This window comes from Gordonia sp. 'Campus' (genome assembly GCF_022206305.1).
In the GTDB taxonomy this organism is placed as follows: domain Bacteria; phylum Actinomycetota; class Actinomycetes; order Mycobacteriales; family Mycobacteriaceae; genus Gordonia.
The window spans coordinates 1-57262 of sequence record NZ_JAKOIW010000022.1; the positions used below are offsets into that span (position 1 = coordinate 1).

General features: G+C 68.3%; 51 protein-coding genes and 1 riboswitch (1 of these 52 cut by a window edge). Of the genes, 21 read left to right on the forward strand and 30 right to left on the reverse strand.

Annotated features, from left to right (window positions below; translation table 11 throughout):
- Positions 1-3883: ATP-dependent helicase (locus tag MAY35_RS19630; RefSeq protein ID WP_238422966.1), on the reverse strand; the 3883-nt coding region annotated here is incomplete at its 3' end.
- 61 nt (positions 3884-3944) lie between these two features.
- Positions 3945-4036, forward strand: a riboswitch (cobalamin riboswitch).
- Positions 4037-4096: 60 nt separating this feature from the next.
- Here MAY35_RS19630 and MAY35_RS19635 point away from each other — a divergent pair.
- The 4 genes from MAY35_RS19635 to MAY35_RS19650 all read left to right on the forward strand — a co-directional run bounded on the left by MAY35_RS19635 (position 4097) and on the right by MAY35_RS19650 (position 7055).
- A complete protein-coding gene (locus tag MAY35_RS19635; RefSeq protein WP_238422967.1) occupies positions 4097-4333 on the forward strand; it encodes a CbtB-domain containing protein in 237 nt (78 codons plus the stop codon).
- A 41-nt stretch (positions 4334-4374) separates the two neighbouring features.
- On the forward strand, positions 4375-5199 hold the full coding sequence (locus tag MAY35_RS19640) for a CbtA family protein (RefSeq protein WP_238422968.1): 825 nt from the start codon (positions 4375-4377) through the stop codon (positions 5197-5199).
- Between the two features lie 21 nt (positions 5200-5220).
- The gene (locus MAY35_RS19645; protein ID WP_238422969.1) at positions 5221-5715 is read left to right on the forward strand and encodes a histidine phosphatase family protein; all 495 of its coding nucleotides are present in this window, start codon (positions 5221-5223) and stop codon (positions 5713-5715) included.
- Positions 5716-5828: 113 nt separating this feature from the next.
- Entirely contained in the window at positions 5829-7055 is a 1227-nt protein-coding gene (locus MAY35_RS19650; RefSeq protein ID WP_238422970.1) for an acyl-CoA dehydrogenase family protein, read from the forward strand.
- Between the two features lie 4 nt (positions 7056-7059).
- On the opposite strand, the gene MAY35_RS19655 is transcribed toward MAY35_RS19650, so the two are convergent.
- From MAY35_RS19655 to MAY35_RS19680, 6 genes are all read right to left on the reverse strand, one after another.
- Entirely contained in the window at positions 7060-8583 is a 1524-nt protein-coding gene (locus MAY35_RS19655) for a hypothetical protein (protein WP_238422971.1), read from the reverse strand.
- A gap of 28 nt (positions 8584-8611) precedes the next feature.
- The gene (locus MAY35_RS19660; protein ID WP_238422972.1) at positions 8612-9040 is read right to left on the reverse strand and encodes a hypothetical protein; all 429 of its coding nucleotides are present in this window, start codon (positions 9038-9040) and stop codon (positions 8612-8614) included.
- 152 nt (positions 9041-9192) lie between these two features.
- The gene (locus tag MAY35_RS19665; RefSeq protein ID WP_238422973.1) at positions 9193-11991 is read right to left on the reverse strand and encodes a molybdopterin cofactor-binding domain-containing protein; all 2799 of its coding nucleotides are present in this window, start codon (positions 11989-11991) and stop codon (positions 9193-9195) included.
- Positions 11988-12830: a xanthine dehydrogenase family protein subunit M gene (locus tag MAY35_RS19670; RefSeq protein WP_238423035.1), complete on the reverse strand. Its 843-nt coding sequence runs from the start codon at positions 12828-12830 to the stop codon at positions 11988-11990. The genes MAY35_RS19665 and MAY35_RS19670 overlap by 4 nt, the downstream gene beginning before the upstream one ends.
- 254 nt (positions 12831-13084) lie before the next feature.
- Positions 13085-14581 carry an MFS transporter gene (locus MAY35_RS19675; protein ID WP_238422974.1) on the reverse strand — a complete coding sequence of 499 codons (1497 nt, stop codon included), beginning with the start codon at positions 14579-14581 and terminating at the stop codon, positions 13085-13087.
- 113 nt (positions 14582-14694) lie between these two features.
- Complete coding sequence (locus tag MAY35_RS19680) at positions 14695-15471, reverse strand: SGNH/GDSL hydrolase family protein (protein WP_238423036.1); 777 nt, start codon at positions 15469-15471, stop codon at positions 14695-14697.
- Positions 15472-15990: 519 nt separating this feature from the next.
- Between MAY35_RS19680 and MAY35_RS19685 the strand changes: the two genes are divergently transcribed.
- Complete coding sequence (locus tag MAY35_RS19685; RefSeq protein ID WP_238422975.1) at positions 15991-19380, forward strand: pyruvate carboxylase; 3390 nt, start codon at positions 15991-15993, stop codon at positions 19378-19380.
- Between the two features lie 35 nt (positions 19381-19415).
- On the opposite strand, the gene uraH is transcribed toward MAY35_RS19685, so the two are convergent.
- Together uraH and uraD are read right to left on the reverse strand one after the other, a co-directional pair.
- Entirely contained in the window at positions 19416-19742 is a 327-nt protein-coding gene (uraH, locus tag MAY35_RS19690) for a hydroxyisourate hydrolase (RefSeq protein ID WP_238422976.1), read from the reverse strand.
- Complete coding sequence (uraD, locus tag MAY35_RS19695; RefSeq protein ID WP_238422977.1) at positions 19739-20242, reverse strand: 2-oxo-4-hydroxy-4-carboxy-5-ureidoimidazoline decarboxylase; 504 nt, start codon at positions 20240-20242, stop codon at positions 19739-19741. Before uraD ends, uraH begins: the two co-directional genes overlap by 4 nt.
- Before the next feature lie 52 nt (positions 20243-20294).
- Here uraD and MAY35_RS19700 point away from each other — a divergent pair, with 52 nt between their 5' ends.
- Both MAY35_RS19700 and MAY35_RS19705 read left to right on the forward strand, forming a co-directional pair.
- A complete protein-coding gene (locus MAY35_RS19700; RefSeq protein ID WP_238422978.1) occupies positions 20295-20912 on the forward strand; it encodes an NTP transferase domain-containing protein in 618 nt (205 codons plus the stop codon).
- A 167-nt stretch (positions 20913-21079) separates the two neighbouring features.
- On the forward strand, positions 21080-21799 hold the full coding sequence (locus MAY35_RS19705) for a hypothetical protein (protein WP_238423037.1): 720 nt from the start codon (positions 21080-21082) through the stop codon (positions 21797-21799).
- Between the two features lie 3 nt (positions 21800-21802).
- Here MAY35_RS19705 and MAY35_RS19710 read toward each other — a convergent pair whose 3' ends face one another.
- From MAY35_RS19710 to MAY35_RS19720, 3 genes are read right to left on the reverse strand one after another with little or no spacing between them, the layout of a single operon-like run.
- Positions 21803-23887, reverse strand: a complete 2085-nt coding sequence (locus MAY35_RS19710) for a xanthine dehydrogenase family protein molybdopterin-binding subunit (RefSeq protein ID WP_238422979.1) — start codon at positions 23885-23887, stop codon at positions 21803-21805.
- Entirely contained in the window at positions 23884-24867 is a 984-nt protein-coding gene (locus tag MAY35_RS19715; RefSeq protein WP_238422980.1) for a xanthine dehydrogenase family protein subunit M, read from the reverse strand. Before MAY35_RS19715 ends, MAY35_RS19710 begins: the two co-directional genes overlap by 4 nt.
- Positions 24864-25409 (reverse strand): 2Fe-2S iron-sulfur cluster-binding protein, encoded by a 546-nt coding sequence (locus tag MAY35_RS19720; protein WP_238422981.1) that lies wholly within the window; start codon positions 25407-25409, stop codon positions 24864-24866. The genes MAY35_RS19715 and MAY35_RS19720 overlap by 4 nt, the downstream gene beginning before the upstream one ends.
- 63 nt (positions 25410-25472) lie before the next feature.
- Between MAY35_RS19720 and MAY35_RS19725 the strand changes: the two genes are divergently transcribed.
- Together MAY35_RS19725 and MAY35_RS19730 are read left to right on the forward strand one after the other, a co-directional pair.
- Complete coding sequence (locus tag MAY35_RS19725; RefSeq protein ID WP_238422982.1) at positions 25473-26783, forward strand: NAD(P)/FAD-dependent oxidoreductase; 1311 nt, start codon at positions 25473-25475, stop codon at positions 26781-26783.
- Positions 26784-26934: 151 nt separating this feature from the next.
- A complete protein-coding gene (locus MAY35_RS19730; RefSeq protein ID WP_238422983.1) occupies positions 26935-28062 on the forward strand; it encodes a nitronate monooxygenase in 1128 nt (375 codons plus the stop codon).
- Positions 28063-28081: 19 nt separating this feature from the next.
- Here the strand turns inward: MAY35_RS19730 and MAY35_RS19735 are convergent, their stop codons facing one another.
- The 5 genes from MAY35_RS19735 to MAY35_RS19755 are packed head-to-tail and all read right to left on the reverse strand — an operon-like array spanning position 28082 to position 33273.
- The gene (locus tag MAY35_RS19735; RefSeq protein ID WP_238422984.1) at positions 28082-28411 is read right to left on the reverse strand and encodes a rhodanese-like domain-containing protein; all 330 of its coding nucleotides are present in this window, start codon (positions 28409-28411) and stop codon (positions 28082-28084) included.
- Between the two features lie 46 nt (positions 28412-28457).
- On the reverse strand, positions 28458-28874 hold the full coding sequence (locus tag MAY35_RS19740) for a MarR family winged helix-turn-helix transcriptional regulator (protein ID WP_238422985.1): 417 nt from the start codon (positions 28872-28874) through the stop codon (positions 28458-28460).
- 49 nt (positions 28875-28923) lie between these two features.
- Complete coding sequence (locus tag MAY35_RS19745) at positions 28924-30318, reverse strand: NAD(P)/FAD-dependent oxidoreductase (protein WP_238422986.1); 1395 nt, start codon at positions 30316-30318, stop codon at positions 28924-28926.
- Positions 30319-30354: 36 nt separating this feature from the next.
- Positions 30355-31809, reverse strand: a complete 1455-nt coding sequence (locus MAY35_RS19750; RefSeq protein ID WP_238422987.1) for an aldehyde dehydrogenase family protein — start codon at positions 31807-31809, stop codon at positions 30355-30357.
- Positions 31810-31836: 27 nt separating this feature from the next.
- Entirely contained in the window at positions 31837-33273 is a 1437-nt protein-coding gene (locus MAY35_RS19755) for an APC family permease (protein ID WP_238422988.1), read from the reverse strand.
- Positions 33274-33415: 142 nt separating this feature from the next.
- Here MAY35_RS19755 and MAY35_RS19760 point away from each other — a divergent pair, with 142 nt between their 5' ends.
- On the forward strand, positions 33416-34000 hold the full coding sequence (locus MAY35_RS19760) for a TetR/AcrR family transcriptional regulator (RefSeq protein WP_238422989.1): 585 nt from the start codon (positions 33416-33418) through the stop codon (positions 33998-34000).
- 3 nt (positions 34001-34003) lie between these two features.
- Here the strand turns inward: MAY35_RS19760 and MAY35_RS19765 are convergent, their stop codons facing one another.
- Positions 34004-35485 (reverse strand): PAS domain S-box protein, encoded by a 1482-nt coding sequence (locus tag MAY35_RS19765; RefSeq protein WP_238422990.1) that lies wholly within the window; start codon positions 35483-35485, stop codon positions 34004-34006.
- A 179-nt stretch (positions 35486-35664) separates the two neighbouring features.
- On the opposite strand from MAY35_RS19765, the gene MAY35_RS19770 reads away from it, so the two are divergent.
- From MAY35_RS19770 to MAY35_RS19795, 6 genes are all read left to right on the forward strand, one after another.
- Positions 35665-36837, forward strand: coding sequence for an acyl-CoA dehydrogenase family protein (locus MAY35_RS19770; RefSeq protein ID WP_238422991.1), 1173 nt, complete (start codon positions 35665-35667; stop codon positions 36835-36837).
- Between the two features lie 58 nt (positions 36838-36895).
- On the forward strand, positions 36896-37258 hold the full coding sequence (locus tag MAY35_RS19775; RefSeq protein ID WP_238422992.1) for a hypothetical protein: 363 nt from the start codon (positions 36896-36898) through the stop codon (positions 37256-37258).
- Between the two features lie 64 nt (positions 37259-37322).
- Positions 37323-38600: a Rieske 2Fe-2S domain-containing protein gene (locus tag MAY35_RS19780; protein ID WP_238422993.1), complete on the forward strand. Its 1278-nt coding sequence runs from the start codon at positions 37323-37325 to the stop codon at positions 38598-38600.
- Positions 38593-39090: an aromatic-ring-hydroxylating dioxygenase subunit beta gene (locus MAY35_RS19785; protein ID WP_238422994.1), complete on the forward strand. Its 498-nt coding sequence runs from the start codon at positions 38593-38595 to the stop codon at positions 39088-39090. The genes MAY35_RS19780 and MAY35_RS19785 overlap by 8 nt, the downstream gene beginning before the upstream one ends.
- Positions 39087-39869 (forward strand): SDR family oxidoreductase, encoded by a 783-nt coding sequence (locus MAY35_RS19790; RefSeq protein WP_308192476.1) that lies wholly within the window; start codon positions 39087-39089, stop codon positions 39867-39869. The genes MAY35_RS19785 and MAY35_RS19790 overlap by 4 nt, the downstream gene beginning before the upstream one ends.
- A gap of 56 nt (positions 39870-39925) precedes the next feature.
- Positions 39926-40876: a PDR/VanB family oxidoreductase gene (locus tag MAY35_RS19795; RefSeq protein WP_238422995.1), complete on the forward strand. Its 951-nt coding sequence runs from the start codon at positions 39926-39928 to the stop codon at positions 40874-40876.
- On the opposite strand, the gene MAY35_RS19800 is transcribed toward MAY35_RS19795, so the two are convergent.
- From MAY35_RS19800 to MAY35_RS19810, 3 genes are read right to left on the reverse strand one after another with little or no spacing between them, the layout of a single operon-like run.
- Positions 40870-41490, reverse strand: coding sequence for a response regulator transcription factor (locus MAY35_RS19800; protein WP_238422996.1), 621 nt, complete (start codon positions 41488-41490; stop codon positions 40870-40872). The two genes, MAY35_RS19795 and MAY35_RS19800, sit on opposite strands and share 7 nt — an antisense overlap.
- Positions 41487-41765 (reverse strand): hypothetical protein, encoded by a 279-nt coding sequence (locus MAY35_RS19805; protein ID WP_238422997.1) that lies wholly within the window; start codon positions 41763-41765, stop codon positions 41487-41489. Before MAY35_RS19805 ends, MAY35_RS19800 begins: the two co-directional genes overlap by 4 nt.
- A 29-nt stretch (positions 41766-41794) precedes the next feature.
- A complete protein-coding gene (locus MAY35_RS19810; RefSeq protein WP_238422998.1) occupies positions 41795-43090 on the reverse strand; it encodes an amidase in 1296 nt (431 codons plus the stop codon).
- Between the two features lie 160 nt (positions 43091-43250).
- On the opposite strand from MAY35_RS19810, the gene MAY35_RS19815 reads away from it, so the two are divergent.
- The 4 genes from MAY35_RS19815 (at position 43251) to MAY35_RS19830 (ending at position 47678) form a co-directional block, all read left to right on the forward strand.
- A complete protein-coding gene (locus tag MAY35_RS19815; RefSeq protein ID WP_238422999.1) occupies positions 43251-44720 on the forward strand; it encodes an MFS transporter in 1470 nt (489 codons plus the stop codon).
- A 36-nt stretch (positions 44721-44756) separates the two neighbouring features.
- The gene (locus MAY35_RS19820) at positions 44757-45929 is read left to right on the forward strand and encodes a flavin reductase family protein (protein WP_238423000.1); all 1173 of its coding nucleotides are present in this window, start codon (positions 44757-44759) and stop codon (positions 45927-45929) included.
- The gene (locus tag MAY35_RS19825) at positions 45926-46480 is read left to right on the forward strand and encodes a nuclear transport factor 2 family protein (protein WP_238423001.1); all 555 of its coding nucleotides are present in this window, start codon (positions 45926-45928) and stop codon (positions 46478-46480) included. Before MAY35_RS19820 ends, MAY35_RS19825 begins: the two co-directional genes overlap by 4 nt.
- Before the next feature lie 142 nt (positions 46481-46622).
- Positions 46623-47678 (forward strand): zinc-binding dehydrogenase, encoded by a 1056-nt coding sequence (locus tag MAY35_RS19830; RefSeq protein WP_238423002.1) that lies wholly within the window; start codon positions 46623-46625, stop codon positions 47676-47678.
- Positions 47679-47711: 33 nt separating this feature from the next.
- Here MAY35_RS19830 and MAY35_RS19835 read toward each other — a convergent pair whose 3' ends face one another.
- Positions 47712-49343, reverse strand: a complete 1632-nt coding sequence (locus MAY35_RS19835) for an HNH endonuclease signature motif containing protein (protein WP_238423003.1) — start codon at positions 49341-49343, stop codon at positions 47712-47714.
- Positions 49344-49558: 215 nt separating this feature from the next.
- Between MAY35_RS19835 and MAY35_RS19840 the strand changes: the two genes are divergently transcribed.
- Complete coding sequence (locus MAY35_RS19840) at positions 49559-50314, forward strand: alpha/beta hydrolase (protein ID WP_238423004.1); 756 nt, start codon at positions 49559-49561, stop codon at positions 50312-50314.
- A 54-nt stretch (positions 50315-50368) separates the two neighbouring features.
- Here MAY35_RS19840 and MAY35_RS19845 read toward each other — a convergent pair whose 3' ends face one another.
- From MAY35_RS19845 to MAY35_RS19880, 8 genes are all read right to left on the reverse strand, one after another.
- Positions 50369-50707 (reverse strand): DUF3349 domain-containing protein, encoded by a 339-nt coding sequence (locus MAY35_RS19845; RefSeq protein WP_238423005.1) that lies wholly within the window; start codon positions 50705-50707, stop codon positions 50369-50371.
- 7 nt (positions 50708-50714) lie between these two features.
- The gene (locus tag MAY35_RS19850) at positions 50715-50996 is read right to left on the reverse strand and encodes a hypothetical protein (protein WP_238423006.1); all 282 of its coding nucleotides are present in this window, start codon (positions 50994-50996) and stop codon (positions 50715-50717) included.
- Positions 50997-51033: 37 nt separating this feature from the next.
- Positions 51034-52272, reverse strand: a complete 1239-nt coding sequence (locus tag MAY35_RS19855) for an inorganic phosphate transporter (protein ID WP_238423007.1) — start codon at positions 52270-52272, stop codon at positions 51034-51036.
- 102 nt (positions 52273-52374) lie between these two features.
- Positions 52375-52749 carry a helix-turn-helix domain-containing protein gene (locus tag MAY35_RS19860; RefSeq protein ID WP_238423008.1) on the reverse strand — a complete coding sequence of 125 codons (375 nt, stop codon included), beginning with the start codon at positions 52747-52749 and terminating at the stop codon, positions 52375-52377.
- Between the two features lie 68 nt (positions 52750-52817).
- Positions 52818-54617, reverse strand: a complete 1800-nt coding sequence (locus tag MAY35_RS19865) for an acetyl/propionyl/methylcrotonyl-CoA carboxylase subunit alpha (RefSeq protein WP_238423009.1) — start codon at positions 54615-54617, stop codon at positions 52818-52820.
- Between the two features lie 209 nt (positions 54618-54826).
- The gene (locus MAY35_RS19870) at positions 54827-56416 is read right to left on the reverse strand and encodes a condensation domain-containing protein (protein ID WP_238423010.1); all 1590 of its coding nucleotides are present in this window, start codon (positions 56414-56416) and stop codon (positions 54827-54829) included.
- Positions 56413-56865: a SufE family protein gene (locus MAY35_RS19875; protein WP_238423011.1), complete on the reverse strand. Its 453-nt coding sequence runs from the start codon at positions 56863-56865 to the stop codon at positions 56413-56415. Before MAY35_RS19875 ends, MAY35_RS19870 begins: the two co-directional genes overlap by 4 nt.
- Positions 56866-56878: 13 nt before the next feature.
- On the reverse strand, positions 56879-57262 hold the 3' end of the coding sequence (locus MAY35_RS19880; RefSeq protein WP_238423012.1) for a sulfurtransferase. It continues 513 nt past the right edge of the window; only the last 384 of its 897 coding nucleotides appear in the window; its start codon lies off the right edge, out of view; its stop codon occupies positions 56879-56881.

A 57262-nucleotide genomic window follows, 5' to 3' on the forward strand; every position in this document is an offset into this window, starting at 1 on the left:
GTGCGCGTCCCCGGGCCCGGTGGGCCGGTGCCGACCGGGGGGTGGAGGGGCTGCGGCGGGGCTGCATCAGTGCGCGGACGGGAGCGAACGTGTCGTTGCTGATCTGGCCGGACCACACCAGATCCCACAACGCGGTCTCGACATCGGCGGCCGGGGTGGTGGTCCCGGTGCTGATGTCCGCGGCGATCTGTGGAAAGCGGAGCGCGCCACCGGGTTCGAGGGCGGCGACGACGGCCTCGTGGATCGGCGTGGTGTCGATCTCGTCGGCGGCGGGCAGGGTGAGCGCAGCGACATCGGCGGGATGCAACGCGATCCAGCCGTCGGCATTCCCGATGCGTCCGTGCCCGGACCAGATGACCTCGCCGGCGCTCAGCAGTTCGTCGAGCATCGCCGGCGTGTAGTCCGATACGCGTGCGGGCAGGACCAGCGACTCCCACGCCGAGGCCGGCAGCGGGAAACCGGCCAACTGGTCGATGACCGTGACCACACCGTCGACACCTCGCAGCTGGGTGGTGGGGGACGCGTGCTGCCAGTCGGTGAGGAACCGGGTCAGCACCTCGGTGCCCACCGGCGCGACCTCGGCCCGGCTCGCGGCGAGTGACCCGCGCCGGATCTGGCCCAGCACGTCGGCGTGACACCACTGGCTGGTTCGTGGTGCGGCGCCGGCCGCGGGATCGGCGGGACCGTCCTCCGGGAGAAAGTCGCCTTCGACGACCCGTCTCTCGGTGGCGAGCCGGTTGAGTGTGTCCCGGACGACCGCGGTCGCGATGCCGATGGCGGCCGCGGCATCGGCCACGGTGAAAGGCCCGTGGGTGCGGGCATATCGGGCGATGAGATCGCCGACCGGATCGGGGACCGGTTCGAGGTAGACCGCCGGAATGCCGAGCGGTGCAGGCACTCCCAGTGCATCCCGCAACCGTGCGGTGTCGTCGATCGACGCCCACAGCGCGCGTCGGTTGTGGTTGACGGAGATGATCTGGCCGCTACGGTGGAGGTCGGCGAGGACATCGGACGCCGGGTCCTCCCCGCGGTATCGGGCCTCGACCTCCTCGGTGGTGAGTGGTCCCAGCCAGCGCAGCAGGTCGACCACGTCTTCGGCGTCGCGCGCCTGACGTTCCGGAGCGAGACGTTGCAGACGGGCGATGACGTCGGCGATGACTCCCGGGTCGAGCAGTTCGCGGAGGTCGACTCGGCCGAGCAACTGGGCGAGGAGGCTGGTGTCGAGCGACAGCGCGGCGGCGCGACGTTCGGCGAGCGGCGCGTCGTCGGCGTACATGAACGCGCCCACGTACCCGAAGAGCAGTGAGGCGGCGAACGGGGAGGGCGTCTGGGTCTCGGTCTCCACGACCCGGATACGGCGCGTGCGGATGCGCGTGAGGAGATCGAGCAGGGCGGGAAGGTCGTAGACGTCCTGCAGACATTCGCGGACCGCTTCGAGCACGATCGGGAAGTCGGGGAACTTGGAGGCAACGGACAGCAGTTGGGCGCTGCGCTGGCGCTGCTGCCACAGTGGCGCGCGCCGTCCGGGGTCGCGTCGCGGCAACAACAGTGCGCGAGCGGCGCATTCGCGGAACCGTGAGGCGAACATCGACGAATCGGCGAGTCCGTCGGTGACGAGCTGCTCCACCTCTTCGGGGTCGAGGAGGAACTTCTCCGCGCCGGGCGGGGCGTCGTCGGTGTCGGGTAGGCGGATGATGATCCCGTCGTCGGAGGCGGTCGTCGCGCCTTCGATGCCCAGGGTCGCGAGCAGCTGCTGAGAGATCGCACTCGCCCACGGGGCGTGTACGCGGAGCCCGTAGGGCGAGTGCAGGATCACCCGCCAGTCGCCGAGTTCATCGCGGAACCGTTCCACGACGAGGGTGCGGTCGGTGGGGAGGTGTCCGGTCGACTCGCGCTGCTCGGCGATGAGGGTCTCGAGGTTGGTTCGGGCGTTGTCGGTGAGGCCGAGGCGTTCGGCATGGTCGTCGAGCTTGCCGGGGTCGGCGATCGCCCCGGTGAACGCGCCGATCGCGGCGCCGAGCTCGGCGGGGCGTCCGATGGCGTCGCCGATCCAGAACGGCAGCCGGCCCGGCTGACCGAACGCAGGGGAGACCAGGACTCGGTCGTGGGTGATGTCCTCGATCCGCCAGCTGGTCGCGCCGAGTGCGAAGACGTCGCCGACACGCGACTCGTAGACCATCTCCTCGTCGAGTTCGCCGACGCGTGTTGCCTTCTCGCCGACCATGAACACACCGAAGAGGCCGCGGTCGGGGATGGAACCGCCGGAGGTGACCGCGAGCCGCTGTGCACCGCGCCGGCCGGTGATCACCCCGGCGTCGCGATCCCAGTTCACCCGCGGGCGCAGCTCCGCGAACTCGTCCGATGGGAAACGACCCGCGATCAGGTCGAGGGTCGCGTCGAACACGCCCCGCCCCAGTTCGCGATAGGGCGCCGCCCGCCGGACCACCTCGTACCAGTGGTCGACCTCGAGATCGTCGACCGCGGCGGCCGCGATGGTCTGCTGGGCGAGGATGTCGAGGGGGTTCTGGGGAACCTTGATCTCCTCGATCGCCCCGTCGAGCATGCGGCTCACCGTCACGGTGCAGTGCAGGAGATCGGTGCGGTGCTTCGGGTACAGGATGCCCTGGCTGATCTCGCCGACCTGGTGGCCCGCGCGCCCGATGCGCTGCAGCCCGCTGGCCACCGACGGCGGGGACTCCACCTGGATCACGAGGTCGACCGCGCCCATGTCGATGCCGAGTTCGAGCGAGCTGGTCGCGACGACGCACGACAGGCGCCCGGCCTTCAGGTCGTCCTCGATCTGGGCGCGCTGCTCCTTGCTGACCGAACCGTGATGCGCGCGGGCGAGTACGGGTTCGGCGCCGGAACTGGCGCCGCTGCCCATCACGAACGCCGGGGCGCCGCCCGCGACCGATGGATTGGCAGCCGGCTCGGCCGGATCGCCGTGGCGTTCGGCGTGGATCTCGTTGAGTCGGGCGGTGAGCTTCTCGGCCAGGCGTCGTGAGTTGGCGAACACGATCGTCGCGCGGTTGGCCTCGATCTGATCGACGATCGAGGCCTCGACGTAGGGCCACAGCGATCCGGCGGTCGGGGAGAACGCGTCGTCGAGTGCGGCGGGGTCGGCGTCGGACACCGGCGGCGGGATGTTGGCCATGTCCTCGACCGGAACATCGACGCGCAGGTCGAAGGTCTTGTCGGCCTTGGGTTTGACCACTTGGCACGGCGCCGCACCCGACAGGAAGGTCGCGACGACGTCCGGCGGGCGGACGGTCGCCGACAGTCCGATCCGCTGCGCGGGCTTCTCGAGCAGCTCGTCGAGTCGTTCGAGGGTCAACGCGAGGTGCGTACCGCGCTTGGTGGCGGCGACCGCGTGCACCTCGTCGACGATGACGGCCTGGACGCCGGTGAGGCTCTCCCGCGCGGCCGACGTGAGCATCAGATACAGGGACTCCGGCGTCGTGATCAGGATGTCGGGCGGTGTCTTGACCAGTGCACGGCGGTCCGCGGCGGAGGTGTCACCGGACCGGACGCCGACGGTGATGTTCGGTTCGGGGAGGTTGAGCTCCTGAGCCGCCCGCGTGATCCCGGTCAGCGGGGCCCGCAGGTTGCGTTCGACGTCGACGGCCAGAGCTTTGAGCGGCGAGATGTAGAGGACCTTGGTGCCCGCGGGCCGCGAGTCCGGGTCGGCGGCGAGGCGGTCGAGGGCCCACAGGAACGCCGCGAGGGTCTTGCCCGACCCGGTGGGAGCGATGACCAGTGTGTTCGAGCCGTCGGCGATCGAGGTCCACGCGCCCTTCTGCGCGGCGGTGGGAGAGGTGAAGGCGCCGGAGAACCACCGTCGGGTGGGGGCGGTGAAGCGGTCGAGCACCGTAGCGCGAGGCATCTCTCCACTATGTCTCACGCGTACGACAGAACGGGGTATACAGTCATCCCACGCCAGTACGGGGAATCCGGTGAGAGTCCGGAACGGTCGCGCCACTGTGAACGCTGCCCACATCGACGCGAACGATGACGGGGAGACGTGAGTCAGGATGCCGTGCCGGCGTGCACCAGTTCCACGGACTCTCCGACGCGAGATCGGCGAAAGGACCCCACCATGACAGCTCCCCGCACCATTGCAGCGGTACAGGCCGCCCCGGCCCGTGCTCTGCCCGTACCGAACCTGTCGGTCGCGAGCGCAGCCCTCTGGCTCAGCCTGACCGTGCTCCTGGCGGGTCTTGCCTACTACTTCCTCGGGTACGACCAGGGCGTCGTGTCCGTCTTCGGCTCCGACACCCATGTGCACGAGTTCGTGCACGACGCACGCCACTTCCTCGGCTTCCCCTGCCACTGAGCCGGCCTCACCGGCCGTATCCCACAGGAAGCCAATTACATATGGAGAAGAAATTCATCGGCGCCGGCCTGCTCGCAGGTCTGATCGCCGGAATCGTCTCGTTCGTGTTCGCACGGTTCTACCTCGAACCGGTCGTCGCCAAGGCCATCGACTACGAAGGCGCCCGATCGGAGGCCGAGGAGGCGCTGGCCCACGCCGCCGAACCGGGTGGCCACTCCCACGGTGAGGGCGGCGAGCTGTTCACGCGTGCCATGCAGGAGAACCTCGGCGCCGGTGTCGGCAACGTCGTGTTCGCGGTGTGCATGGGAGCGTTCTTCGCGGTGGCGTTCACGGTGCTCTGGAGTTACCTCGGCAGTCGCCATCCGGCGACCGACCCGCGTGCGGTGGCGGGTGTGCTCGGCGCGATCGGTTTCGTCGCCGTGTTCGCCGTACCGTTCTTCGCCTACCCGGCGAATCCGCCCGCCGTCGGCGACGACGACACCATCGGCGAGAGGACCGGGGCCTTCCTCACCATCAGTGTGGCGTCGGTGATCCTGGCCATCGCGGCCGTGGTCCTGGCGTTGTGGCTGCGTCCGCGGATCGGTGGGTTCGTCTCGGCCGTCGCCGCTGTCGCCGCCTACCTGGCCGGCGTCGCGATCGTGCTCGCGTTCCTGCCGTCCTTCGCCGAGGTTCCCGAGCCGGTTCGCAACGACGCCGGTCAGATCGTGTTCCCGGGCTTCCCCGGTGACGTGATCGGTGACTTCCGGGTCTACGCCATCGCCAACCAGGTGATCCTGTGGACGGTTCTCACCGTGGTGTTCGCCCTGCTGCTGGGGGCGATGGCGCGCTCGCGTACCGCCGACCGTGCCCCGGCGGTCGCCTCGTAGGCTGCGGCGATCGTCTCGCGCATGCACATCATCACCGCCGGTCGCACGGGCCCCAACAGGTCCGTGCGATTCGGCGGTGATCCGGTTCTGGACGAGCGTGGCCGTCGGGACGTGCTCCGCCTGGCCGCGGCGTCCACGCGCCCGGTCCACTGTTGCGGTCCAGAGATCGCGACCCGGGAGACCGCCGAACTCCTGGGTGCCTCCGACGCCCTCGTCGACGACACCCTGCGGACGCTGGACGTCGGAGCGTGGGCAGGCCGCACCCCGGAGGAGATCGATCCCGTCGAGCTCGGCGCGTGGTTCGCCGATCCCGGTGCCCGGCCACACGGGGGCGAGAGCCTCGCGGATTTCGTCGGCCGAGTCCACGCCTGGCGCGTGGGGCACTCCGGGCTCTCCGACCGTTGTGTGGTGGTGGCGATGCCGGTTGCCCAAGCCCTTCTGTGCCCGGACGCAGAGCGGTTCTTCGCCCACGAGGTCCGCCCCGCGACCATCTACACCTGTGCAAACACCGGATAGGAACAGATTCGCGACGGCGTACCTAGACATCGGCAGTGACTCCTGACACAGTTGGGGACGACGAAACTGAAACATGTTCGCCCCCGGGCGGACACCGGTCTGGGAGTGTGACGATGTTCGAGTGGTCCGATGAAGATCTGATGGTTCGGGACGCCTTGCGGGCGTTCATCGACAAGGAGATCCGGCCACATCTCGACGAACTTGAGTCCGGGGTCCTGCCGCCGTACGACATCACCCGCAAGCTGTTGTCGAGCTTCGGTGTCGATGCCATGGCCAAGGATGCGCTCGAGAAAGAACTCGAGGCAGAAGCCAAGGGGGAGAAGAAGAAGTCCTCCGGTGACGGCGGCGGCATGGGCGGCTCGATGTTCATGATGGTCAACATCGAGCTCGCGGGTGTCTGTCTGGGCCTCGTCGCGTCGCTGGGTGTGAGCATGGGGCTGACCGCCTCGACCATCCGCGGCAAGGGCACGCTGGCGCAGAAGAAGCGCTGGCTGCCCGAGCTGGTGACCATGGAGAAGGTCGGCGCCTGGGCGATCACCGAACCCGACTCCGGGTCGGATGCGCTCGGCGGCATGAAGACCACGGTTCGTCGTGACGGTGACGACTACATCCTCAACGGGCAGAAGACCTTCATCACCAACGGCCCCTACGCGGACACCATCGTCGTGTTCGCCAAGCTCGACGACGGCAGTGGCGTCCCGATGCGCGACCGCAAGGTGCTGTCGTTCGTGCTGGACAAGGGCATGCCCGGGCTGACCCAGGGCAAGCCGTTCAAGAAGATGGGCATGATGAGTTCGCCCACCGGCGAGCTGTTCTTCGACAACGTGCGGGTGGGCAAGGACCGCCTCTTGGGCGAGACCGAGGACACCGGCACCGATTCGCGCGGGTCCGAGGGCGCGAAGGCGGGCTTCACCGCGGAACGCGTCGGCATCGCCGCCCTGTCGCTGGGAATCATCAACGAGGCGCAGCGACTGTCGCTCGACTATGCGAAGAACCGCAAGCTGTGGGGCCAGGAGATCGCCCAGTTCCAGCTCATCCAGCTCAAGCTGGCCGAGATGGAGATCGCGCGGATCAACGTGCAGAACATGCTCTTCAGCGCCATCGAGCGCGGTAAGGCCGGAAAGCCGCTCAGCCTGTCCGAGGCGTCGGCGATGAAGCTCTACTCGTCGAAGGCGGCCACCGACGTCGCCATGGAGGCGGTGCAGCTGTTCGGCGGCAACGGCTACATGGCCGAGTATCGCGTGGAACAGCTTGCGCGCGATGCCAAGTCGCTGATGATCTATGCGGGCAGCAACGAGATCCAGGTGACGCACGTCGCCAAGGGTTTGCTCCGCGGCTGAGCGATTACCGGGTCACCGCCGGGGCCGGTGTATCGCCGGCCTCGGCTCCGGGCGACGCGGCGACAGTGGGTGTCTCGGCCTCAACGGGTGGATCGGCCTCGACGGGTGGACCGGCACCGAGCGCATCGTGCCGGCCGGTCGGGGGCGTGTGGTCCTCGGCCCACGCGCGTGCCGGACGGATCACGACTTCCAGTGCCAGCAGGGCCAGCAGGCCGATGGATGCGACGAGGAGAACGACGAGTCCGGTCGGGTAGCTCCAGAAGACGAGGAGTAGTGCGGCAACGCCCACGACACCGCTCCGCAGTGCGACCCGAGCACGGAAAAGGCTCTCCTCGAACGCATGTGGTGGGCGCGTACGCCGCGTGCGCTGGAAGGCGTCGAGTCCCTGGGTGACGCCGCTGCGGACTGCGAGGGCCGACGCCGAACCGCCGGTGAGGTAGGCGGCCAGTGCGACGACGAGCCCCAGAACGGCCACCGCTCGCAACGCCAGACGCAGGGGATCGAGGACGGTGTCGATGAGGGCTGCTGCGGCGTCCGGGGCGAGGACGTCGGCGGGTACTGCGTCGAGGTAGAGCGCTCGCCCGATCACGAGCGCGATCGCCAGTATCAGCATGCCCAGCACGAGAGAGAGCCCGGCGAGCGACAGGGCCCGGAGGCGCCTTCCCCGCGGTGCGATGGCGACGGCGGCGAGGGCCAGCGCGATGGTCAGCCACGGAAGAACATCGGCCGCGGTGTCGAGTGTCGAGACGGCCTGCTGGGCCCGGACGAGTTCGGGCGAGCGAAACAGCACGAACTGCTTGTCGACCGCCGGAATCCGCTCGGCAAAGGTGAAACCCTGTGCCAGCAGCCGATCCTTGACGTTGTCGATCACGGTCCCCAACGAGATGGCGACCGTTCCGGTGTCGTCGACGGTGACCGACGACGGCCCGGCGTCACCGGTCGCGACGGCGACCAGTGCGCGGTGTGCCGCTCGATTCGCCTGGAGCCACAGGGTTTCGAACTGATCGGACGCGACGAACGTCGACACGGTCTGCCCGACGAAGTTGCGGGCCTGACCGGCCAGCACCGGCGCGAGGCCGTCGACTGCCTGGTCGACGCGTGGGGCGTCTGCGGTTGCGGGCACCGCGTCTGTCAGTGCGGCGAGCGCGGTGGCGGTCAGGCCTTCGACATCGATGCGGGCGAAGATCTCGTCGGTGATCACCGCCGAGATCGCTTCTTGGACAGCCGGATCGCCTGCGAGCGGCGCGACCGTACTGACATAGCGGTCGGTGTCGAGGATCTCGCCACGAACGAACCGCGATGTCACCGAGCTGATGGCGAGCAGCGCCACGAGCACGCAGAGGAGTCCGACGGCGAACCAACGCCAACGGTGGTGGGGGGCCGCGCCGGCGGCCGCCGCCACCGATGGGGAGCCCTCTGAGCGCAGCCGCGCCACCTCGGCTCTCAGATGATCGAGCTCGTTTCGTTCCGCATCGGAGAGGGCGGCGCCGGGCGGAAACCCTTGCGCGCTGCTGTCTTCGTTGGACATGTCGACACCATGGCCGGGCGTCGGCGGTTCAGCGGTGGTCGGCCTTGGGCTGCCAGGTCGACACGGCCCAGATGACCACGATGTCGAGGGCGATGATCAGGACGGACCACCACGGGTAATAGGGCAGCCACAGGAAGTTCGCGATGATGGACAGCCCGGCGATCGCGATGGCGGTGAATCGTGCCCAGGTGGCGCCGTTCATCAACGCGATGCCCACGATCACCATGACGATGCCCAGGACGATGTGAATCCAGCCCCACGTGGAGAAGTCGAGTTTGTAGACGTATTCGAGGCCGCGGACGAACACCTCGTCCTCGGCGACAGCCGCGATCCCCTGGGCGAGTTGGACGACCCCCACCACGGTGAGGATGATCGCGGCGGCTATCGATGTCCCCGCAGCGAAACCTTGTCGCGCGGGTGTGGGATGTCCCTGGTCGGCCGGAGCGGTGTGAGTCATGACGAAGCCCTTCGCTGGACAGTTCTGACAGAGAAAGTGTGCGCTACGTCACACCTGGTCGCAAGGCTTGTTGCAGAACGGGGCCCGGATTTGACCACACCCGTGACCACCGTCGAGCGGCGCAAGACGATTCGCATCGTTGATGCATGCGGTCAGCGTGGCGCGCGGCAGAGCCGCCAGACCCGGTCGCGGGACATCGGTGTCTCGCAGGGACGTTCGCCGATGGCCCGCCGGATGGCATTGGCCATAGCCGGTGCCACCGGGTTGTAGGGCGACTCGCTCATCGACTTGGCGCCGAACGGGCCGAGCTCGTCGGCGGTGTCGGCGAAGTAGACCTCGGTGACGGGGATGTCGGCCATCTGCGGGACGCGGTAGGTACGGAACACGTTCGTCACCGGCACGCCGCGGTCGTCGATCATGACCTCTTCATAGAGGGCGGTGCCGATTCCTTGCGCGACACCGCCTTCCACCTGTCCGCGGCACTGCTCCGGGTTCATGACGGTGCCCGCGTCGGCCGCATGCACCGACTGGAGAATGGCCACGGTGCCGGTCTCGGTGTCGACGGCCACGCGGAACGCCTGCACGTTGAATGCGATCGACCGCATCTCGCCGCGTTCTTCGCCGGCCGCGACGGCGCGTGGACCGGCCGGGTGATCGACGCGGTGACGGGTGTCGACCGAACCGATGAGGTCGCCGAAGCCGACAACGCCGGCGGTCGTGACCGCACCATCGGGTCCGAGCGAGATCTGGTCGGCGGGTGTTCCGGTGAGCCGACCCGCGGCGGCGGTGAGGGCGTCCCGGAGTGCGAGGCATGCGCCGTGGACGGCCTTGCCCGCCACGGTGGTGCCCGCCGAGGCGAACGCGCCGGTGTCGTGCGACGCGGCGTCGGTGTCGCCGTGCCACAGGGAGACCCGTTCGATGTCGGTGGACAAGGCGGTGGCGACGATCTGGGCGTGGACCGTCGTGGTGCCGTTCCCGAACTCGGCCGTGCCGACCCCGACGTGGTAGGTGCCGGCGGCATCGACCGCGACGGTGACATTCGACAGATGTCCACGGGGCGCCATGGTGGCGATGGCGGCGATGGACATTCCCTCGCCGACCCGCCAGCGGTCGCCCGGCGGGGCCGTGACCCCGTTGCCCCGGCGGAGTGCCTGCTCGGCCAGGTCGAGGCACTGATCGAGACCATAGCTGCCGTAGACCAGATCGACCTCGGGTTCGGCCCGTGCGATGAGCAGAGGATCGCCGTCGGCGACGGCGTTGCGCCGGCGGAATTCGAACGGGTCGATGCCGAGCCGGAGCGCGAGCTCGTCCATCGCGCTCTCCACCGCGAACACCACCTGGCCGAGTCCGTATCCACGGAACGCGCCCGACGGCGGGTTGTTGGTGTACACGACCTCGGCGTCGAGCCGTTTGACCGGGCAGTTGTACACCGAGACCGATTCCGCGCAGGCATGGAACATGACGCCGATCGCGTGATTGCCATAGGCGCCGGTGTCGGACAGCAGGTCCACCCGTAGCGCGGTGAGCCGGCCGTCGGCGTCCGCGCCGGCGTCGACGGTGACGCGCATCGGATGACGGTATGTGGTCCGGGTCAGTTCTTCGGTCCGGGTCATCTCGTACGCGCACGGCTGCCCGGTACGCAGCACGGCGAGTGCGACGAGATCTTCGGTGAGCATCTCCTGCTTTCCGCCGAACCCGCCGCCCACGCGGGCGCTGAAGACCCGAACGCGTTCGGGCGGCAGGTCGAAGAGCAACGCGAGCTCGTTGCGTACCAGGAACGGGACCTGCGTGCTGGTCCGGATGACGAGGCGCCCCTGCTCGTCCATCCAGCCGATCGAACCGTGGGTCTCCAGCTGGGCATGTGACACCCGGTTGCTGTTCCAGGTGCCGTGCACCGTTTCCGCGGACGCGGCCAGGGCGGCGTCGGCGTCGCCGCCGAATCCCTCGTGGAAGGTGACGACGACGTTGCGCGCCGCCTCGGCCACTCGGTCGTCCGGGGTGCGATCGGGGTGGATCACGGGGGCACCGGGGCTGCGGGCGGCTTCCGGGTCGAACACCGCGGGCAGCGCCTCGTAGGTGACCTCGACGAGCGCGAGCGCCTGGTCGGCCACTGCCGGTGAGGTGGCGACAACGGCGGCGACCCGCTGCCCGGCGAAGCGGACCACCGGGTCGAAGATGAGTGTGTCGTCGGGATCCTCGAGCCGGCTCTCGTGGCGACCTGTCGAAAACCTCTGCGTCGAGACGTTCTCGTGGGTGAGGATCAGCTCGACGCCGGGCAGCGCGCTCGCCGCGGTGGTGTCGATCGCGGTGATCCGGGCGTGCGCGTGCGGCGAGCCGAGCACGTGGATCGACAGCGTTCCGGGGGTGGGGACGTCGAAAGTGTATGGCTCGGAACCGGTCACGACGCGACGGGCCGCGAGCGGGTTCACCGACGTGCCGACCAGTGCCCGCGGTGCCACGGTGGCGACCGGGGCCGGTGGCGCCCCCGCTGTGCCTGCGCCCGCTGTGCCTGCGGCCGCTGTGCCTGCGGCCGAGGTGATCGCGTCGCGTATGGCGCGATATCCCGTGCACCGGCACAGGTTTCCCTTCATCCGCCGGGGCAGGTCGTCGAGGTGGTCGGCGGTGACGGTCGACGCGGTCACGATCATGCCCGCGGTGCAGAAGCCGCACTGGAACCCGAAGTTGTCGACGAACGACTGCTGCACGGGGTGCAGGTCGTCGGGTGTGCCGAGCCCGGCGACGGTCGTCACCGATCGACCCGCGACCCGCTGCGCCGGGTAGATGCACGAATGCACGGGTTCGCCGTCGACGAGCACCGAGCAGGCGCCGCAGTCGCCGGCGTCGCACCCCTTCTTCACCTCGAAGTGGGCATGCTGGCGCAGCAGCATCCGAAGGCACTGTCCGGCAGCGGGTTCGGCGTCCACCTCGTCGCCGTTGACCTCGAACCTCATGCGCCGGCCCTGTCTCCCATGTCGACTCCCGTCCACCCCGACAGCTCGATCCGGATCTCCTCGGCGAGGACCGCCGACACCCCGCGCCGCCAGTCGGCCGACCCGAGCGGGTCGGTGTAATAGCCACTGGCCGCGGTGATGTCGTCGTGCAGCGCCTCGCGGGCCGGTAGAGCCGGGTATCTCAACACCGTCGGCCATTCGGTGGCGGCGGTGATGGCGAAGACGGTGGAACCGTCTTCGTCGACACGTCCGGTCACCACGGCGCCCGAGCGGCCGAGCTCGGCGAGCGCGATCTTGCGGAACCCGGTGCGCGCTCGCAGGGCGTGGCCGGGAAAATCGATGGCGCGCAGCACTTCTCCGGGACCCAGGATGTTGATGCCGTTCCCGATGACGAGTTCGGCGACGGGTAGGTCCCGGTCGGTGTCGTCGGGACTCCAGATGTGGGCGGTCGCGTCGAGTGCGGTCGCCAGGGAGACCATGGACGCCGCGGCGAACGAGCGGCAGATGTTGCCGCCCACGGTCGCCATGTTCCAGATCTTGAACGATGCCAGGAGCGCATGGGCGCACTGCGCGAACAGTGGCTGTGCGTGGAATCCGGGCCGGGGGCCGAGTGCGACCAGGTGGGCGATGGTGCAGGTCGCGGCGATCCGGAGACCGCCGTCGGGGAGGTCTTCGACGGGCGCCCAACCCATCTCGCTGAGGTCGACGAGGCCCGTCGTCGCCGGCTGCGGTTCCGAGAACACCCAGGTCCCGCCCGCGACGAGTTGCTCGCCCGGTGCGGGGAACACCTCGTCGCGTGATCGGGCGAAGCGATAGTGGGAGACGGCGGTGAGGTCCATCATCGTGCCCTGTCGAGAAGGCGTCGGTGCGCGGAGGCGACGGCGGTGAGCGGCTGTGGGAGGTCTGGGGCGAGTGTGCTCCACCGTACGAGGCAGGTGGCGTCGCCGTGCAGGATCGAGCCGATTGCGTCCCGTCGTCGCGGTATGCGGGTCACGAATCCGGGCGTCGGTGGCGGCACGGCGTCACGTTACTTTCATCGGCGGTGGTCCGCATCTCGACCGCGGCCGACGCGCCGCCCGGGCGAGGTGCCCTGTCACACCGGGGTTTCGGTGCTCCGCCCGTGCGAAGGTATCGCGAGGGACACCACGGCTGCGACCACGCACATGACGAGCGCGATGCCCGAGGCCCACAGATACCCGTCGGTGGCAGGGACCTCCACGACCGCTCCGTCGGAGGTGGTGACCGCGACCATCGACCAGGTGAGCAGCATGCCGACCGCGGCAGCCGCCGTCGACGTCCCGATGATCCGCATGAGAGCGTTCACGCCGTTGGATTCGCCGGTCTGCTCGACACTCACCGATTGCATGATCAGCGCGGGCATGGCGGAGTAGGCGATACCGAGGCCCGCACCGATGCAGCAGGCGATGACCAGCATGTGAATCCAGGTGAGGTCCCAGGGCCCGGTGATACCCACGATGAACACGATGTAGCCCGCTCCGATGATCACCGCACCGACGGCGAGTGAGATGCGTGCACCGAAGACGGCGTTGATGCGCCCGCTGATGTGCGAGAACGTGAACATCACCAGTCCGCTCGGCGCGAGTATGAGACTGGCGTGCACCATGTCGTAGCCGAAGCCGTCCTGACTGCCGGTCGGCGCCATCAGGAGCTGGATCGGGATGAGCTGCATGGCGTAGAACGCGAACCCGGTGGCGATCGAGGCCAGGTTGGTCAGCAACAGCGGACGCCTGCCGAGGATTCGCAGATCGATCAGCGGATCCGCGCGGCGGAGTTCGGCGAGGACCCACAGCGCGAGGAAGACCACGAATCCGGCGAACATGCCGAGGGTGAGGGGATTCGACCAGCCCCACTCGGCGCCCTTCGACAACGGCAGCAGGAGGCAGACGAGGACGATGGTCAGCCCGATGGCGCCGAGCGCGTCGAAGCGCCCGCCCGACGGTTTGGCGGTGGAGCGCACGGTCAGCGCGACGCCGACCGCGGCAAGGGTCGCGGCAGCGGCACACGACCAGAACAGCGCGTGCCAGCTGAGGTGTTGGGCGATGAGTGCGGCGACCGGGAGTCCCAGTGCGCCGCCGATGCCGAGCGACGCGCTCATCGTGCCCACCGACGACCCGAGGTGCCGGGGCGGCACGATGTCGCGCATGACGCTGATGCCCAGTGCCACGATGCCGAAACCCAGTCCTTGCAGGCCGCGTCCGATGATGAACAACGGCAGGGAGGTGGCGACGGCGCAGGCGACCGATCCGATCGCGACGAAGCCGAGGCTGACGAGGATCGCGAGGCGTTTGCCGTACATGTCGCCGATTCGTCCGCCGATGGGCGTCGCGACCGCGCCGAGGAGCAAGGTGATGGTGATGGCCCAGGTGGTGTCCGAGGCGTCCGCGTGCAGAAGTGCGGGCAGCTGGGGGATCAGGGGCACGATGATGGTCTGCATCAGCGCCACGACGATCCCCGCCAGGCAGAGGATGACCACCGCGAGGCGCGGGTGCGGCTTCTCGCCGGCGGAATCCGGGGGCGGGAGATCGGGAGTGTTGTCCGTCGTACCGTCGACGTCCGTCCGGCTCGTCACGCCGACATCCGGCTGGTCGCGATCGTCATTCGATTAACACCTCCGAACGATCAGGGTATCGCGGGAGCCGTCGGCGAGAACGTTCGCACCCGGAGGCCGCCCACCCCCGCGCGCTACCGCAGGTCGGCCGCCCCGATCGGTTCCGGCCACCGGGGCGTGAGCCCGTCGCCCGACGACACGCCGCGGATGCGCCGCATCAGCCACGGGCCGAGGAACGTCCGGGCCCACTCGGAGTCCTGCCTGCGCCGTTCACGCCGTGTCGCCACGGCGGCCTCGGCCAGGTCCTGCGGGGTGATCCCGTGCTCGACACCCAGGAGGTCGAGGACGTGCGCGGCCATGCGCGTGTGCCCCAGCGGCGACATGTGCAATCGGTCGGTGTCCCACATGCGGTAGTCGTCGTATCCGGTCATGCGCCAGAAGTCACAGATCAGAGCGCCGTGGCGCTCGGCCACCGCGCGGACGAGTTCGTTGTAGATCGCGATCCGCCCGCGCAGCATTCGGAACACGGGTGCCCACCCGGTGTCGTAGGCGGTGAACACCACGACCGTCGCCCCCGTCGCGGCCAGCCGGCCCAGGGCGGCGTCGTACCGTTCCATCAGCGCGTCGATGTCCAGCCCGGGACGCATCAGGTCGTTGCCGCCGGCGTAGACCGTGACGAGGCCCGGGTTCAGTGCGACCGCCGGCTCGAGCTGTTCGGCGATCACCTCGTCGAGCAACCGGCCGCGGATCGCGAGGTTCGCGTAGGTGAAGTCCGCGCCGTCCCCTGTCGCGGCGAGCTGTTCGGCGACGCGGTCGGCCCATCCGCGGACACCGTTGGGTCGGGTCGGATCCGGATCGCCGACGCCCTCGGTGAACGAATCGCCCAATGCGACGTAGCGGGTGAAGCCCACGAGCGCGCCTTCCTGTCGAGTGGTCGGCATGACGCTAATCCCGTCTGCCGGTCCCGGCCAAAGCGTGCCCGGGACGGAACGATCGGTCGGCATTCCGAGGGAGCGGTCGATCGGTATTCCCGAATAGTCGAGTCGGCGGATCTCTCATTGTCGAACGGCCCTGGAGAGTTCCTGTCAACACTGCCGCAATGAGTGCCACGTACATTGCGCGGCAATTGGTTTCGGTCCCTTCGGAGGGATCGCCGCACCCCTGCGACGGAACGTCTCGGACGACTCGGAATGCGGTGGCGCGTGCCCTTTCCGAAGGTGCCGGAGACAGTGTGAGGGGGTGGCCGGTCGGCCGGTCTCGGTGAGTAGGATCACGACGTGAACTGCCCGTGGAGAACGGGTCGGCGTCGTCGGGGCTCCTGCGTCGAACCGTGTCCGTCGGGGGTTTGTTCGCGCGATCTCCACCGCGATTGTGCGAATCGCTGAGCACGCGCCGGACCGGCGCAGGCGTGAGAGAAAGAGAACACCACGATGTTCGACAAGGTTCTGGTCGCCAACCGCGGGGAGATCGCCATCCGCGCGTTCCGTGCCGCCTATGAGCTCGGCGCGCGGACGGTTGCGATCTTCCCCTACGAGGACCGCAATTCGGTGCATCGGCTCAAGGCCGACGAGTCCTACCAGATCGGTGTGCCGGGACATCCGGTTCGGGCCTACCTGTCCGTGGACGAGGTCGTCAGTGCGGCCGTCCGTTGCGGCGCCGACGCGATCTACCCCGGCTACGGGTTCCTCTCCGAGAACCAGGGTCTGGCCGCGGCGTGCGCGGAGGCCGGGATCACCTTCGTGGGTCCCAGCGCCGACATCCTGGAGATGACGGGCAACAAGGCGACCGCGGTGGCCGCGGCGAAGGCGGCCGGGATCCCGGTCCTCGCCAGCTCGGAACCGTCGTCGGACCTCGACGAGCTGCTCGCCGCCGCCGAGGACATGCAGTTCCCGGTGTTCGTGAAGGCCGTCGCCGGTGGAGGTGGACGGGGTATGCGCCGCGTCGACGACCGTGCCGACCTCGCCGAGGCGATCGCTGCGGCTTCCCGCGAGGCCGAGGCCGCGTTCGGCGACGCGACGGTGTTCCTCGAGCAGGCCGTGGTCAACCCGCGCCACATCGAGGTTCAGATTCTCGCCGACACCCACGGCAACGTCATCCATCTCTACGAGCGCGACTGCAGCCTCCAGCGTCGGCACCAGAAGGTCATCGAGCTGGCTCCCGCCCCGAATCTCTCCGACGAGTTGCGCGAGAAGATCTGCGCCGATGCCGTCGCCTTCGCCCGCCACATCGGTTACTCCTGTGCGGGCACCGTCGAGTTCCTCCTCGACGAGCAGGGCCGGCACGTCTTCATCGAGATGAATCCGCGCATCCAGGTCGAACACACCGTCACCGAGGAGATCACCGACGTCGACCTGGTGAGCGCGCAGCTGCGGATCGCCTCGGGTGAGTCGCTCGACGATCTCGGCCTGAGTCAGGACGTGATCCGCATCCGTGGAGCCGCCCTGCAGTGCCGCATCACCACCGAGGACCCGGCGAACGGGTTCCGGCCCGACGTCGGGCGCATCACCGCGTACCGCAGCCCGGGCGGCGCGGGTGTGCGGCTGGACGGCGGCGCCACCCTGGGCGCCGAGGTCAGCGGCCACTTCGACTCGATGCTGGTCAAACTCACCTGCCGCGGAAGAGATTTCCCGACCGCGATGCGTCGCGCGCGGCGCGCCGTCGCCGAGTTCCGCATCCGCGGCGTCGCGACGAACATCCCGTTCCTGCAGGCGGTCCTCGACGATCCCGACTTCCGCGCGGGACGCGTCACGACGTCGTTCATCGACGAGCGGCCGGAGCTGCTGACGTCGCGTTCGTCTGCCGACCGCGGCACGCGCATCCTGTCCTTCCTCGCCGATGTCACGGTCAACAAGCCGCACGGTGAGCGGCCGACGACGGTGTACCCGCGCGACAAGCTGCCCACCGTCGAACGCGCGGTCCTCGCGGCACCGCCGAACGGTTCACGGCAGCGTCTGCTCGAGCTCGGCCCGGAAGGGTTCGCACGCGACCTGCGGGAGAACCCGCGGCTGGGCATCACCGACACCACCTTCCGCGATGCACACCAGTCGTTGCTCGCGACACGTGTGCGCACCAACGGGTTGCTCAACGTCGCACCCTACGTCGCCGCGCTGACCCCCGAGCTGCTCTCCGTCGAATGCTGGGGCGGCGCGACCTACGATGTGGCACTGCGCTTTCTGAAGGAAGACCCCTGGGATCGACTGGCCCAGCTGCGCGAAGCGATCCCCAACATCTGTCTGCAGATGCTGTTGCGGGGCGCCAACACGGTGGGTTACACCCCGTATCCGACCAAGGTGACGACCGCCTTCGTGTCCGAGGCGACCGACGTGGGCATCGACATCTTCCGTATCTTCGATGCGCTCAACAACATCGAGGCGATGCGCCCGGCGATCGACGCGGTGCGCGAGACCGGCACGGCGGTGGCCGAGGTGGCCATGAGTTACACCGGTGACCTGTCGAACCCGGCCGAGGACCTCTACACCCTCGACTACTACCTGCGCCTGGCCGAGCAGATCGTGTCCGCCGGCGCGCATGTCATCGCCATCAAGGACATGGCCGGCCTGCTGCGGGCCCCTGCGGCCACGACGCTGGTCTCGGCCCTGCGCCGCGAGTTCGACCTGCCGATCCACGTGCACACCCACGACACCCCGGGCGGCCAGCTCGCGACATACATGGCCGCATGGCAGGCCGGGGCGGATGCGGTCGACGGTGCGAGTGCCGCGCTCGCGGGCACCACGAGCCAGCCCGCCCTGTCGGCGATCGTCGCCGCGACCGCACACACCGAGCGCGACAGCGGGATCGATCTCGCGCGGGTGTGCGACCTCGAGCCGTACTGGGAAGCGCTGCGAAAGGTGTACTCGCCGTTCGAGTCCGGTCTTCCCGCACCGACCGGTCGGGTGTACTCGCACGAGATCCCGGGCGGGCAGCTGTCGAACCTGCGTCAGCAGGCCATCTCCCTCGGCCTCGGCAATCGTTTCGAGGCGGTGGAGCAGGCCTATGCGGCCGCCGACTCGATGCTGGGTCGTCTGGTGAAGGTGACGCCCTCGTCGAAGGTCGTCGGTGACCTGGCGCTCGCATTGGTCGGGCGCGGGATCACCGCGTCGGACTTCGCGGCCGACCCGGCGTCCTACGACATCCCGGACTCGGTGATCGGTTTCCTGCGAGGCGAACTCGGCGACCCGCCCGGCGGATGGCCGGAACCCCTGCGCACTCTCGCGCTCGAGGGGCGTGCGCCCGCACCGGAGGTCGTGGCACTCTCCGCCGATGACGAGGCGATCCTGGACAAGCCGGGTCGCGATCGTCAGGTCCGCCTCAACCACCTGCTGTTCCCCGGTCCCGCCAAGGAGTTCGAGGAGCACTACGAGACCTACGGGGACACCTCGCGGTTGTCGGCCAACCAGTTCTTCTACGGGCTGCGGTATGGCGAGGAGCATCGGGTCGAACTCGAGCCCGGCGTCGAATTGCTCATCGGACTCGAGGCGATCAGCGAACCGGACGACCAGGGTATGCGCACGGTGATGTGCGTCCTGAACGGGCAACTGCGGCCCATCGCCGTGCGCGACCATGCCGTCGATTCGGCGGTCGCGGCGGCTGAGAAGGCCGACCGGTCGAACCCGCATCACGTGGGTGCGCCGTTCGCGGGTGTGGTCTCGCTGTCGGTCGACGTCGGCGACGAGGTCGCCGTCGGCGCGACCATCGGCACCATCGAGGCGATGAAGATGGAGGCCGCGATCACCGCGCCGGTGGCGGGCAAGGTCGCCCGCCTGGCGATCGGCCAGGTCACCCAGGTGTCGCCGGGCGATCTGCTGATCGAGATTCGCTGAGCACCCGGCGGCGGGGGAAGAGCCCCCGCCGCCGATCAGCTCCCGCGATACGTGGAGTAGGCGAAGGGGCTCAACAGGATCGGCACGTGGTGGTGGCGTTCGGCGTCGTCGATCTCGAAACAGACGTCTATTTCGGGATAGAAACCCTTGATGTCGTTGTCGGCGAACCAGTTCCCGGTGTCGAAGACGAGGTGATAGATCCCGGGGACGAGGGCCTCGGTGTTCACCGCCGCGATGCGTCCGTCGGAATCGGTGGTACCGGTGGCCAGGTGCGTTCCCGACGCGTCCTGTAGCGACACCTCGATGCCGACGGCGGGCGAACCCGACGTGGCGTCGAGGACGTGGGTGGACAGTCCGGTCATTCCGAAACCCTTTCATCGGCGGTGCTCTCGGCCGACAGCATACGGAGCAGTCGGGCGCGGTTGATCTGCGCGAGTTCGCCGCGCAGGATGCGGCGTTCGGTGGCAGCGTCGTTGGTCATCCGACTCTCGAGGATCGCGAGCAGTTCGTCGGCGGGCCGGCCGTTCGCGAAGACCAGATACACGTGCCCGAACCGCTCCTCGTAGGACGCGTTGCGCTGCCGGAGTTCGCCGAGCACCGATGGCGCGGAGACCGCCACCCCGGACTGTTCCCGCGCCGAGGAAGCGTTGTCCGGCCGGTCACCGATCCGCGGATGCCCGGCGAGCGCTTCGTCGATGTCGGACTCGGAGAGCTCGTCCAGCGCGCGATCGGCGAGGTCGAGCACTGCGGCGACATCGGCGAACGGACGCGCGCCGGCCATGCGGTCGACCCAGGCCGACGACGCGCACACGGAGCGCAGTGCCGACCGGGCCGCATCGTCGTCCATCTCATCGAGCCGCATGCCGTCCAGCCTAGGAGGAGCGAGCTCGGTGCGTCGCGGGGAAGATGGAGCGATGAGCGAGCCCACCGAGACCACACGTGCCGACCGGATACTCGGTGTGGTGCTCGCGGCGGGAGCGGGGACGCGCTACGGCATGCCGAAGATCCTGGCGCACGGGGGAGAGTGGCTCGAGCACGCGGTCGTGTCGCTGCGGGACGGCGGATGCGACGACGTCGTGGTGGCCATGGGGGCTGCGGTGGTCGACCCGCCGGCCGGGGCCCGTGCGCTGATCGTCGACCGGTGGGCCGACGGAGTCGGTACCACGGTGGCGGAGGCGCTGCGGGAGGCGCGGGAGCATCCGGACGTCGCCGGGGTCGTCCTGCACGTCGTCGACACACCGGGTGTCGGCGCCGACGTGGTGGCCCGGGTCGTCGCGGCCGGGCAGTGCAGGCGAGATGGGTTGGCACGCGCGGTCTTCGACGGGCGGCCCGGCCATCCGGTCTACCTCGGTGCCGATCATCTCGATCCCGCGCTCGACGTACTCACGGGAGACCGCGGTGCGCAGATCTATCTGCGCGACCGGAACGTGGCCGTGATCGAGTGCGGGGACCTTGCCTCTGGCCATGACATCGATAACAACATCGACGACGACATCGACGACGACACCCACGAGAGGCCGACCCCCGACTGAACGTCGGGCGTAGCCGATTCGAGACCTTCTCGTCGCCTTTCCGGTGCACGGTGATCGCACGTGGGACATTCGTCCATGTCTAGGGTGCACACATAGCCGGGTAACGGACAGCACTCCCGAAGCGGGTGATCACCGTGGCGCTTGGACGACGTCGACGCCTCTCCGCGATGCTCGCCGCGCTGCTCATCACCGCGGGACTCGCCGCATGCGGAGGTGCCCCGGCCCCAGACGGCCCCGTCCGGGAGCCCGCCGCCGACGCGCACACCCCACCCGGGTTCGACACGACGTTCCGGTGGACGGCGACCGCCAGCCTGGACCCGACGTCGGCGGAGGGTACGTTCGTCCGCGCGTTCGTCGAATCCTTCGAGCTGGCCAATGCCGGGCGGTCGGCGGACTGGGGCTACCCGGGTTTCGTCGACGCCGCACCGTCGAACATCGGCCAGATGGTCGTCGCGTATCCCACCGATGTCTCGATCCACCGGGAGGCGGGGACCGCCTTCTACCGCGGCCTCCGTCGCGTCGACGGTGCGGGTTCGGTACGGATCGTGTTGTGCCGGCACGGTTTCCGATCGGTGCTTCAGAACGATCGCTGGACCGTCGGGTTCGACACACCGCGACCGGTCGAGATCGACGTCCGGCGCGTCGGGACCGAGCCCGCACGTGCACCCAGCGGCAGCGAACGACTTCCCGGCGCCGATGTCTTCGGCGGGTGGTACGCGTCGCGGTACGACTTCGCGGCGCTGTATCCGACGCCCACCCCGGACCAGAATGCCTGCGCCGCAACGACACCCGTGGACATGCCGCACTGGCTGCCGACATCGGCCGACGATCCGTGGCCCACGATGCCGCCGGTTCCCGGGTGGACCGCCTACCCGGGCGCGGGGTGAGCGTCAGGTCAGCGCGTCGAGCAGGTCGTCCAGATGGACCGGGAGGTCGCGTACCCGCACGCCGGTCGCGTTGTGGATGGCGTTGACCACCGCGGCGGCGCTGCCCACGATGCCGATCTCACCGGCACCGCGCGAACCCATGGGCGTCGCGTACTCATCGGGGTCGTCGAGCCAGAGGGCATCGACGTCGACGATGTCGGCGTGCACCGGGATGTGATACTCGGCGAGATCCTGGGTGACGATGTGCCCGAACCGGTGATCGCGAACACTCTCCTCATGCAATGCCATCGAGATCCCGAAGGTCATGCCCCCGATCAGTTGTGATCGCACGGTGCGCGGGTTGATGGCGCGGCCGATCGAGAAGACCCCGAGCATGCGCGGGATGCGGATCTCGCCGGTGTCCGCGTCGACCCGCACCTCGACGAAGTGTGCCCCGAAGGACGCCGCGGTGACCTTCTCGAGGTCCGGGTTGTCAGCGGCGTCCGCGCTGAGCTCGGCATCCTCGGGTGGCTCGTCTCCGAACCGTGCCCGGAACTGGTGCGCTGTCGTGACGATCGCCGAACCCCATGAGGAGGTGCCCGACGAACCGCCGGCGACGGTGGCACTGGGCAGGGAACTGTCGCCGATCTCGATGTCGACGACGTCGGTGGAGACCCCGAGGGCGTCGGCGGCGATGAGCAGCAGGGTCGTCCAGGCCCCGGTCCCGATGTCGGTGGCGGCGATCCGAACCGAGTAGCGGCCGCCGGAGAAGCGGATCGACGCCGTGTTGCCCGGGTTCACCATGTGCGGATACGTCGACGCCGCGACGCCCAGGCCCACGAGATGATGCCCGTCGCGGTGGGCGCCGGGTTGCCGATGGCGCCGGTCCCAGCCGAACCGTTCGGCCCCCACGCGGAGGCATTCGACGAGCTGTCTCGACGACCACGGCTTGCCCGTCTCCGGGTCCTCGGGCGGTTCGTTGCGGAGTCGCAGCTCGATCGGATCGAGGTCGAGGGCGTGGGCCAGCTCGTCCATCGCGACCTCGCCGGCGAACATCCCGGGGGCCTCTCCCGGCGCGCGCATCCAGAACGGGACCGGGACGTCGAGGGGGACGACGTGGTGGTCGGTGCGGCGGTTCGCGGCGGAGTACATGCTGCGCGAGGTCACCGCGGCCTGTTCGGCGAACTCCTTCGCGTGCGCGCTGTGCGTGTGCGCTTCGTGGACCAGGGCGGTGATCCGGCCGTCTGCGTCCGCGGCCAGGTGGAGATGCGACCGGGTCGGCGCGCGGTGGCCGACGTAGGCGAACATGTGCTGCCGGGTGACGGCGAACTTGATCGCCCGACCCGGCAGCTCGAACGCCGCGAGCGCGGCCAGCACGTCGTGGGAATGCGGTGAGCCCTTCGAACCGAATCCGCCGCCGACGTGCGGTGCGAGAACTCTCATCTGGTGCGGTTCGAGACCGAGAATCGGTGCCAGGGTCGAGACGACGCCCTGGGTCGACTGGGTGGAGTCGTGGAGCGTGAGTACTCCCGGCTCCGGCTCCCAGCGCGCCACGACGGTGTGTGGCTCCATCGGGTTGTTGTGTTCCTCCGGCGTCGAATACCACTGGTCGACCCGGGCCGCGTCCGGTGCGAGGTCCGCCAGGACTGCATCGGGATCGCCGTCCTGCGAAGTGGGTTCGAACCCGCCGTTGACCTGCTCGGGGCGGTAGCTGTCGGGGTGGTCGACGCGGAATTCGGTGTCGTGGTCGCTCTGCTCGTAGGTCACCGTGACCGAGCCGGCCGCCTCGCGGGCCGTCTCCGGCGTGTCCGCCACCACCGCGCCGATGAGCTGTCCGCGGTAGGCGACCTCCGGTGACTGCAGGATGGTCAGATCGCCGTCGGAGGTGTCGGCCAGGCGGGGCGCGTTCTCCGGGGTCAGCACCAGCAGCACGCCCTCGGTGGCCCGCGCCGTCGCGGAGTCCATCGTGGCCACCCGACCGCGGGCGATCGTCGCCGTGATCGGCCAGAGGTACACGGCGTCGGAGACGTGCTCGTACGCGTAGGGCGCCGTGCCGCGGACCTTGTCCACCCCGTCGATGCGCGCATGGGAGGTTCCGATGGCGCTCATCGTGCGCTCAACTCCCGCAGAGTCGCCATGAGCGTTCGGCGGGCGAGGGGCACCTTGTAGGCGTTGCCCTCCAGTACCTGTGCGTCGGTCAGCTCGGCATCGGCTGCGGCGGCGAACAATTCGGCCGACGGACGATTCCCGCGCAGCACGCTCTCGGCGCGCTCGGCGCGCCAGGGCTTGTGCGCGACACCGCCGAACGCGATACGCGCGTCGTCGATGACCCCGCCGTCGATGCTCAATTCGGCGCCGACGGAGACGAGCGCGAACGCGTACGACGCCCGATCGCGGACCTTGCGGTACGTGGAGACTGCACCCGGGCGGGGCGCCGGGACGTTGATGGCGACGATGACGTCGTGCGGTTCGAGCACCGTATCGCGGTCCGGGTGCTCACCGGGGAGGCGATGGAGGGCGCGCACGTCGAACTCGCGTTCGCCGTCCGGACCCTGGACGACGACCCGCGCATCGAGCGCGGTGAGTGCGACCGCCATGTCCGATGGATGGGTCGCCACGCAGTTCTCGGACGCGCCGAGGATGGCGTGATGACGGGTGTAACCGCCGAGAGCGGAGCACCCCGACCCGGGCGAGCGCTTGTTGCACGGCGTGGTCACGTCCTGGAAGTACACGCAGCGGGTCCGCTGCAACAGGTTCCCGGCGTTGGTGGCGAGATTGCGCAGTTGAGGAGACGCTCCCGACAGCAGCGCACGGGAGAGAACCGGGTAGCGACGGCGGACGAGTGGATGCGCCGCCGTGTCCGCGTTGCGGGCGGTCGCCCCCAGGCGGAGCGAGCCATCCGGATTCTCGCCGATCTCGTCCAGGGGGAGTCGCGAGATGTCCACGAGCACAGGCGGATCGGCGACCCCGAGCTTCATGTGGTCGACGAGGTTGGTGCCGCCGGCGAGCAGTTTCGCGCCGGGGTTGTCCCGAAGAAAATCCACGGCACCGGTCACGTCCCGGGCGCGTTCGTAGGTGAAGGGGATCATCGGCCGGCCACCTGTCGGATGGCGGCGAGGATGTTGGGATACGCCGCGCACCGGCAGAGGTTGCCGCTCATCCGTTCTCGTATCTCGTCGTCGCTCAGCGGATCGATGTCCGCGTCCGGCTCGAGTTCATCGGTGACGTGACTCGGGTCGCCGCGCTGTGCCTCGTCCAGCATCCCCGCCGCCGAGCACACCTGACCGGGCGTGCAATACCCGCACTGGAACGCATCCTGCTCGATGAACGCCCGATGCAGTGCGTGCAGATCCTCGCCTGCGTCCCCGTCCTCGCCTGCGGCCCCGTTCCCGCGCAGTCCCTCGGCGGTCACGATCTCGGCCCCTTCGTAGCTCACGGCGAACGAGAGGCAGCTGATCACCCGTCGTCCGTCGACGAGCACGGTGCACGACCCGCACTGACCGTGGTCGCATCCCTTCTTCGGCGAGTAGATGCCCAGACGGTCGCGGAGGCCGTCGAGCAAGGTTGTGCGCGTGTCCACGCGGACGTCGTGGTGCACACCGTTCACGGACAACGAGACCCTGGATTCCACAGCAGGGGTGGTACCCGGGCAACGGACGGGTAAACCACGCCGCCGTCTGGAACAATCGGCGCAATGGCCCCCTCGAGACCCAGAGTCGTTGTCATCGGTGCCGGATTCGCAGGCATGCACTGCCTCCGCCGGCTCAAGAAGGAGCCGGTCGACGTGACCGTCGTCGACCGCGGGACCAGCCACCTCTTCCAGCCACTGCTCTATCAGTGCGCCACCGGCCTGCTGTCCGAGGGCGCGATCTCCAGCCCCGTCCGACACCTGACCCGACGGCACCCGAATCTCGACGTGGTCCTGGGGGAGGCGTCGGGCATCGACGCCGAGGCCCGCGAACTGACCATCGACCGGATCGACGGGTCGTCGTTCCGGCTGTCCTACGACTACCTCGTCGTCGCCGCCGGGATGCGCACCGCCTATCGCGGCAACGAGGAGTTCGCGGCGCACGCGCCCGGGATGAAGACCCTCGACGACGCCCTGTCGATCCGGCGGAAGATCATGGCGGCGTTCGAGATGGCCGAGACGATCACCGACCCGGTCGAGCAGCGCGCGTGGCTCACGTTCGCCGTGGCGGGCGGAGGACCCACGGGGGTCGAGTTGGCCGGGCAGATCCGGGAGGTCGCCACGCTGGCGCTCGAGCGCGAGTTCGATGCGATCGACCCGGCGCAGGCACGGGTTCTGCTGTTGCACGGCGGGGACCGGGTCCTGCCGTCGTTCCACTCGAAGCTGTCGGCGAGTGCCCAGCGCACGCTCGACGACCTCGGGGTGGAGACCCATCTCGGGGTGCACGTGACCGGTGTGGGGGAGGACTACGTCGAGACCACCCGTAAGGCCGACGGGGACAAGCAGGTCTATCGCGCGCGCACCACGTTGTGGACGACGGGAGTCGAGGCGGTCCCGTTCGCGACCACGCTCGCGGGCGCGCTGGGCGTCGAGCAGGATCGCGGGGGTCGCATCCCGGTCGAGGCGGATCTCTCGGTGCCGGGTCACCCGCACGTCTTCGTGTGCGGCGACATGAGCTCGTACCGTGACCTGCCCGGTGTCGCCGAGGTGGCGATGCAAGGGGGCCGCCATGCCGGTGCGGTCATCGCCGAAACGGTTGCGGGGCAGGCGACCCGATCCCCGTTCAAGTATCGCGACCTGGGCACGGCCGCCTACATCGCCCGTCGTCACGCGATCGTGCAGTCGGGACCCCTCCATCTGTCCGGGTTCCCCGGCTGGGTGGCGTGGGGCGTCATCCACATCGCCTTCCTGGCCGGCGTCCGCAACCGGATGGGCACCGTGATGACCTGGGGCGCAACACTCCTCACCGACAGTCGACGAGAGCGCGCGATCACCTACGGCGATCCGGAGACGGCGCGGCAACCGTACGGGCAGTAACGGGGTTCATTCGGCCCGCTCGCTTCGCTCCCGGCGCCGGGGCGATTCGGCCCGCTCGCCGCCCGGGTTCCCGTCGAACGCTTGTCCGTGACCCCCTCGCCTGGTATCCAGAGTAGAACACGTTCTAATTCTGACCGGCGAGGAGTCCTCCATGCACACCCCGATCTGCGACGAGCTCGGTATCGAGTTCCCGATCTTCGCGTTCACCCACTGCCGCGACGTGGTGGTCGCGGTGAGCAAGGCGGGTGGATTCGGCGTGCTCGGCGCGGTCGGGTTCACGCCGGAGGAGCTCGAGATCGAGCTCAACTGGATCGACGAGCACATCGGCGACCGTCCCTACGGCGTCGACATCGTCATCCCGAACAAGTACGAGGGCATGGACTCGAACATGTCGGGTGAAGAGCTCACCAAGATGCTGCAGTCGATGGTCCCCGCGGAGACCCTCGACTTCGGTCGCAAGCTCCTGCGCGACCACGGCGTGCCGCTCAGCGAGGACAGCGACAACTCGCTGCAGCTCCTGGGGTGGACCGAGGCCACCGCCACCCCGCAGGTCGAGATCGCGCTGCAGCATCCCAAGGTCACCCTGATCGCGAACGCGCTCGGGACGCCGCCCGCCGACATGATCGAGAAGATCCAGGCCGCGGGCCGCAAGGTGGCCGCGCTGTGCGGTTCACCGAAGCAGGCGCGCAAACACGCCGACGCGGGCGTCGACATCATCATCGCCCAGGGCGGCGAGGGCGGTGGTCACTGCGGCGAGGTGGGGTCCATCGTGCTCTGGCCGCAGGTGGTCAAAGAGGTTGCGCCGGTGCCGGTTCTGGCAGCCGGCGGCATCGGCAGCGGTGAGCAGATCGCGGCGGCCCTCGCGCTCGGTGCGCAGGGCGCGTGGAGCGGTTCGCAGTGGCTGATGGTCGAAGAGGCGGAGAACACCCCGGTCCAGCAGCAGACCTACATCGAGGCCTCCAGTCGCGACACGGTCCGCAGCCGGTCGTTCACGGGCAAGCCGTGCCGCATGCTCCGCAACGACTGGACCGAGGCCTGGGAGGACCCGAACAATCCCGATCCGTTGGGAATGCCGTTGCAGTACATGGTCTCCGGCATGGCGGTCGCGGCGACGCACAAGCACCCCGACGAGAGCATCGACGTCGCTTTCAATCCCGTGGGTCAGGTCGTCGGGCAGTTCCGCAAGGTCGAGAAGACCTCCGCGGTGATCGAGCGGTGGGTCACCGAATACATCGACGCGACGGGCAGTCTGGAGTCGTTCGCCAACGCGAACGCCTGAGCATTCGGCGGTGGCGACCTCACTCGGTGAGGTCGCCACCGGCCGCTCGCCAGCCGATGAGGCCGCCACTCATGTTGGCGGCCTCGAAGCCGTTCTCCACCAGGAGGTTTGCTGCACCGGCGGATCGGATTCCGCCGGTGCAGAACGCAATCAGCAGGGTGTCCTCGGGCAGCTCGAGGCACCGCGCCGGCAGCACCTCCAGGGGCATGTGCACCGCATCGGGGATGTGGACGCGGTTCCATTCGAAGTCGCGGCGGACATCGACGACGACGGCGCCCTCGGCGACCAGGCGCAGCGCCTCGGCGGCGGACACGGTCGGGGGTCGACGGAGGTAGTGGCGAACCTTCACAACCTTCAGTCTAACTGAAGGTGTCGTTCCTTGCCATCTCGACCGATCACGACTCCGGGATCGAGCGGCCCAGCACGTCGCGCAGTGCCCGAGCGAGTTCGGGATCACGCGAGGTGAACTCGGCGTCGAGTCGGCTGACCGCCGCGGTGGCGCGGGAGAGCGCCTCCTCGCCCGCCGGGGTGATCCGCAGCGTCGAAGCGGCCCCGGCGTGGGCGGTGGCGTCGTCGACGAGGCCGGCGTCGACGAATCCCGAGACCGCGGCGTGTGCGCTCTGCACCGTGATGCGCGACCGGCGGGCCAGTTCGCTGAAGGAGATGTCCGGTGTGCCGCGGATGTGACCGAGCAGACCGAACTTCCGTGTCGTCAGTCCGAGGGGTTTGAGCGCGGAGCCGAGCTCGGCCTCCCACACCCGGCTGAGGGTGAGCAGGGTGACGACCGGGCTGAACGGCGGCGGCTCCGACATGGGGGCAGGCTAACAGTCACCCGGGACGGCGACGCCGGTGTCCGCGCGCTCACCGCAGTTCGGCCATCACCTTGCGTGCGGTGGTGATCCCGGATTCGATGGCGCCGTCGACCACCACGCCGTTCCAACCCTTCGCGAAGTCTGCCCCCGCGAAGTGCAGGCGGGTGGTGGAGTCGTGGAACAGACTCCAGCCGTTGAAGAACTGACCTGACTTGAGCGTCGCCCAGGTCTGGCCCGACCACGGGTCGGCAACCCAGTCATGACCGCCGCACTCGAGCACGGTCAGGTCGGTGCGCCACACATCGAGGGCCTTCTGCGCCGAGGCGACGTCGTCGAGGTCGATGGCGGTGTGGTCGGAACCGAAGCCGACGAGGATGGTGGCGTCCTCGTCCTCGAGGAAGTATTCGCTGCGCAGCAGTGAGATCGGGTGCTGTCCGGGCGCTCCGGCGATCACGGAGTGGTGGCCGGCGACCTTGACCCAGATCTTGAACCCCACCGAGTTGGTGCCGTCGGCGATGAGTGCGGTCTGCTCGGCCGACAGTGCGGGGCTGAAGTCGATGGTGCGCAGCGCGCCGATGGGTGCGGTGACGATCACCGCGTCCGCCGAGACGACCTCACCGGTCGCCAGTGTCACCCGGGCGCCGTGGGAGTCGTGCGCCACCGAACGAACCGGTGTGCCCAGCGTGATCTCGCCACGCAGGTCGCCGGCGATCGCGTCGTAGAGGCCCCGCATCCCGTTGGTGAGTTTGAACCTCAGGGTCTGCTCGTCCATGAGAGAGCTGCGGTGATCGCTCAGCGACGCCCAGTGTTTGGCCATCAGCGGGGACGCCGTGGCCGTCGGGCCCTGGTACCCGGCCGACCAGTACGAGTCGGCGAGGTCGATCTCCTCGCGGGTGAACTCGCCGTCGTGCAGGCAGTCGAGGACGCTGCCCTTGTCGGCGGCCAGGAAACGTTCCCGCAGTTCGGGATCCGTGTCGGGGTCACGGAGGATCGCGAGCGGGTCGTGCGGGTACGGGAAGAACTCGCGCGAGCCGTCGACGATGGTCTCCTGCAGCCGGGAGAGCTTGGCGTCGAGGTCGTGTTCGGTGCCGGAGTGCACGACGCCGTCGCTCACCCAGTACGCCGACTCGATGTCGGGGCTGGGGTAGATGGTCTGTGCATAGCGGGTGATCTCGGTCCAGACGAACGGTTGCATCCAGTGCACCCACGTCGCGCCCATCTCCAGGGCATGGCCGCCCAGGCGTTCGTCGGTCCAGGCCCGGCCGCCGATGCGTTCGCGCGCCTCGATGACGCGGACGTCGATGCCTGCGGCCTCGAGTTCGCGGGCCGCGGTGAGGCCGGCGAAGCCGGCTCCGATGACGATGACCGATGGGCGTGGGGGTGTCGCCGAATCCGCTGTCTCTCGGGCGGATTGGCGGTCGTCGGGTCGGGGGTGAGAGGACATGACTGCTCCTGGAGGCGGTGTGGAGGGGACGAGGTGTCAGAGAACGACGGTGACCGTCTTGGACTCGGTATAGGCGAGGATGCCCTCGTACCCGAGTTCGCGACCGATACCGCTCGCCTTGACACCACCCCACGGGAGTTGCGGCGCCAGCGGCGACCAGCCGTTGATGCCGATGGCCCCCGCATCGATGCGCGCGGCGGCGGTGTGGGCTCGGGTCAGGTCGGTGGTCCAGACGGTCGCCGACAGTCCGTACTGGTTGTCGTTGGCCAATGCCAGCGCCTCGTCGTCGGTGTCGAACGGGATGACCAGGCCGACGGGTCCGAAGATCTCCTCGCGGGCGACGGTCATGTCGTTGCGTCCGGCCAGGACGGTGGGTGTCACGTAGAAACCGGCGGAGTCCGGTGCCGCACCGCCGCTGACGACCTCGGCACCCTCGTCGACGCCGGCCTCCAGCAGGGCGAGGACGCGGTCCCGCTGGCGGGCGTTGACCAGCGGGCCCATTGTCGTCGACGGGTCGAACGGGTCGCCGAGTACCTGGGCCTGTGCGGCACCGGTGAGTCCGTCGAGGATCGCGTCGTAGACCTTGCGGTGCGCGATCACCCGGGTGCCCGCTGCACAGACCTCGCCCTGGTTGAAGAACATGCCCATCGCACATCCCTGGATGGCGGCGTCGAGGTCGGCGTCGTCGAAGACGATCTGTGGTGCCTTGCCGCCCAATTCGAGTGCGGTGCGCCGGAACGTGTCCGCGGAGTCGCGCAGGATGGTCCGACCGGTCTCGGTGGAGCCGGTGAAGGAGATCTTCTTGACCCCGGGGTGGCGGGACAGGGCGGCGCCGGCCACGCGGCCGATGCCGGTGACCACGTTGACCGTTCCGGCCGGGAAGCCGGCCTCGTCGACGAGTTCGGCCAGGCGGAGCACCGACAGCGAGGCGTCCTCGGCGGGCTTGATGACCACCGTGTTCCCGGCTGCGAGGGCGGGCGCCAGCTTCCATCCGAGGATCATCAACGGCGCGTTCCACGGGATGATGGCCCCGACCACGCCGATCGGTTCGCGCCGCGTGTACGCGTGGGTGGGAACAGGTCCGCCGAGGTATCCGTCATTGGCGATGAGTTCACCGTTGATCTTGTCCGCCCAGCCCGCGTAGTAGCGCAAGGTGGCGATCAGGTTCGGGATCATCAGCGCCGAACTCATGCCGACCGGGCGTCCCATGTCGAGCGACTCGAGCGCGGCGAGTTGTTCGATGTCGCGCTCGACGAGATCGGCGAGCCGGTTCAGCAGCATGCCCTTGCGCGACGGTGCGAGGGCGCCCCACTCGCCGCGGAAAGCCGCATACGCGGCGGTGACCGCGGCGTCGACGTCGGCGTCGTCGGCCGACGCGAGCTCGGCAAGTGGTTGTGCCGTCGACGGATTGAGGGTCGTGAAGGTGGCGTCTGCGCTTCGCCAGGTGCCACCGATGTAGAGGCCGGTGTGCAGGTTCGAGATGTCGATCATGAGGAGTTCGCTTTCTGGGTTGGCTGATCAGGATGCGGAAGTCGCCTGGTTGTCTCGGCGCGCGGGCCGACGCCAGCGGCCGATGCATGCGCCCGCCGCGAACACGGCGGCGATGACGAGCAGGAACACGGTGGCGAGGACCTGTGACCCGCTGATGAGGGTGGTGAAGTTGGCGACCACGAGCGCGGTGATGCCGAGCAGCCCGACTGTGCCCAGGGCCGGCGCTATCCTGGTGTGCCACAACCGATTATCTGTGGTGTCCCGCCGGAACCAGACGATGATCGCGATGCTGGTGAGCACCATCAGCACCAGGATGCTCACGATCGCGACACCGGCCATCCAGGTGAACAACTGCAGCACGGGATCGGCGCCGGCCGCCGCGAAGGCGCCGACCAGGATGAAGGCGGTCGCCGTCTGCACCACCGAGCCGATGTGCGGCGAGCCGTGGCGACCGTGCACATCCATGAGCCGGCGCGGTGCGTACCCGGTCCTCGACAGTGCGAACGTGTAGCGCGCGATCGCATTGTGGAAGGCGAGGAGTGCGGCGAACAGGCTCGTCACCAGCATCACCATCATGACGTCGGCGGCGACGCTCCCGAGGAAGGTGGTGGTGGCGATGAAGGTCAGGTTGGCCGGATCGGACTGTGCGGCGGCCTGTACCTGGTCGGAACCGAAGGCGAGCACCACCGCCCAGCTCGCCGCGGCGTAGAGGACACCGATGGTGCCCACGGCGACGTAGGTCGCGATCGGCACGGTCCGCCTCGGATTGCGGGCCTCCTCGCCGTAGATGGCCGTCGCCTCGAAGCCGACGAACGAGCCGATGGCGAACATCAATGCGATGCCGGGCGAGCCCGAGAGGAATGCCGACGGCGTGAACGACACGACGTCGACTCCGTGCGCGCCACCCTGGGCCAGCACCGCGATCGTCAACGCGACGATCAGCGCGATCTCGGCCACGAGAAGGACGCCGAGCACCTTGGCGCCGAGGTCGATGCTGCGATAGCCGAGGACCGCCACCATGGCCATCAGCACGAACGCCCACAGCCACCACGGCACGTCGGGACCACCGAACCGGATCACGACGTCGCGCATGGTGGATGCCGCCAGGCCGTAGATCGCCGCCTGGATGGTCGTGTAGGCGAGCAGGGCCAACGCGGCCGAGCCGACGCCGGCGCTGCGGCCGAGACCCTTGGTGACGTAGGCGTAGAAGGCGCCGGTGTCGGTCACCGAACTGCTCATCGCGGCGTAGCCGACGCTGAACACAAGCAGGACGGCCGCGGCGATGATGTAGGCCATCGGGGCTCCCGCGCCGTTGCCGGTGGCGATCATCACGGGCAGCGAACCGGCTACCGCGGTGAGTGGCGCGGCCGCCGCGATGACCAGGAAGACGATGCCGGCAACGCCGATCGAACCCCGGAGGGTCGATCGGGCGGGAGCCGACGTCGGATGGGTGGTGTCGACCATGTCGAGCTCTCCTGTCGGTTATGGTTCAACGAGCGTAGAACCAAGAACTGTGATGGAGGCTACATCCGGGGTGCGGGTGCCGGAAGCGGAACGGGGGTCGGTAAAACCTTTACCCGGGGCCGAACCGAGCCAGGGAGATGTGATGCCACGACTGGTCGACCACGATGAGCGCAGGCGGGCCATCGTCGCTGCGGCCTGGCGGCTGCTCGCCACGCGCGGTGTCGACGGGATCAGCATGCGGGATCTCGCCGCGGAGGCCGGGTACACGAACGGGGCGCTCAGCCACTACTTCGCGGGCAAGGACGAAATCCTCCGTACCGCATACGAATACGTCATCGAGGCGACGAATGCCCGGATCGCGTCGGCGACACGACGCCGCACGGGGCGGGCGGCGCTGCGGGCACTGTCTCAGGAACTGATGCCGATGACCGACGAGGCCACCCTCGAGGCTCGCATCGCCATGTCGCTGTGGCAGCGAGCGATGACCGACACCGTGATGGCGGAGGTCAACAACGCGGCGGTCGCGGAGTGGAAGGCGCGGATGACACGGCTGTGGAACGAGGCGGTGGATGCTGGCGAGCTACCGGCCCGCGATGTCGGCGTAGGAGTGGAACTGCTGATGACGACAATCTTCGGACTCCAGGTGACGGCCGTGCTGGACCCGGTGACCACGGCGCCCGCCGACCAGATCCGCCTGATGGACGCGATCCTCGACGGTTCGTCCTGACTCCTATCCCGACGAGCCGGTGGCGAGCGGCAGGGTCACGCGGACCGCGGTACCCGACGGTTCGTTGGGCAGGTAGCTGATGGTGCCGCCGTGCCGTTCGACGATGTGCTCGGAGATGATGAGCCCGATGCCGGAGCCGTCCTCCTTGGACGAGAACGCACCCGTCGACAGCCGATCGTCCGGGATGCCCGTCATGCCCCGGCCCTGGTCGCAGATCCACACGAACGCCGCGCCGTCGGCCTCGCCGGTCCGGACGGTGAGTTCCTTGACCTCGGTGGTCGGCCGGACGATCTCGTCGAGCGCGTTGACGCACAGGTTGATGATGACCTGTCCGATCAGGACGTTCTCGCCCTGGACGGGCAGGTCGCGTTCGGGGATCTCGGCATAGACCCGCACTCCCTGCTCGGCGGCGCGGAGTCGGACGAAGTAGAGGCTCTCGGCGACGGTCTCGTTGAGGTCCATGAGGGTGGTCGTGCTCTCGATGCGCCGCACGTACCGCTTGACCGACGCCACGATCCCGGCGGCCCGATGCAACTGCTTCTCGATCTGGTCGATGCCATAGGACAGACTGCGGGCGTCGACGGTCTCGGCGGACACGCGCGCCTTGAGGCCACTGAGATAGTTCGTCGACGCGGCCAACGGCTGGCCCAGCTCGTGCGCGAGGATCATCGCCATGTCGCCCATGGCGTGGTAGCGACTGAGGTACTGGAGGTTGGCCTCCTGGTAGGCGTTTCGCCGCTCCCACTCGACGCGGTCGGTCACGTCACGGACGGTGAGGACCCGCGAACTGATGCCGTCGTGCGCGACGATCTCGAGCTCGCCGGCCAGCCAGACGGTGCTGCCGTCGTCCTTGGTGATCTCCTGCTGGATCTTGACCGAACCGGTCCCGCCGACGAGACGGTCGACGACGAGGTCGCTGGTCAGGCGGGGCTCACACCGGCCGAGGTCCTCGAGGTGCACGCCCGACAGCTGGGCGGGGGTCCGGCCGAACAGCTGTGCGGCCAGCGGCGAGATGTCGTCGATGCAGTTGTCGTCGTCGAGGACGACGATCCCGGCAGAAGTGTGGGTCATGATGCGCTGCAACGACTCCGAGACCCAGTGGAGCTCCTCCTGGAGTTCGACCTCCTCGGAGATGTTGCGGAACTCGACCATCACGACGGGTCCGTCCTCGCAGCGCACGAGGGTCGCACGCGCATCGGTGAGGAAGTCGGTCCCGTCCTTCGCGCGGTACTTCCACTGTTTGCGGCTGGAGCCGTGGACCACCGCTGACTGCAGCCAGGCGACCCCGACCTCACGGCGATACTGACGCTCCTGCGCACTCATGTGGTGGGCCTTGAGCGGTTTGAGTTCCTCGAGGGTGAACCCGAACATGCGGCACGCCGCGGGGTTGGCCCACAGGATGTTCTTCGAACTCGCCTCGTGGATGAGAATCCCGGTGCCGGTGTGGAGGATCATCTGCTCGAAGTCGCGCCGAGCAGGGAACATCGCCATCACCTCGCCTTCGTCGAGTCCAGCATTCGCCCCAGCCAGCATTTCCTCCCGCCACGATGCCACGCAAGTAAGGAATTGCTTACCCCTGGCGCGGTAAATCCCGATACCGCCCGGTCCACGGCGTCCATAGTGTCGATCTCGAGATCGAGAGTCGAATCCGAACGGAGACATCAATGACCGCGGAGAGCGTGACCGAACGGGTGTGTGCGGAACCGGCGGGACCGGCGCGGGATGCCGCGTTCGATCATGCCCTCGACGTGCTCCGCGATCGCCGCGACGAGTTCAACGCGCAGCGTTTCGTCCCGCGCGAGTACATCGCCCTGCTCAAGCGTGCCGGGATGTACCGCGCGTCGACGCCTGCGGTGTTCGGCGGGGAGCCGATGGCGCCGGCGGACTTCATGTCTCTCGTCGAGCGCGTGTCCGCGGTGGACCCGGCCACCGGGTGGGTGTCGAGCTTCGGGTCGTCTCTGGTGTACTTCGCCGCCCTGCCGGCCGAGACGCAGGCCAAGATCTACGCGCACGGACCCGACATCGCCTATGCCGGCGGGCTTTTCCCGATGCAGGAGGCACAGAAGGTCGACGGTGGCTACCTGTGTTCGGGCCTCTGGCAGTTCGCGAGCGGTTGTCGCGGTGCCGACATCATCGGCATCGGGCTGGCGGGCGGTCCCGAGACCGGCGGCAAACCGCTGACGGCACTGGTCGATCCGGCCGAGGTCGAGATCGTCGACAACTGGGATGTCGCCGGCATGCGGGCGACCGGCTCGCACGCGGTACGCGCGGACCGGGTGTTCGTGCCCGAGGAGATGACCTTTGTCCGCGGCGGTGCGCCGCAGATCGACGAACCCCTGACCCGCTATCCGGCGCTGTCCTACGCCGCCCAGGTGCTCGCCGTCGTCACCCTCGGCGCGGCGCGCGGCGCGCTCGACTACGCCGTGGAGGTCGGTGCGGCCCGCACCTCGATCACCGGGGGAGCGAGCAAGGGCAACCGTCCCGCCTACAAGTCCGCGATCGCCCGCGGCGAGGCCGAATTGCGTTCCGCCCGGGCGTTCTTCTACTCGACCACGGACGAGGTGTGGGCCAAGGCGCTGACCGGGCAACACATCTCGACCGACGACCAAGCGCTGCTGCGGCTGAGCGCCACCCACGCCGCCCACGTGGGACGCAGCGTCGTGCAGCAGGTGTTCGACATCGCCGGCACCGGTGCGATCTACGAGACGCACCCGCTGCAGCGGTACCTGCAGGACGCGCTGGTGCCCGCGCAGCACGCGATGCTCCAGACCAATACCTACGAGGCGGCCGGGGCGCTGCTCCTCGGCCTCGACGCCGGAATTCCCAGCTTCCCCTGAACGCCCACACCCAGCCATCTCGACCGCCGACACACCACCCGCGAGGAGTGCAGAGATCATGACCGACGAACCGTTGCGCACGCTGTTCTGTGTGGGGAACAACCAGAACTTCTTCGACCTGCCCAAGTCCGACATCGGGCCGGTCTGGGAGGCGACCATGGAGTTCCTCACCGGCCTGAAGAACCTCGACGGCGTCGACATCATCGGCACCTTCGACGACGACGCCCACATGGTCGGTCCGTCGGACGGGTGGCCGTGGACGTTCTACGTCCTCGCCGACGTGCGCGACCAGCCGACGGTCAAGGCGGCCTGCAATCTGTTGCGCACCACCATGGTCGGCGAGTACGCGCTCTGGAAGTACTTCAAGGTGGAGGCGCGGATGGGCCGGGCCCTCACCATCCGCGACGACGTCGCCTCCTGAAGATCGCGCACCGACAGCCCCTCCTCGTGCCCCCAGAGCACGATCGACACACGAAGGAACATCGATGACCACCATCGAGAGGCCGACCCGCGGCTTCGCGGACCTCGCCGAGAAGGACCGCGTCGCCGGTCAGCTCTACACCGATCCCGAGATCTTCGCCGAGGAGATGCGCAAGATCTTCTACCGCACCTGGGTGTGGGTCGCCCACGAAAGCGAGGTCCCCGAGGCCGGGTCGTTCAAGACCACCCAGATCGGTGACCAGCCCGTCATCGTGACCCGGAATCGCAAGGGCAACTTCAACACCCTGCTGAACCGATGCCGGCACCGCGGCGCGACCGTGTGCGATCAGCGCAGCGGCAAGGCCAACGGGTTCACCTGCCCGTACCACAACTGGTCGTACACCCTGGACGGTCGACTGCGCGGCATCCCGTATCCGGACGGGTACGAGGGCGTCGTCGACAAGAACGACTTCCCGCTGCAGAAGCTCCGGACCGAGAGCTACCTCGGCATGATCTTCGCGACGTTCAACGCCGACATCGAGCCGTTGGAGGACCATCTCGGCGACGCCAAGATCTGGATGGATCGATTCCTCAAGCAGTCCAACGGATTTCCGACCAAGGTCCTCGGCAGCCACAAGTTTCGGTTCAAGGGCAACTGGAAGATCCAGCTGGAGAACACCACCGACGGTTACCACTTCCCGATGGTGCACAAGTCGTGGATGGCCTCGGTCGACGCCGAAACCGCCAACATGATGTCGTTCATGGACGATCCGGCCGCCGAGACCCACGCGCTGGGCAACGGGCACAGCGTCGCCATCATGGCGGCGGCACACGCCGACCTCGATGTCGACGACGGTGACGAGGAGATCCAGCCTCGGTTCCAGCATCTCGTGGACGAGCTCACCGAGGCCGGCGAGAGCCCCGAACGCATCCGCCGCTACATGCGGTCGATGCACGGTTGTGGGTTCAACCTCAACATGTTCCCGAACATCGCGATGTCGTCGTCGTTCTTCCGGGTGCTCATCCCGATCAGCGTCGACGTCACCGAGGTGTGGCACATGGCGATCGGTATGGACGGCGGCCCGGAGAGCATCAACCGCGAACGGCTGCGCATCCACGAGCACTTCCAGGGCCCCTTCGGTTTCGGCAGTCCCGACGACGCCGAGGGCTGGGACCGCGTGCAGATCGGCGCCGGTGGCAATCCGAACATGCCGATCCTGGTCAACCGCGGCGAGAACCGCGAGTACACCACCGACGAGGGTTGGCCCACATCGCATGTCACCGACGAGACCGGGATGCGCGAGTCCTACGGCATGTGGAAGAGGATGATGAGCGATGACTGAGCTGCACACCTTCAACGACCCACGCGTGCTGCGGGCGATCGCGCTCGTGTGGAAGGAGGCCGAACTCCTCGACGCCAAGGACTATCCGGCGTGGGAGGCCCTGTACACCGACGACGCGCACTACGTCATCCCGATCGACCCCGACACCGAGGACTTCGACTCGTCGCTGAACATGGTCTACGACGACAAGCGGATGCGCAGGTTGCGCGTCGAGCGGATGATGCAGGGATATGCACCGTCCGCCGTCGCGGCGGCACGGACGGTTCGGATCGTCTCCCGCTTCACGGTGTCCGATGTCAGCGACGACACCGTCATCCTCCGGTCGGCGCAGATCCTCAACGCGTTCAAGCGAGACACCTTCTCGACGATCGGCGCCGAACTCACCCACACCATCGAACTCGGCACCGACGGGAACGACCGGATCAGCCTCAAGGTGGCCCGGCTCATCGACAGCGAGGACGCGGTCAGCGCCTCGGGGTACCTGTTGTGACCTCCGCGGCCGGAGCGGAGACGCGCGGGAGCGCGACGACCGGGGGCATCGCGGTGATCACCGGCGCCGCCGGCGGTATGGGTTCGCACATCGCGCGCCGGCTGCACGACGACGGTCACCGCGTGCTGCTCACCGACATCGCGCTCGAACCGGCGCAGCGGATCGCCAACGAGTTGTCACCGGACGGTTCGACCGCGCGGGCCGCGGTCCTCGACGTCGGGCATCGCCAGAACTTCGTCGACGCGCTGGCCCACGTGCAATCGGTCTGGGGCACTCCGACGATCGTGGTGAACAACGCCGCTCTCACGCAGGCGGCCGACCTCATGACGCTCGACGAACCGGACTTCACGCGCGTGTTGACCACCAACGTCAACAGCATCTTCTTCGGGTGCCAGGTGTTCGGTGCCGCGATGGCCGAAGCGGGTTACGGGCGGATCGTCAACATGGCGTCGCTGGCCGGGCAGAACGGCGGCACGGCCACCGGGGCCCACTATGCGACGTCCAAGGGTGCGATCCTCACCGTCACCAAGATCTTCGCGAAAGAGCTGGCGGCGCAGGGTGTCACGGTCAACGCGATCGCTCCCGGTCCGCACGATCTACCGGTCGTCAAGGCGACCGTCCCGCCGGACAGACTCGACGCCGTGATCGCCGGGATCCCCGTCGGACGGCTGGGAAGTCCCGAGTTCGTCGCGGACATGGTCGGACTCCTGACCGCCGAGAACGCCTTCTTCGTCACCGGCGCCTGCTGGGACGTCAACGGCGGACTGTTCGTCCGCTGAACCGCTTTTCGTCATCACGCCACCTCTGGCCCACCGCCACCCCCAGGAGCACCACCATGGCACTCATCGATGTCGTCGTGTCCGCGATCGTGCAGGAGACACCTCGGGTCAAGACGTTCTATCTGTCGCGGCCGGACGGTTCGACGATCGGCGAGTACTCGCCGGGGGCCCACATCGACGTCGTGGGGCCGACGGCCATCACGCGGCAGTACTCGCTGTGCAGCCGGCCCGACGGCCGAGAGTCGTTCGCGGTGGCGGTCAAGCGCGAAGAGAACTCGCGTGGCGGATCGGCGGCCCTGCACGAGTTGCAGGTGGGGGACCGGTTGCAGATCAGCGAACCCCGCAATCTGCTCGGAATCGATTCCGCGGCAGACCATCACGTCCTCGTGGCGGCGGGCATCGGCATCACGCCCATGCTGAGCATGGCCCGCCACATGGACGTTGCGGGCATCAGCTTCGAACTCCACTACTTCGCCCGGACCGCCGAGGACGCGGCGTTCCTGCCCCTGCTACGTGACCGCTGCCCGGAGAAACTGCACGCGCACGTGGGCATCGACCGCGAGACCCAGGGGTCGATCCTGTCCGGCGCGTTGACCTCCGCGCCGGCGAACTCACACGTGTACGTCTGTGGCCCTGAGGGTTTCATGACGAAGGTGCGCGACATCGCCGAGCGATTCGTCCCTGCCGATGCGGTCCACTACGAGCATTTCCACGCTTCGGAGCCCGCGGACTCGGAAGCCGACACCGCCTTCGACGTCGAACTCGACGGGGAGACCTACCACGTGCCCGCCGACCGCAGCATCGTGGAGGTGCTCGAGGAGAACGGGTGCGACGTCGACACCTCGTGCCAAGAGGGCATCTGTGGCACCTGCATCATGCAGGTCCTCGCCGGTGAACCCGAGCACCGCGACAACGTGCTCACCAAGGCCGAGCGGGAGTCCGGAGAGGTGATGGCCGTGTGCGTCTCGCGGACCTCCGGCGAGAAGCTGGTGCTCGACTACTACTGATCCGTCGGTACCTCGACGCCGAACCGCAGGATGTCGCGGACGAGGGTGCTGATGCTGTCGGCATCGGTCTTGCTCTTGATCCGCGCGCGATGGACGTCGACGGTCTTGACGCTCATGTCGAGGCGGCGGGCGATGTTCTGGCTGGGCAGCCCCTCGACCACCAGCGCCAGGATCTCCCGCTCACGCGGCGTCAGCAACGCCACCTTGGCCTCGACGGACCGCCGGCTGTCGTGGGTGCGGAACCGCTCGACCGCCTTCTCCATCCCCGCCTGGACCGCGTCGAGCAGCCGTTGGGGGTCGTAGGGCTTCTCGAGGAAGTCCATCGCACCGGCCTGCAACGTGGACACCGACATACGGATGTCGCCGTGCGCGGAGACGAAGATGATCGCGACGTGCGGAGCGAACTCGTTGAGTTTCTCCTGCAGCCGCGGACCGCTCATCCGCGGCATCCGCACGTCGAGGACGATGCATGCCGGTTCGTCGCCCGAGTACACGGACAGGAATTCGTCGGCGCTGTGACAGATCCGCGGGGAGATCCCTATGCTGCCGAGCAGCCAGTCCACAGACTCGCACAGTTCGGGATCGTCGTCGACGACATAGACCGTCGCTGTCATACCCACGCCGCGTCGGCCGTCCAGTAGTTCATGCCGACGACACTCACCTGGTGACGCCACTCCGTGGTGCGGTGCAACCACGGCTCCTCCTGCCGGACCGACTCGTCAGCCGCCTCCGGGCCGTCGGCCTCGACCGTCCAGTGCACCCAGTTGACCTCGCGGCCGTGCTCGTCGTGGACGAACAGGTCGACGTGGTGCCAGCCGTAGTTGAAGGTGTCCTCATAACAGGTGAGGAACATGTGGTGGTGGGTCTCGGGACGGGGCTTGATCGTCATGGTGTTCCTCTCTCCGGCCGGGGGTGTGCTCACACCGGTACCGACGGCAACGACTTGACGGCGGTTTCCAGGACCGTGGCCACCTCGAAGAGGGCGGCTTCTCGTCCGGGTAGGCCCACCACCTGAAGGCCCAGTGGCATACCGGTTTCCGTCGTCGCGCCGGGGACGACCACCACCGGGCACCCGAGCAGCTGCCAGGGGCGGCTCAGCACCGGGGAACCGGTTGCCCCGAGACCCCTGGGTGCGGCGCCCGGTGCGGCGGGCCCGACGATGACGGTGTGGTCACCGAGGGCCTCGGCGAGCAGGTCGCGCGACCGGTCACGCCGGATGAGAGCGGCGGAGTGGTCGCCTGCGGTGACCGCACGCCCCGCCTCGACCAGATCGCGCAGTTGTGGGCTGAGTGCCTCGGCATGGGTGGTGGCGATGGCGTCGAGGGTCTTCGCGGCCTCGTGGGACATGACGGTCGCGTGATCGTCGGCGAGGGTCCGCACGTGGTCGTCGTACTCGAGGTGGCGGGTCTCGATGCCGACGAGGCCGAGCAGATCGGGCAGCATGCCGATCAGGTCGGCCATCTCCGGTTCGATCGGATGCAGGTCGCTGCCGCCCCACATCACCACGGTCCCGACGGTCGAGCGCCCGGGCACGAGAGGCGTCCGCCCGGTGAAGGCGGTGTAGACGTACTGCAGGTCGGCGACATCCCGGGTGAGGAATCCGAGCGAATCGAGCGATTCGCTCAGGCCGGTGACGCCGGCCAGGTTCGTGGAGCCCTGGGCCAGGACCATCCCCGCCGCACCGCAATACGACGCGGGGCGGGTCAGGGAGCCGGCCGTCTGCGTACCGAGGGCGACCGGGACGACGCCTGCCCCGACGGCTGCCGCCGAACCGCTCGACGACCCGCCCGGGGTGTGTTCGTGGTGATGTGGGTTGCGTGTCGGCCCGGGCGCGAAGTAACCGAATTCTGTCGTCACGGTCTTGCCCTGGATCACGGCACCGAGATCCCGAAATCGGTTGACGCAGTCGGCATCGGACTCGGCCGGTGCCGGTGAGGTGACCGACGAGCCGGCGCGGGTCGGGAGACCGCGGACATCGATGAGGTCCTTGACGGCCAGGGAGACACCGCGCAGCGGGCGGCGGCCGGGGAGCGAATCCTCGCGCCGCGCGTCGTCGATCAGGGACGGGGACAGCTCGACCCACGCGCGCAGATCGGTGTCGGTGCGGAGGATCTCCTCGCGGACCTGCTGCGCCAACACCTCCGCCGACACCACGTTCTCGTGGACCGCGGTCGCCTGGTGACTGATGGGCTGTTTCCAGTAGGCCGAGCTCACCGTTCCTCCTTCATCCGATGGGTCCAGTCTGCCCGCTCGCGCAGGGCGGCGACAGTAAAGATTTCCCTCCTACCGCCGTAGGCAACGGACCCCATAGCTTCGAGCCCAACACCTCCAGCCTCGGCGTCCAGCCCGACGCCCGTCGACGAAGGACACACCAATGGTCACCAGGGAAACCGCACCGACGGCACCGGCGGCGGCGCCACCGGCACCGCGTCGGATCGACATGAGCCGGATGTCGCGGCGCGCATGGATCGTCACCGGGATGCTCGTGCTGTTCCAGATCATCGCGTTCGCCGACAAGGCGGTCCTCGGGCTGGTGTCCGCCGATGCGATGCCCGAACTCGGCCTGTCCGCAACAGAATTCGGCTTCATCGGCAGTGCGTTCTTCTTCCTGTACGCGATCGTCTCGGTCATCACCGGATTCCTGGCATCCAAGATCTCGGTGAAGTGGATTCTGTTCGCGATGGGTATGACGTGGGCGGTGCTGCAGTTCCCGATGCTCCTCGGCGGCGGCGCCGCGGTCCTGCTGGTGACGCGGATCGTGCTCGGCGGCGCCGAGGGACCGGCCACCGCGATGTCGCTCACCTCCGCCCACACCTGGTTCTCGCCGACGCGTCGCGCGCTGCCGTCGAACCTGATCGCGGCCGGTTCGACGCTGGGACCCGTCCTCGCGGCACCACTGTTGGCCTGGGTCATCGCGGTCTGGGGCTGGCGATGGGCGTTCGGCGTGCTGGGCATCATCGGACTGCTGTGGGTGATCTCGTGGTTTGCGATCGGCGCCGACGGACCGTACCGGCCCAAGAGGGCCTCGTCGGACACCGAGGCGGCGCACGAGGCAGCCGAGGTCACCGACCCAGACGAGGTCACCGACACAGACGAGGTGGCGACCGCCGCGGTCGATGAGCAGAAGCCGGTCGTGATCTGGCGCGCGCTGCTCAGCGTGGCGTTCGTCTCCGCCGTGATCGGCGGTGCGTCGAACTTCTGGGTGCAGGGGTTCCTGACTACCTGGCTGCCCCAGTACCTGGGCACCGTCGTCGGACTCTCGCTCGGCGAGGTCGGCGCGATGACGACCGTGCCGTGGGTGGTGGGTGCGCTCGTCCTCCTCGGGCTGGGTGCGCTGGGGCACCGAATGATGCGTCGGGGGAGTTCGGCCCATCTGGCCATCGCGGTTCCCTTCGGTTGCGCCGCGGTCATCGCGGGCCTCTGCTTCATCGCCATCCAGGCGACGTCGGGGATCACCGCGGTCGCGCTGCTGTGCCTCGCCGGCGGATGCAGCCTGGCGTTCCCGATGACCGCCACCGCGATCGGATATGCGGTGGGTGCTCGGCAGCGACCCATCCTGATGGCGACCCTCGGTGGCGTCGCGTCCTTCGGCGCGGTCATCTCGCCGATCCTCGTCGGCTGGCTCATGACCGATGCCGGCTACGTCTCACCTCCGAAGGGCGAGAAGCCCAGCGCGGAGATGGCCGCCAACATGGCCGACGGCGTGCACCAGGCCTTCACGATCACCGGAATCGTCCTGCTGGTCGGCGGCGCGCTGTGCATCGCGTTCCTCCGGCCCGAGCGGCTCGGCGCCACCCTGCAACGGCGGCACGTCAAGAACCCCGTCGACGCGCCGAGTTCCTGACCCGTCTGCCCGACGACCCGACACACAGGAGAAGCCATGTCCGACAACCTGCTCGACGTGATCGACCCGACCGCGTTCCGGAATGTGATGGGCCACTATCCCACCGGTGTCGTGATCGTCACCGGCAGAGATGCCGAGGATGCGGTGCTGGCCATGGTCGTCGGAACATTCAGCTCGGTCTCGATGGACCCGCCGCTCGTCTCGTTCATGCCGATGAAGACCTCGCGGACCTTCGAGAAGATGCGCGAGTGCGAGTCGTTGTGCATCAACATCCTCGGCGGTGACCAGGAGGACGTCGTCCTCACGGTCGCGCAGCGCTGGGAGGACAAACTCGACGGGATCGACTGGTTTCCCTCACCATCCGGCGACCCCGTGCTGGCCGAATCGGTGGCATGGATCGACACCCGGATACGCAACGTGGTGGAGGCCGGCGATCACTGGATCGCGCTGTGCGAGGTGCGGGATCTCGCGGTCACCAACCCGGTGTCGCCGCTCATCTTCTTCCAGGGCGGGTACGGCAGCTTCGTGTCGACGTCGTTGATGGCGCGGATGGACCACGAGATCCTGCCGACCATCCATGCCGCGCACACCGCGCGTCCGCAGGTGGAGGCACTGGCGGCGTCACTCCGTGGCGAGGTGTCGGTGCTGACGGCAGTGAGTCGAGACGAGATGGCGGTGGTGCTCTCGGCGACCGGACCCGGTGTCGACCGCGAAGAAGGACTCGCCTACCGGATCCCGATGGTGCCGCCCATCGGCGACACCTACGTGTTCGATCAGGACGAGGACACCCAGACGCGGTGGCTGGCCAAGCTGCGCGATGCCGATGACGACGTACGTGAGATGCACCGTGCGAGGCTGGATTTCGTGCGCAGGCACGGCTACCTCGTCTCGTTCCTCCCCGACGACGGGCCGACCGCCTACGCGGAGATGCGGGAGGCCACCCGGTCCTACGAGCGGGGACGGCTCACCCCGTCGCAGGAACGTGACATCTGCGCGTCGATCGGGAAGTCGCCCGTGGACTATCGGATTCGGGAGCTGCGGCCCGACGGTACATACGATGTCGGATCGATCGTGCTGCCCATCCGCGATCCGCGCGGTGGCTATTCGATGACGCTGCGACTGTCGCAGCTGCCGGCCGGGGCGACGGGCGCCGAGATCGACGAGTGGATCACGCAGGCCCGTGCCGTGGTCGGGGTCCTCGAACGATGACCGGCATCGACGACACCATCGCCGCGCTCGTCGCCCGGATCGAGACGCTCGAGGCCGAGGCCGACATCCGCCGGGTCCAGTCCCGGTACATGTTCCTCTGCGACACACCGTGTCCCGAGCCGGTCGCCGACGACGCGGAGCGTATCGAGCTCATCCTGGACCTGTACACCGACGATGCCGTGTGGGAGGGCGTCGGCGACCACTACGACGGTCAGTTCGGGCGAGCGGAGGGCAAGCAGGCGATCCGCGAGCACTTCCAGCGCTTCTGGGGTGAGAAACGTGACCCGGCTCTCCTGCTCAACGCCCACTACCTGACCTCCGAACAGATCCACGTCGACGGGGACCGGGCGACGGGGCAGTGGATTCACATGCAACCCTGGCTGTTCTCCGACGGCACCGCGCTGTTGCGCTCCAGCCGGCTGAACAACGCGTTCGGCAAGGACAACGGTCGATGGCGGGTGACCCGGACCCGGACCGAGAACGTCTTCATCGCGCCGCTGCGCAACAACTTCGCGGAGAGCCTCCCCTCGGCTTCGGTGTTGATGCGCTGAGGTGTCGTCGGCGTCGAGCCGGATCGTCTCAATATGAGACATCACGCGGATTCTGCTGCCCCGGCGGGCGTCGCGGCCGATCGTTGTCTGCAGCAACGGCGAAACGTCGTCGTGGCTGACATCGGCGGATGGAGTTGAGCTCATGAAGGCACTCGTCTATCACGGTCCCGGTCGCAAGGCGTGGGAGGACGTTGCCGACCCGGTCCTGGTCGATCCCACCGACGCCATCGTCCGGATGGAGACGACGACCATCTGCGGGACCGATCTGCACATCCTCCACGGGGATGTCCCGGCGGTGACCGACGGCCGCGTCCTGGGCCACGAAGGGGTCGGGGTGGTGACCGAGGTGGGACCCGGTTGCACCCGGGTCGCGGTGGGTGACCGCGTGATCGTCTCGTGCGTGACCAAGTGCGGCACATGCGAATTCTGTGTGGCCGGGATGACGTCGCACTGCCAGACCGTCGGTGGCATCGGATGGATCTTCGGGCATCTGATCGACGGAACCCAGGCAGAGTACGTCCGGGTGCCGTTCGCCGACAACGGCTTGATCCCGTTGCCGGAGGGCGTCAGTGCCGAGCAGGGGACGATGCTGAGCGACATCCTTCCCACCGGATTCGAGATCGGCGTCCGCTACGGAGCGGTCAAGGAGGGCGACGTCGTCGCCGTGGTGGGTGTGGGCCCGGTGGGCCTGGCCGCGGTGATGACCGCGGCGGCGCAGGGCGCGTCGAAGATCATCGCGGTCGACGGAAACAAGTTCCGGCTGGAGCGTTCCCGCGAGTTCGGAGCCACGGACACCATCGATGTCCATGCGGGTGGGGATGTGGTCGCGGAACTGAAGAAGCTCGGGCGGGGCGGACTCGGCGTCGATGTCGCGATCGAGGCGGTGGGCATCCCGGCGACGTTCGGGATGGCGCTCGACGCGGTCCGTCCCGGCGGTCACGTCGCCAATGTGGGTGTGCACGGTGAGAGTGTCACCTTCCCGATCGAGCGCGACTGGATCAACAACCTGACGATCACGACCGGCCTGGTGAATGCGACGACGGCGCCCGAACTGCTCGAGCGGATTCAGCACGGGGAGATCGAGCCACAGAAGTTCGTGACGCACCGTTTCACGTTCGATGAGTTCGACGCGGCCTACGACACGTTCGCCAACGCGGCCGACGAGCACGCGCTGAAGGTCATCATCTCGCGCGAGTGAGTTCGCCCGTGAGGATCCCGCCACCCGGATCGGCTAGAAGGGTGGTGGGTTGGCATCGTTCCAGCGGCGCTCGGCGCGTTGCTGTCGGCGAGAGGCGTTGTGTCGCAACCCATCGAGCCTCGACCGCGCCGGGTGATCGGCGGGACGGTAGGGGTCGAGGCGGTTGAACAGGTCGCGTCCGTTGTAGGCGTTTCCGACGAACATATGGCCGGTGGGTGTGGTGAACCAGGCGGTCAGGAACTCGTCGGTGTGGTCCTGCCAGCTGGTGAACGTCTTGATCCGGTGGTGAAAACGGCACAGCGGCTTGAGGTTCTGTGCGGTGGTCGGCCCACCCTCGGCGGGTTTCGCGTGGTCGAACGGCGTGGTGTGATCGAGGTCGACCTGCCACACGGGCGCATTGCAGCCGGGGAAGACACAGCACAGTTCGCCGGCACGGACGAGTGCCTGCAGCTTTCTCGATGGCGCATATCGCGAGTCCGCGGGGGAGTGCGATCGCGAGTTGTTCGTCGGGTGGATGTAGGTACGTCGGGCCTCGGCGAGCAGCGTCCGCGCGGTATGCGCGTCGACGATGCCGTGCCGGTCGAGGAAGGCGGGGGCGTTGTCGAGACCGATCAGGGTCGACAGGTTGACCACGATGTGGAACGTTGCGCGGGGCGCCTCGGGGTTCTGCGTGTCGACGGTGGTGTCGCTGTCTGCAGGCGTCGACTCCGCCGGCTGTTCGGTGCCCGGCCCGGTCGTTGCGTCGTCGCCCTGTGCGACGGTGTCATCGATTGTGGCAGTGACGCACTCGTCGCACCGACATGCAAGAACGGCCTCGCTGCGAGCGAGGGCGTTGAGGGCGTCGGCGCGGCGCTGTCCGACGGTGCGCGGATCGCCCGGGTGCACTGCAGCGGCCATCGCGGACAGGCGGGCATCGAATTCGGCGGCGTCGGCGACGGGTAGGGAGCCGGAGATCCGGGACTGCCCGGGTGTGAAGCGGTCGGGGGTGACGGCCACGTTGCGGTCGGTGTCGACTCGTTCCCGGCGTCGACGCACCGCGTCGGGCGCCCACCGCGCGACGATTTCGTCGACCATGGCGGTGAAACGGGTGGTGGACATCGGGGCGCGTGCGAAGATCGCCTCGGCGAGATGCGCGTCCACGGTCTGCATCTCATTTGGATCGACGATCAGATCCGTGCGCTTGAGGGCGATCGTGAACCGGCGCTTGTCGATCCGTCCGCAGGCGAGGGCGTGCCCGGTGAAGGCGAGTCGGTAGCGCAACGCGTCGCCCGCCATGATGAGCTCGCGAGCTTCGGCCGGCGTCACCGTGAGCGTGGCACCGACTTCGGCGATGGCCTGCTCCAGCCCGTTCGGTCCGAACTGCTCATAAGGGTTCTCGCCGGCGGCCACTCGTGCTGCCAGTGCGTCGAATGCCTCGATCGAATCCAGCTCGCCACTGTGGGTCTCCGCACGATGCTGCGCGTAGTCCATCTCCCGTTCGTCGTGAATCAGGCTGGCAACAGTCATCATTCGGTGCGCTGTCGATGCTGCCAGGCCCGCGGTGTGATTGAGGACCTCGATGAGTTCCGACGCCGACAACTCGTCATCAGGACGAAGGAGTGGCTCGACGGAGTGCGGTGTCGAGTCCACCGAACCCCGGAAATCGGCCCCCGCCCCCTGCGCCATGACATCAGTGTACTCGAACGTATGTTCGAGTCAAGGGGTGGGCCGGTTCTGCCCTGTGGATCAGCCGACGCAGGTAAGCTCGAGTGTCCGTGCAGGAGAACGAGGAGGTGGTACCCGTGAACGAACTGACGATGGTGCCCCTCCCGGGAGTCACGGTCGGGCGATAGATCGCCCGGGGGCGCCGCACGTGTGCAGCACTCCCGAAAGGCATGACCATGCACGTCATTTCAGAACAGATGCTCGACGGCGGCGTGCTCGAGCACGAGTTCACCCTCGACGACTTCTCCGGCATCCTGTGGACGCCGCCGGAGGCCTCGTCATCCACGCCGGTGCCACTCATCCTCATCGGCCAGCCCGGCGGGTTCGGCATTCGACGGATGTATCCCCGGCTGCTGGCGCGGGCGCTCGGCGCCGCGGCGCACGGATTCGCCGCGGTCTCGATCGAGTCGCCCGGCGCGGGCGGCCGCACACCGTTGCCCGGTGCGGATCAGGCCCGGGCGGACCTCCGCAGTGCGATCACCGCGGGCCGTCGGCCGAGCGGGGACGTCATCGACCGGCTGATACTGCCCCTCGTCGATCAGGCGGTTCCCGAGTGGCAGCTGGCTCTCGACGAGGTCCTCGACCGCCCCGAGATCGGCGAGAAGGTCGGATTCTCGGGTGGCGTGATCGCGGTCGGCACACGCCTCGCCGCGATCGACTCACGGATCGCCGCAGCCGGGCTCTTCGCGGGCAGTTACGTGCCGCGCTTGACGATGGAAGAGGCGCGCCGGATCACCATCCCGGTGCATGTTCTTCTCCAGTGGGATGACGAGGGGAACGATCGGGCAATGGCACTCGATCTTTTCGACGCGTTCGCATCCACCGAGAAGACGCTCCACGCGAACATGGGTGGCCACACAGGTGTTCCACAGTTCGCGGGAGAGGATGCCGGCCGATTCTTCGCCCGCCATCTCGGCTCGGACGTCGGCTGAGAGGCCGTTCCTGTCCCGGCCGGTCGGTCTGTGCTCTGAGCCGCGGCTCAGATCTCAGTCCGGCGGGCCCGGACGGAGCGGCTCGTCGTCGAACGGCCAGCCCGAGGCCTCGAGATGCCGGCGGACGCGGTCGATGTCGTCCTCGTGCGGGAGGTCCTGGGTGATCGCGGTGATCTTCACCGCGGCATCGATCTTCGAGATCGGCTCCACGGGCGGTGGTCGGCTGCCCTGCTCGCTGATGAGGTCGGCGGAAACGCTGCGCGCCTCCTCCTCGCTCAACTGCCGCCGCAACAGTGCGAACAACGGCACGAAATCCTCCTGCGGCACACCGTTGGGGTAACCGGCGCGTAGCCAGTCCACCACCCGTTTCAAGAACTGAAGGCGCTCGACCACTCAGCGCCTACTTGTAGCCGAAGGGGAAGATCTTGATGTCGAGGTAGTAGTAGATCGTCTGACGCGTGATCCACAGCAGGGCGGTGACGATCACGAGCGCGACGACGGCAAAGATCGCGTAACCGAGCGCGCGCATCGCCGGGTTCCCGGTCGAGATGGTGCCGTCGGCGCCGACTCCGCTCGATCCCTTCGCGTGGCACCGCAGTCCGACGGCGAACAGTGCGGGCAGCCCGGCGCCGAGGAGTAGGCCCACGAGCAAGACCTTGGTGATCGATTCGACGATGTCCATCGGTGTGCGAAGTCCTTTCGGGATGCGTCGGGGGTCGTCAGGCGACGGGGGCGCTGGGCGACGAGGTGGGCTCGACCCCATCCGCCGGGATGATCGAACCCGTCGACTCGTCCCACTCGGCGTTGACGTTGGTCGAGTCGATCTTGTTCTGCTGTGCACGCCAGTACATGTAGCCCGACGCGGCGATCAGCACGACGAAGATGGCGATCGCGCCGGCGACATCGCCCAGCAGATGCGCCAGGTAATAGCAGAGGGCGCCGACCAGGCCGGCCGCCGGCAGGGTGGTGAGCCAGGCGACGGCCATCCGGGCGGCCACCGACCAGCGCACCTGGGCGCCCTTCTTGCCGACACCCGAGCCGAGGATCGATCCGGTGGCGACCTGGGTGGTCGACAGCGCCATGCCGGCAGCGCTCGACGTGAGAATGATTGCCGCGGACGACGCCTCGGCGGCCATGCCCTGGGGTGAGCTGATCTCCACCAGACCCTTGCCCAGCGTCCGGATGATGCGCCAGCCGCCGAGGTACGTGCCGATCGCGATGGCCGCGGCGCAGGAGAAGACCACCCAGAACGGCAGGCCGTGGCTCACCGTCGATGCGTCGAGGTGGCCGGTCACGATCAGTGCCATCGCGATGACGCCCATGGTCTTCTGCGCGTCACCGGTGCCGTGTGCCAGCGAGACCAGCGACGCACTGGCGATCTGGCCGTACCGGAAACCGGCCTCCTTGCGGCTCTCCTCGATCCGCCGGGTGATCGCGAAGATCATCCAGGTTCCGCACGCGGCCACGATGCACGCGATGACCGGAGCGAACAGCGCCGGCACGATGATCTTCGAGAACACGCCGTGCCAGTTGATGCCGGAGAGTCCGATCGCGGCGATGCCGGAACCGATGAGCCCGCCGAACAGGGCGTGCGACGAGGACGACGGCAGCCCGAACAGCCAGGTGAAGAGGTTCCACAGGATGCCGCCGATGAGGCCGGCGAAGATGATCAGCAGCGCGGTCGTCGGGGTGAGACCGGCGACGATGTCGCCCTTGTCGTCCCCGGATGTCTGCTGGATGTTCAGGACGTCCTTGGTGATGGTGGCGGCAACCTCCACCGAGAGGAATGCGCCGACCAGGTTGAGCACGGCCGAGATGCCGACGGCCACCTTCGGTTTGAGGGCCCCGGTGGCGATCGAGGTGGCCATCGCGTTACCGGTGTCGTGAAACCCGTTGGTGAAGTCGAATCCGAGTGCCGTGATCACCAGCAGCACGAGAATCAGCATCTCTCCGGTCATGGAGATAATCATGCGGCCTGACCAGCCGATTCACCTAAGCATCGAGTGTCGGGAATGCCCGTTTCATCTTGGTGCTTTGCCGGGGAGGCGCGATCTGTTCATCTAGAGTTCATCGAAGCCCGGCGAGATCGGATGGCCGACAACCACTCCGAGCGCGCCTTCGGCGAACCGGGTCACCGGACCCACGGCCGCCTCGAGGGCCTCGTCGTAGCCGTCGCGTGCCCGTCCCCAGAGTCGGGCGTCGGCTGTCGACTCCGCCGGCGTCACCCCGATCAGCGCGATGAGCTCGCCCGTCGTCGGAACACAGATCGCCCAGACGAAGCGCGTCTCTGTCTCCCAGCCGGCCTCGGCAGCGCTGACGTACCCCGCCGGGTCGGTGACCCCGAGATGAGACAACGCCGGGACGTCGGTGATCCGCTCGTCCGCACGAAGCGCACGCAGATACCACGTCCCGGCGTTGATCTCGACTGGTTGCATCGTTGTGTTGTCTGCCCGCCCGTCGAGGCTCGTCGCTTGCGCTCCTCGCACCTCGGGGGCAGAACGGGTTACTTCAGCTCGAGCAGCACGGTGCCCTGGGTGACGGCCGCGCCGGCCTCGATGGTGAGTCCCGTGACCACGCCGTCCTTGTGCGCGGTGACCGGGTTCTCCATCTTCATCGCCTCGAGGACGACGACCAGATCGCCGGCAGCGACCTCCTGGCCCTCCTCGACGGCGACCTTGACGACGGTGCCCTGCATCGGTGCGGCCACGGCGTCACCGGAAGCTGCTGCGCCGCCACCCTTCTTGCGCGAACGTGCCTTCGGCTTCTTGCGGACGACACCGTTGGCCGAGCCGCCGCCACCGAGGGCGAGGTCACCGGGCAGCGACACCTCGACACGACGGCCGCCGACCTCGACGACGACGTTCTGACGCGGTGCCGCGTCGTCCTCTTCGATGGCCTCACCGGCGGTGTACGGCTCGATCGGGTTGTCCCAATCGGTCTCGATCCACTTGGTGTAGATGTCGAACTTCTCGCCGTCGCCGATGAAGGCCGGGTTCGAGACGATGTGCCGGTGGAACGGCAGGACCGTCGCCAGGCCCTCGACCTGGAACTCCGCGAGCGCGCGGCGCGACCGCTCGAGAGCCTGCTCCCGGGTCTCGCCGGTGACGATCAGCTTGGCCAGCATCGAGTCGAACTGGCCGCCGATGACGTCGCCCTCGACGACGCCGGAGTCGACGCGGACGCCCGGGCCGGTCGGCTCCTTGTACACCGAGATGGGCCCGGGGGCGGGCAGGAAGTTGCGGCCGGCGTCCTCACCGTTGATGCGGAACTCGAAGGAGTGACCGCGCGGGGTGGGATCCTCGGAGATCTCCAGCTTCTCGCCGTTGGCGATGCGGAACTGCTGGCGCACGAGGTCGATGCCGGCGGTCTCCTCGGTGACCGGGTGCTCGACCTGCAGGCGGGTGTTGACCTCGAGGAAGGAGACCAGGCCGTCGCTGCCGACCAGGAACTCGACCGTGCCGGCGCCGTAGTACCCGGCTTCGCGGCAGATCGCCTTGGCGGACTCGTGGATCTTGGTGCGCTGCTCGGTGGTGAGGAACGGCGCCGGGGCCTCCTCGACGAGCTTCTGGAATCGACGCTGCAGCGAGCAGTCGCGCGTGCCGGCGACGATCACGTTGCCGTGCTGGTCGGCGATGACCTGGGCCTCGACGTGCCGGGCCTTGTCGAGGTAGCGCTCCACGAAGCACTCGCCGCGGCCGAAGGCCGCGACGGCCTCGCGGGTGGCCGACTCGAACAGGTGCGGGATCTCCTCGATGGTGTACGCGACCTTCATGCCGCGACCGCCGCCGCCGAATGCCGCCTTGATGGCGACCGGAACGCCGTGCTCCTTCGCGAAGGCGACGACCTCGTCGGCGTCCTTGACCGGGTCCTTGGTGCCGGGGGCCATCGGTGCGTCGGCCTTGAGCGCGATGTGGCGCGCGGTGACCTTGTCGCCCAGGTCGCGGATCGACTGCGGTGACGGTCCGATCCAGATCAGGCCGGCGTCGATGACCGCCTGCGCGAAGTCGCCGTTCTCGGAGAGGAAGCCGTAGCCCGGGTGGATCGCGTCGGCGCCGGACTTCTTGGCCGCGTCGAGGATCTTGTCGAACACCAGGTACGACTCCGCCGAGGTCTGGCCGCCCAGGGCGAAGGCCTCGTCGGCGAGCTTGACGAACTGTGCGTTCGCGTCGGGCTCGGCGTAGACGGCGACGCTCGTGAGGCCCGCATCCCGGGCGGCACGGATCACGCGGACGGCGATTTCACCGCGGTTGGCGATGAGGACCTTGCTGATTGCGGACGGTGTGTTCGCAGAGGTACTGGGCACTTGTTCTCCTGGGCCTTACTCGTACTCAGGTGCTCACGACGCGGGTGGCGCGCGCACACGATTGTCGGACAACGGTCAAGTCAGGGGGACGCCTTCGTCGGCCGGGATGCGGACGGTTCGGGCGCTGTGCGACACCGCCCGGGGGCGTGCGTCGCAACCTTCCGGGCAATACCCTAGCCCACCGAGCAATCGTTCGGTGGCGCCGTGGGTCACATCGCCGCGGAGAATGTGCTCGCGTCACCGAGGCTGCGGACGAGTTCGGCGAAATCGTGCAGGTAGGCGTGCACGGGACCGACCTGCGGGTCGATGTCCCACCCGTCCTCGGCATGGATCGGAGCGCCGCCAAATGTGACGTTTCCCTCATGTTGTGCCGTGTCGACCTCCGTCGGAGGGACGTCGGTCGCCGAGGTGGCGACCCCCAGATCGTGCGCGGGGGACTCGCGCGGGAAGCGCGCCGAATACCGCAGACCCGACGGCGTGCGGTTGATCCAGATGTAGACCTCGTGCGGGGAGTAGCTGTGGCTGCGGATGACCTTCGCCCGGCCCGCGTCGGCGGCGCCGGCACCCGGGGCATAGCGGGTGTCGATGAACGAGATCACGAACCTGGGTCCGCCCTCGTGTCCGATGAGATCGGCCACCCGCAGGAACGGGAGCGACGATCCCTGACGGCCACGCTTGAGTACGGCCGTCGACCGTGCCACCGCCTGGTCGAAGGTGGGGGAGTCGGACATGTCGAGACAGAACGGTGCGACGCCGACGAACCAGCCGAGCGAGGTCAGCCACCGTGCGTCGTTGCGCGTGTGACGGGGCAGCACACAGCGGAACTCCGGGTCGCCGGTCATCCGGTGATGCACGACGGCGAACGCGGCCAGCACTCCTGCGGTGAGCGTTCCCCCCGCCTCCGAACACACCGCGGTGAACCGGTTCGCCGTCTCGTCGTCGGCGATGACGCCCCACAGTGATTCCTGAGGAGCGGGGGATTCCTGAGGAGCGGGGGGCTCCGGAGGAGCAGGGGATTCCTGAGGGACCGGGACGGACGAATCGTCGTCGGCGGGGTCCCGTGCGAGCAGACCGGGCATGCCACCCCGACCGGTGCGGAGGAAGTCCGACCACACGCCAACGGCCGGGTGGTCTCCGCCGGTCTGATCGGCCTGGCGTCTCTCCTCCGCGCTGAAGTCGACGTAGCTGCCCACCTCCGGCAGGTTCGCGCTGCGATGCTCTCGCGCCGCGCGGTACATCGAGACGAGTTCCTGCTGCGCCATGATCAGCGAGTACCCGTCCACGAGTGAATGATCGGCGGCGAAGAGCAGCGTGAAGGACCGCTCCCGCCCGACCGTCGCGAAGCGGTAAGCGGGCCAGTGCAGTGGTGCGGTCGCGCGGTCGAAGGAGCCGGCCAGCTGCTCGACGAGCGGACCGGACTGGGCGAACCACCCGATCCGACCCATCTTCAGTTTCACGGTGCCCGGCGCGGTCGTCAGCCGCTGCAGACCCGTGCCCTTGATGACGACGTGACTGCGGAGCACCTCATGACGATCGATCCACTGGGTCAGCACCGAACGGATCGCCGGGATCGACAGGGGCTCGTCGAACTCGATGCTCAGGCCGAGCCACGACTCCCGTCCACCTTCACGCCGGGTGCGGAGCCGGTAGTCGAACGCCGACCGGAGGTGCTGCTCGTGGTTGTGGGAGGTCAACCGAGGGTCGAGATCCCAGTTGCCCAGCCCCCCGGCGACATACGGAGTCCACTCGACGAGACCGCCCGGGGCGATGGGTTCGTCGCGGATCTGGATGAACTTCATGCTCCCGAGGTGTCGGATGCCTGGGTGTCGGGCGCCTGGGCGCGGACCTGCGCCTTGATCCGGCCGAGCATGCCCGCCATGCCGCGCAGCCGGAGCGGGCTGACGGCACTGCCGAGACCGAGGTCGTAGTAGAAGTCCGACGGGACGTCGAGGATCTCCTGCGCGGACGCGGTGTCGAGACCCTGGTGCAGGATCGCGGCGAACCCCCGGGTCGTCGGAGCCTCGCGCGGCGCGCTGAAGTACAGGCGCACCGACGACCGGTCGGTCGCGTCGACCGACAGGAAGACCGGCGACTGGCACTCGGGTACCGGTTCCATCGCGTCCTGCTCGAGATGCGCGGGCAGGTCGGGCAATTCGCCGGCGAACTCGAGCAGGAGGGTGATCTTGTCGGAGTCGCCGAGTGCGCCGAAGTCGTCGACGATCTCGGCCAGGGCTGGAGGCAGGCTCATCGTGCGTGCAGGCTCACTTGGCGCCGGGCGCGTCGCCCGGCTCGTCGCCGACCGCGATCGGCACGCGCACCGCGTTGCCCCACTCGGTCCACGAACCGTCGTAATTGCGCACGCTGCCGTGGCCCAGCAGGTGGGTCAGGACGAACCAGGTGTGGCTCGACCGTTCGCCGATACGGCAGTACGCGATGGTGGGGGTCTGCGGGTCGAGACCGGCATAGATCTCGTCGAGCTCCGCCCGGCTGCGGAAACGACCGTCCGGCGCAGCGGATTTGGCCCACGGGATGGAGATCGCGGTGGGGATGTGTCCGCCCCGCAATGCACCTTCCTCCGGATAATCGGGCATGTGCGTGCGCTCGCCGGTGTACTCCTGCGGCGAGCGGACGTCGACGAGGGGTTG

Excerpts from the sequence above, each read along its gene's own strand:
- MAY35_RS19840 (WP_238423004.1), top strand. The coding sequence starts at position 49,559 with ATGCACGTCATTTCAGAACAGATGCTCGACGGCGGCGTGCTCGAGCAC.
- MAY35_RS19760 (WP_238422989.1), top strand. The coding sequence starts at position 33,416 with ATGCCACGACTGGTCGACCACGATGAGCGCAGGCGGGCCATCGTCGCT.
- MAY35_RS19725 (WP_238422982.1), top strand. The coding sequence starts at position 25,473 with ATGGCCCCCTCGAGACCCAGAGTCGTTGTCATCGGTGCCGGATTCGCA.
- MAY35_RS19785 (WP_238422994.1), top strand. The coding sequence starts at position 38,593 with ATGACTGAGCTGCACACCTTCAACGACCCACGCGTGCTGCGGGCGATC.
- MAY35_RS19670 (WP_238423035.1), bottom strand. The coding sequence starts at position 12,830 with ATGGACCTCACCGCCGTCTCCCACTATCGCTTCGCCCGATCACGCGAC.
- MAY35_RS19715 (WP_238422980.1), bottom strand. The coding sequence starts at position 24,867 with ATGATCCCCTTCACCTACGAACGCGCCCGGGACGTGACCGGTGCCGTG.
- MAY35_RS19745 (WP_238422986.1), bottom strand. The coding sequence starts at position 30,318 with ATGTCCTCTCACCCCCGACCCGACGACCGCCAATCCGCCCGAGAGACA.
- MAY35_RS19825 (WP_238423001.1), top strand. The coding sequence starts at position 45,926 with ATGACCGGCATCGACGACACCATCGCCGCGCTCGTCGCCCGGATCGAG.
- MAY35_RS19710 (WP_238422979.1), bottom strand. The coding sequence starts at position 23,887 with ATGAGCGCCATCGGAACCTCCCATGCGCGCATCGACGGGGTGGACAAG.
- MAY35_RS19775 (WP_238422992.1), top strand. The coding sequence starts at position 36,896 with ATGACCGACGAACCGTTGCGCACGCTGTTCTGTGTGGGGAACAACCAG.
- MAY35_RS19665 (WP_238422973.1), bottom strand. The coding sequence starts at position 11,991 with ATGAGGTTCGAGGTCAACGGCGACGAGGTGGACGCCGAACCCGCTGCC.
- MAY35_RS19855 (WP_238423007.1), bottom strand. The coding sequence starts at position 52,272 with ATGACCGGAGAGATGCTGATTCTCGTGCTGCTGGTGATCACGGCACTC.
- MAY35_RS19645 (WP_238422969.1), top strand. The coding sequence starts at position 5,221 with ATGCACATCATCACCGCCGGTCGCACGGGCCCCAACAGGTCCGTGCGA.
- MAY35_RS19765 (WP_238422990.1), bottom strand. The coding sequence starts at position 35,485 with ATGTTCCCTGCTCGGCGCGACTTCGAGCAGATGATCCTCCACACCGGC.
- MAY35_RS19870 (WP_238423010.1), bottom strand. The coding sequence starts at position 56,416 with ATGAAGTTCATCCAGATCCGCGACGAACCCATCGCCCCGGGCGGTCTC.
- MAY35_RS19650 (WP_238422970.1), top strand. The coding sequence starts at position 5,829 with ATGTTCGAGTGGTCCGATGAAGATCTGATGGTTCGGGACGCCTTGCGG.
- MAY35_RS19875 (WP_238423011.1), bottom strand. The coding sequence starts at position 56,865 with ATGAGCCTGCCTCCAGCCCTGGCCGAGATCGTCGACGACTTCGGCGCA.
- MAY35_RS19750 (WP_238422987.1), bottom strand. The coding sequence starts at position 31,809 with ATGATCGACATCTCGAACCTGCACACCGGCCTCTACATCGGTGGCACC.
- MAY35_RS19685 (WP_238422975.1), top strand. The coding sequence starts at position 15,991 with ATGTTCGACAAGGTTCTGGTCGCCAACCGCGGGGAGATCGCCATCCGC.
- MAY35_RS19705 (WP_238423037.1), top strand. The coding sequence starts at position 21,080 with ATGCTCGCCGCGCTGCTCATCACCGCGGGACTCGCCGCATGCGGAGGT.
- MAY35_RS19740 (WP_238422985.1), bottom strand. The coding sequence starts at position 28,874 with ATGTCGGAGCCGCCGCCGTTCAGCCCGGTCGTCACCCTGCTCACCCTC.
- MAY35_RS19815 (WP_238422999.1), top strand. The coding sequence starts at position 43,251 with ATGGTCACCAGGGAAACCGCACCGACGGCACCGGCGGCGGCGCCACCG.
- MAY35_RS19850 (WP_238423006.1), bottom strand. The coding sequence starts at position 50,996 with ATGGACATCGTCGAATCGATCACCAAGGTCTTGCTCGTGGGCCTACTC.
- uraD (WP_238422977.1), bottom strand. The coding sequence starts at position 20,242 with ATGCGGCTCGATGAGATGGACGACGATGCGGCCCGGTCGGCACTGCGC.
- MAY35_RS19700 (WP_238422978.1), top strand. The coding sequence starts at position 20,295 with ATGAGCGAGCCCACCGAGACCACACGTGCCGACCGGATACTCGGTGTG.
- MAY35_RS19805 (WP_238422997.1), bottom strand. The coding sequence starts at position 41,765 with ATGACGATCAAGCCCCGTCCCGAGACCCACCACCACATGTTCCTCACC.
- MAY35_RS19770 (WP_238422991.1), top strand. The coding sequence starts at position 35,665 with ATGACCGCGGAGAGCGTGACCGAACGGGTGTGTGCGGAACCGGCGGGA.
- MAY35_RS19660 (WP_238422972.1), bottom strand. The coding sequence starts at position 9,040 with ATGACTCACACCGCTCCGGCCGACCAGGGACATCCCACACCCGCGCGA.
- uraH (WP_238422976.1), bottom strand. The coding sequence starts at position 19,742 with ATGACCGGACTGTCCACCCACGTCCTCGACGCCACGTCGGGTTCGCCC.
- MAY35_RS19830 (WP_238423002.1), top strand. The coding sequence starts at position 46,623 with ATGAAGGCACTCGTCTATCACGGTCCCGGTCGCAAGGCGTGGGAGGAC.
- MAY35_RS19780 (WP_238422993.1), top strand. The coding sequence starts at position 37,323 with ATGACCACCATCGAGAGGCCGACCCGCGGCTTCGCGGACCTCGCCGAG.
- MAY35_RS19730 (WP_238422983.1), top strand. The coding sequence starts at position 26,935 with ATGCACACCCCGATCTGCGACGAGCTCGGTATCGAGTTCCCGATCTTC.
- MAY35_RS19835 (WP_238423003.1), bottom strand. The coding sequence starts at position 49,343 with ATGGCGCAGGGGGCGGGGGCCGATTTCCGGGGTTCGGTGGACTCGACA.
- MAY35_RS19755 (WP_238422988.1), bottom strand. The coding sequence starts at position 33,273 with ATGGTCGACACCACCCATCCGACGTCGGCTCCCGCCCGATCGACCCTC.
- MAY35_RS19655 (WP_238422971.1), bottom strand. The coding sequence starts at position 8,583 with ATGTCCAACGAAGACAGCAGCGCGCAAGGGTTTCCGCCCGGCGCCGCC.
- MAY35_RS19800 (WP_238422996.1), bottom strand. The coding sequence starts at position 41,490 with ATGACAGCGACGGTCTATGTCGTCGACGACGATCCCGAACTGTGCGAG.
- MAY35_RS19820 (WP_238423000.1), top strand. The coding sequence starts at position 44,757 with ATGTCCGACAACCTGCTCGACGTGATCGACCCGACCGCGTTCCGGAAT.
- MAY35_RS19795 (WP_238422995.1), top strand. The coding sequence starts at position 39,926 with ATGGCACTCATCGATGTCGTCGTGTCCGCGATCGTGCAGGAGACACCT.
- MAY35_RS19860 (WP_238423008.1), bottom strand. The coding sequence starts at position 52,749 with ATGCAACCAGTCGAGATCAACGCCGGGACGTGGTATCTGCGTGCGCTT.
- MAY35_RS19640 (WP_238422968.1), top strand. The coding sequence starts at position 4,375 with ATGGAGAAGAAATTCATCGGCGCCGGCCTGCTCGCAGGTCTGATCGCC.
- MAY35_RS19635 (WP_238422967.1), top strand. The coding sequence starts at position 4,097 with ATGACAGCTCCCCGCACCATTGCAGCGGTACAGGCCGCCCCGGCCCGT.